Here is a 57,671-nt window from a genome sequence, read left to right as displayed (position 1 = left end):
CGCAAAATAATAAAAATCGACGATCAGCTGTTTGAATATTTTCTGGATGTTTCCCAGGTAGATGCGCTATTTGTTCAACTTGCTCATCATCATTTATGTCTCAGAGATCAGTGCCAGCACATGATTGAGTTTGCAATAAATCTCAGGCAACTAAAATAAGTGCATCAACAGCAGTGATTCAGTCATCGATAAATTCTTTTAAGCGCATCTTCTGCTTGCCATCTTCATCAAAATTATCTGCTTTTAGCCAGGCCAGATAGGCTTTTTCCAGTTTAGACCATTCCTCATCTAAAATTGAAAACCAGGCTGTATTGCGGTTACGCCCTTTAGCTATACGGTGTTGACGAAAGGTGCCTTCATACTGAAATCCAAAACGTAAAGCTGCACGTTTTGAAGGTTGATTCAATTCATCACATTTCCATTCCACACGGCGAAAGCCCTGCTCAAAACACGCTTTCAATAATAGATAAATCACTTCAGTTGATGCCGTAGACTGCTTCATTTGATGAGAAAAATAAACATTTCCAATTTCTATGACATGATCCGCAGGACATTGATTAATTAAGCCCACCCATCCCACCATAATCTGGTTCACTTCAATTAAATAATGCGTACTGCCTTGAAAACCAAAACTGTGCTCTAAGGCACGCTGCAACTCCGCAGCATGTTCAAAACCCGGATAAGGTAAATAGGTCCAGCAGCTGCGATCACCCTCGCTATTTACAGATTGCCAAATTTGCTGCAGCCGATCCGGATCAAGTATTGCTGAAGACAGCACATGCAAATTAGCATACTTGCCATACAGGGTTTCTGCTAAAAAATGGATCGGTAAAGCATGAGAAACGGGAAATCCAATAAACTGACCATATTCATTTTCCTGTACTTTTTGATTATTGCTCATGACAGATTACATCTCTTGTTATTGGTTTTCATCTTGCCTAAAATTTTTGTTTTAATCTATTTAGAACTCGACTCTATGCTGTTAAAACTTTTATTTTATTCAGCGTATAAAACGGGACGACATGGATGAATTTTCCCTCATGACACTTTAAATATAAAATCCAATTTATCAGTCAAAAAAGCCAATATCAAAGCAACCCCAGCAATTTCACATAATCCAGCCGCTCAAAAACCTTACTTAATTTCAGGTTTTTTTGTATTTGATCACTTAACTAATTTATTTGAAGTCAAATTTCCATTACACTAGCGCTGACTAATTACGTGCTTTTTCTTTCGATGTGAGATCGAAGCAAAAGCATCATCCTGCATGCCTTTGAAAATTCGCGTGGCCTAAAACTGCAATGAATCAACCAATCCATGATCCTATGGAGCCAAGCTCACCTATCCGTGTGATGGATGAGTGGCAAGAATCGATTCCAGAGGATTTATATATTCCTCCTGCTGCATTTGAAATTCTGCTAGAGCATTTCGAAGGTCCACTCGACTTCCTGATTTACCTGATTCAAAAAAGCGGTTTCGACTTATTGCGACTCGATATCGCTCCAATTGCGGCTCAATATCTATCTTATATGGATGCCATGAAGTCGTTGAATATTGAGCTGACGGCAGATTATATGGTCATGGCAGCCTTATTGGCCGACCTGAAATCACGACTGTTGCTGCCAAAGCCAAGTGCAAGCATTAGTGTTGAAAAAGATCCGAAACAGGAACTGATTGACCGGCTGGAAACCTATTTACGGGTCAAACAGGCGGCTGAACGTTTAGGTCAAATGCCCGTACTGGAACGTGATACTTTTCCGGCCAATATCAGTCTGGGTCAGGTGGTACAAAGCAATGAAGGTTATGATATTGGCTTGCTACGCGATGCCCTGTTTTGCGTGTTTAATCGACCAGAACCGGTCACCCACCAAATTCAGCAAGAACCGGTGTTGCTTGAAGAACGTATTGCCTTTATTGAAAGCCGCTTACGCTCAGGTGAAATTTTACATTTTGAAGCATTACTCAGACCCAGCCAAGGGCGCATGGGAATGGTAGTCACATTTATGGCCATTTTAGAACTCACCCGGCAACAAAAAGTCACGATTATTGCCACCGGTATTGAAGCGCCACTTGCGATTCAAGGAGTAGCTATATAATGGATCATCAAGCCACATCTCTCTCTGTTGCCGAGAATCAACATGAAGTGCTAATGCAACTGGAAGCCATTATTTTTGCCAGTGAAACAGCGGTTTCGCTTGCACGTTTGAAAGAAGCGTTCCAAAATCAATATACTAAACAGGAATTGCGTCAGTTATTACAGCAACTCGCCATGCTACAACATGGCCGGTCGATCGAACTGGTCGAAACCGCACAAGGTTTCCGTTTTCAGGTTCGTGCTAAATATCGCAATATCATTACTCAAGTTTGGCCAGAGCGACCAACTCGCCTGTCGCCAACCCTGCTCGAAACCCTTGCTGTGATTGCTTATCATCAACCAGTAACCCGAGCAGATATTGAACAGATTCGTGGAGTTTCAAACAATAGTCAGATTCTTCGATCATTGTTTGACTGGAACTGGATTAAAGAGTCCGGTTTCAGAGAGCTACCGGGAAGACCCGCGTTGTTAGTTACAACGCCACAATTTTTAAATGCTTTTGGCCTGGCGTCTTTAGGTCAATTGCCTCCCCTGCAGGATGCCAAGGAAGCTTTTATGGCGCTCGATGCTCACGCAGCGAAGTCGTAAATAGGTGAACTGTTGATGATAATTTCTAAGGTTATGCTGTCATGAGTGAAAAATTACAAAAGGTGCTTGCACGCGTAGGTTTGGGTTCTCGCCGTTATATGGAAGAAGTCATTGCCGCTGGTCGTGTAAGTATCAATGGACGCGTTGCCCAAGTGGGTGAACGTATTGAACCGGGTGATGAGCTTCGCATCGATGGTCGTAAAGTCCAATTTCAGATTGAAGACGAAATTCGTCGTCGTGTTCTGATTTATTACAAACCAGAAGGTGAAATTTGCTCACGCAATGATCCTGAATCACGCCCTACCGTATTTGAACAATTGCCTGCAATTGCCAATGATCGCTGGGTCATGGTTGGCCGTCTGGACATTAACTCAACCGGTCTTTTACTGTTCACGAACGATGGTGAATTGGCCAACCGCTTAATGCACCCATCCAATGAAATTGAACGTGAATATGCTGTTCGCGTGATGGGTGAAGTAACGCCACAAATCAAAAACAACATGCTTAAAGGCGTGGTTTTAGATGATGGCCCGGCAAAATTTGAATCATTCTCTGAAATTGGTGGTGACGGTATCAACCGTTGGTATCAAGTGGTAGTAAAAGAAGGCCGTAACCGCGAAGTGCGCCGTATTTTCGAGTCGCAAGGTTTGAAAGTCAGCCGCCTGCTACGTACCCGTTATGGCACGGTCATTTTACCGCGTGAACTTCGTACCGGTCGCTGGATGGAGCTGGATAAAGCTGACATCGACAACTTGACCAAATCTGTTGAGTTGAAACCGCGTCAAGGCACAGGTTTATTCGGCATGGCAAAACGTCGTACTGAACGTATGCAAGAGAAACCGATGGCGGCACGTCGTGGTGGGTATTTGCGTCAACAACGCCGTGACACTGAGGAAGGTGAAAACCAAACTCCAATGACTTATATACAGCGTGATCGTCGCGAAAACCAGAATGGTCATGCACAACGTCGTCAAGATGGCAACCAAACTGCTTATGGCCAACGAGAACGTCGTGACGGCAACAATGGCAATAGTTTCGCGCAACGTGGTGAACGTCGTCAAGACGGTAACCAGACTGGTTATGGTCAACAACGTGCACGCCGTGAAGATGGCAATCAAGGCACTTATGGCCAACGTGAACGTCAAGATGCGAATAGCTATGGCAATCGTGAACGTCGTGATGAAAATGCACCACGTAAACCTTTCGGCAACAAAAGCTTTAAGAAGTTTTAATTTTTAACAGCTTTCATTGCACATAAAAAAGCCACTCAATCGAGTGGCTTTTTTATACTGTTCTTTTGAGCAGAAAGTTAGGATAAAACTGGAATATCCACCCACTGGGCATTCGGGAAATGTTGAGCCAGATAATTTTTTAAGAATTCAGCCGTATCTTTGGAAATCAGTGCATCTTGTGATTCATCATTCAGGTTATATGCCAGTGCGTATAACTCCAAGCCACGACTTTTCAATGCTTCCAAACTTAAAATCGTATGGTTAATGCTGCCCAAACGACCAGAACTCACCAGAATGACCGGGAATTTTTTCTCAGCAATATAATCAATCGTGAGTAGCTCAGTGGTTAGGGGCACCATCAAACCGCCCGCGCCTTCAAGTAAAACCACATCATATTGATCGCACAGTTGCTGAGTCGCAGCTGTAATTTTCTGAAAATCAATTTCACGACCATCAATTTTCGTCGCCAGATGCGGTGATGCAGGATAGCTGAATATTTCCGGCATGGTCAGTTTGCTTTCATCTTCCGGAAACCAGCCCATCTGCATGATTTCACGGTGCTGTTCGATATCTTCAGAAATATCGGTATTGCCGGTTTGAATCAGCTTTTGGGTGATGGTTTTTTTGCCCTGTTCATTCCACACCTTTGCCAGATAACCGGTGGTATAGGTCTTGCCAATACCGGTATCAATACCACTGATAAAATAAACCGCTGCGGTCATGATGTGCTCCGTGCAATGCAATAAATGGGATGATAGCTCAGCGAATAATGGCGCTGACCAGATTGATCCAGCTCAGAAAATTGCTGATAATCCTGATAGAACTGCTGTAAAGACTGCTTGGTCCAGCGATGCTGCGATGCGGTTGCCGTTACACCAGTGGCCTTTAAATGTTGCAGCACTGCTTTGGGATGAGAAAAACTCAACGTTTCCAGGCTCTCGGACAGATGCAGAATTTCAAAACCCTGTTTGATCAGTTTGTCCTGAATCACTCCAATCGGAAGATAATTCAAGCCTTGGCCAGTGAGTGCCTTAATTTCTTGCAAATTCTGCTGACCAAAAGTGGAAAAACAAAAATAGTCATTTTCGATAAGCGCAGCCGCACTTTTTTTAAAAACTGCATCCAGATCAGAGATCCATTGCAAAGCCGAACTGGAAGCGATCAGGTTAAGGGATTGCGGAAAATCTAGTTGTTCCACATCGCCAATTTGCCATTCTAAATTTTCTTTAGCCTGAAAATGCTGTTGCACTTCGGAATATAGATCATTTAAAAACAAATGATCTATTTCAAAGTTTTGCATCAGCAAATGACTTAAATTGCCTGAGCCACAACCGATTTCAAAAACTCGATCCAAACGGTTTTGCAGCAAGAACTGCTGCATCAATTGCATCAAATTCAGGCATATCTGTTTTTGGACTACGGCATGTTCGGCATAGCTTTGTCCTGCCTGTGCAAAACGCCGTGCAATCTGGGATTTATCAATATTCACGGTTTAGACTCACAGTAACCGCACAAGCTGATCAAGGTCAGCCTGATTGACTTGAGAAGTCAGTGAGATACGTAATCTTGAACTGTGTTTCGGCACTGTAGGCGGACGCACCGGCATAATATAAAAACCGGCCTGTTGTAGCTGCCGGGCTTTTTTCACCGTCTTTTGTGACTCGCCAATAATTACCGGCACAATATGGGAAGTCGAAGGACAGTCAAAGCCTTTGGCTTGTACCGACTGTTGCAGATTTTGACTGATCTGTTGCAAATGTTGACGTTGTGGTTTTAAGCCTAAAACTTTCTGGAAAATAAAATCGGTCCACGCCATACAAATGGGTGGCTGCGCGGTACTGAAAATCAGTGGACGCATGGCATTGATCAGATATTCACGGATGATCGGATGGCAAATCAGATAGCCTCCAACAGATGCCAGAGCCTTACCAAAAGTTCCGACCAGCAGATCAATCTCATCAATCACCTCATACTGTTCTGCACAGCCCAAGCCTTGCTCGCCGCGCACACCAATGGCATGCGCTTCATCGACATAGAGCATGACTTTAGCAAACTGCTGTTTGATACGAACCAGTTCAGCCAGATCGGTTTCGTCACCATCCATGCTAAAAATGGATTCAGTGACCACAATAATACGATCAAAAGCCTCATCGGCATGGTATTGCTGCAAAAGCTGTTGCAGATGATTCAGGTCATTGTGCCGGTAGCGTATATATTTTGCAGCCGATAAACGGATACCATCAATCATGCTGGCATGCACCAGTTTATCTGCCAAAATTAAAGTTTTACTGTCACTTAAGGCCGGTAGAATCCCGATATTCATGTGATAGCCACTGTTAAACAGCAGCGCCGCACGTCCATGAAAAGCCTGACTTAAACTGGCTTCTAATAACTCGTATTCAGGCAAGTTTCCAGTTAGCAGTCTTGAAGAAGATGAACTCATTCTGCGCAGTTGATTCGGGGTTTCGTCAAAAAACTGTTCACGCAAACTCAAGTCAGCTGCCAGACCCAAATAATCGTTGGATGCCAGATTCAGCATCGAATGACCCTGAATTTCAATCATTCGGCCTTGCTGAACATTGCAGCTAAACTGGCGCAAATTGCCCTGCTGTTTTAAGTGATCGAGCTTGAGTGCATAGTCATTGAGCAGAGAGTCATTTAGTGCATCATCATTTAACAGGTTCATGCGAGTACCTCTTGCATCTGCTCAACTACTTCAACCAGTTGTTGCAACAAGGTATTCAGCTGCTGTTCGCTAACTACATAAGGCGGCATCACATAGACCAGTTTACCGAATGGACGTATCCAGATGCCTCGCTCTACAAACTGTTGTTGCAGGGTTTTCATATTCACATTGAATGTCAGCTCTACCACACCGATTGCCCCCAACACTCGTACATCCTGCACATAATCCAGTTTTAAGAGCGGTTGTAAATGTTGCTGTAACTGTTGTTCGATGCGCTGGATATTGGCTTGCCAATCTTGCGCCAATAATACTTCGGTGCTTTTCAACGCCACTGCACAGGCCAGTGGGTTGGCCATAAAGGTCGGCCCATGCATAAACACCTCTGCCTCGCCGCAGCTAATGGTTTCCGCTACATGCTTGCTGGTGAGGGTGGCTGAAAGCGTCATATAGCCGCCAGTCAAACCCTTACCGATACACATGATATCCGGCTCAACGCCGGCATGTTCCCAAGCAAACAGTTTGCCAGTACGGCCAAAACCGGTGGCAATTTCATCAAAAATCAGCAGCACATCATATTGTTCACAGAGTAATTTGGCCTGACGTAAATACTCAGGATGATAAAAGCGCATCCCGCCTGCACCTTGCACAATCGGCTCCAGAATTAAAGCGGCAATGCTGGCATGGTGCTGTTTTAGCACCTGTTCCAGTTCCGCAATATCGGCTTGATTCCATTCCTCATCAAAGCCCACTTGCGGGGCTGCCACAAAGAAACGATTCGGTAAACTGGAACCAAAAATCTGATGCATGCCAGTGACGGGATCGCAGACTGACATGGCATTCCAGGTATCACCATGGTAGCCGGAACGTGGAGTGACGAAATTGGTTTTCTGAGTTTTTCCCTGTGCAGTCCAAAATTGCACTGCCATTTTTAACGCTACTTCTACCGCAACCGACCCAGAATCAGCATAGAAAATTTTGTCCAGACTGGGCGGGGTGATTTTTAATAATAATTTTCCCAGTTCAATCGCAGGATCATGGGTAAATCCACCAAACATGATATGCGACATTTTTTCTAATTGATCCGTCACGGCTTGATTCAGCTCAGGATGGTTATAGCCATGAATGGCACACCACCAGGACGACATGCCATCAATCAGTTGCCGTCCATCTTCCAGCTCAATAATGGCGCCATGCGCCTGTTTCACTTTAAAGGTCGGCAAGGGCTGAGTCATGGACGTGTAAGGATGCCAGATATGTGCCAGATCAAATTCCAGATCAGTTAATTCGGCCATCCATTACTCCCTGTAGATGCTTGATAATCAATTTTTCATGATCTTAAACCTGCATGAAATAAAAATAAATTGCGATATAAGCCAGTTATCCGTTTCTTTGTTCTATTTTCTTTAAAAATTGGCAGATTTTGCCAGTTATTAGCTCAGCTTCAAATAAAGGAAAGCCATGTGACCCGCTAATCAGTCCTGTTGTTAAAAACTTTGCATTGAATTTTTGAAAATTTCTTTGAACTTTGTAACTAACTAAAAAATCCTGTTTTGCAAACACATGATACTGATGGCCCGGATAGTTTTTCAAGATATCAACATTGTTTAAATGAGCAAGGCAATTTAATCCCTCACGAAGAGTTTCTAAATTCTGTGCCTGAATCAAACTTTGCAAGGTGATAAAGTCGGCTTTGGTCGTTTCCGTACCTTGACACACCATATAGCCAAACTTTTTCAGGGTTGCAATCGCATCCTGCTCAAAAGACTGTTTAAACTGCTGAAAAGTCGGCTGCGACATTGCCGCAGGCCATGTATTGTTTGCTACAAAACAAGGATTGGAACCTAAAGTAATCAAGACTTTTTCCAGTCCATATTGCTTTTGAATCTGATCGACTAGTACCGTAGCCAACTGTCCACCCAAAGACCAGCCGGCAATCACATCGAAATGACGGGCCCATTGTACTTTCTGCTGTAGGACCTGTTCATCTAAAGCATTAAAGATATTGCAAAGTTCAACTTCATGTCCTTGTGCTGCCAAAGCCTGTTTTAAAGGATCCAGTAGTTTAGTTCCGCCACCCCAGCCGGTGATGAGTAAAATACGTTGCTGCAATGTTAATCCTTAAGTTTATGCTGTGACCGATTGCAGTATATAAAATTTTATTGATTTTAAACTGCAAAAATCCATCAAAAATAATCTACGTTTGATGAATATTATTTTGTTAGTATTTGGAAAGATCCTAACAAAAAGAATATGCAGAATATTATGAATGCTTCTAAAATATGCAAAATCACTTTGCTCTGTATAAGTGTAAGCTTAAGTCTTACTCAATTTGCATTTGCGGAAAATTCCATTTTTTCAAAGTCTGAAACTTCTCAAAAACAATGGGTTGGAAAATCTGCACCGGCATTTAAATTACAGGATCAAAACAGCAAATGGCATTCCTTGAGCCAGTACAAAGGCCAATGGGTAGTGTTATATTTTTATCCTAAAGATAATTCACCCGGCTGTACTCAGGAAGCCAATCAATTTAAAGTACTTTACCCACAATTTTTAAAATCTAATGCCGTGGTTTTGGGTGTGAGTCTGGATGATGTGAAATCCCATCAAAAATTTTCAGAAAAATTAGGCTTACCATTTCCACTTTTAGCGGACTATAAACAGCAGTTATCGAATCAATTAGGAATTGTGCGTAATCTCGGTATTACCCAAATTGCCAAACGGGAAAGCTTTTTAATTGATCCTCAAGGCACCATTGTTTACCACTACAGCAGTGTCAATACGCAAACTCATGCTGCTCAGGTCTTGGCGGATATCCGTAAATTTTCTCAATAGCCTGTCATTACCCATATCAATCAAATTTAAAAAAATAAAAAAGCCCAACTCACGTCAGGCTTTATCATTTAATATTTCAACTTACATTTGCGATTGAATATAGTTTTGCAAACCAATCAATTCAATCAGACGAATCTGTTTTTCCAACCAGTAAGTATGATCTTCTTCAGTATCTGACATTTGCTGACGAAGCATATCACGGCTTACGTAATCACCTTTTTCTTCGCACAGTTTCACGCCTTGCGCCAATTTTTCACGTACATGATATTCAAGTTTTAAATCCGCTTTTAAACAGCTCACCACATCTTTACCTGTTTCGATGTCATCACGGTTCATATTCGGTGTGCCTTCCAAAAACAGTACACGGCGAATAAGCGCATCGGCATGAGAGGCTTCTTCCTGCATTTCATGGTCGATCCGTTCAAAAATCTTGTTTAAACCCCAATCTTCATACATACGAGAATGAATCAGGTATTGATCACGAGCTGCCAGTTCGCCACCGATCAACATATTTAGATAGTCTACGACTTCTGGATTGCCACGCATTTCAAATACTCCATACCCTTTTTCTAACATTATGGACAAAACCGACCATCAATGCAAAATAAAAATTATGTAAGTTTATGATTTTTAAATAATTAAAATGAGAAACACTTACATTTACAGTTTTAGTTAAATAAATTCCCATTTATAAAACAATGTCTTGCACTCAGTACTCAGCTTAGATGAACAAGATCAAAGTACTTTTATAATGTATTGGTTTTTTGTAACTAGATTCAAAATCATTGTGGCATATATTCATTGAAATATATGCGTATCAAATCAGAAACGCTGAGTGCATCGGCATCAGGTTATTATCTATAAGCAAAATTGAGCTTGTTCATTGGTATAAACAAGCCAAAACTTCGTCATGCACCGACAAGCTTATGCATCATCAGCAGAAATCAGCTTAAGCTGACTTCCAATACGTATTTTTCCATGCTTGCTGTTGCTTTGAATCTAAAAAAGTCCAAGCGACAAAACGACTTTCTTTTTGCCCCTGCGTCATTTTAATGGTTTTCACATCCACTGCTCCGCTCTTCCGCAAGGCATTTAACAACACAGGCAATGTGGCTTTCTTGGAAACGAGTGTGCTAAACCAAAGACATTGCTCAGCAAACTGTATGCTCTCTTGTACCATTTGGCAGACAAAGCGTTCTTCACCACCGTCACACCAGAGTTCATTTTTTTGACCACCAAAGTTTAACACCACCTTCGTCCGATCAACCGGCTTGCCAAGTTTTCTTAATTTTTGAGTTGCTGTGGCATTTGCTTCATCTTGCGAGGAATGAAATGGCGGGTTACACATCGTCAAATCAAAACGATCTGTGGGTTTAATCACACCTTTGAAAATATTGCTTGAGTTCTTCTGCAATCGAATCTGAATCCCTTTACGCAAATTTGGATTTGCCTCCACAATGAATTGAGCACTTTTAACGGATGCAGAATGAATGTCTGAGCCGACAAATTTCCAACCATAGCTACGATGACCAATGATCGGATAAATACAGTTTGCTCCCACCCCAATATCCAACACTTGAACGGCATGCCCTGTTGGAATCTGACCTTTATGATTAGCACTCAACAAGTCAGCCAAATAGTGGATATAGTCAGCTCTACCCGGAATAGGCGGACAAAGAAAATCTTGAGGAATATCCCAATATTGAATGCCATAAAAATGTTTCAGCAATGCTTTATTGAGCATTTTCACAGCCTGTGGATCAGAAAAATCGACTGAAAGATCGTTATATTTATTTAGGCTAACAAAAGGTGCAAGTTCCGGACAAGTCTGCATTAACTGAGGAAAATCGTAACGACTGCGATGCAAATTTCGTGCATGTAATTGCGATTTTTGTTGCGGAAAAGTTTTCTTTGCTTGCGCCATGTGTATGCCAATCATCAACGGGAGAACAGAATCATCTGATAAGACAGGCTCAATACCTGTCAATAAATCGATATTGTACGTGAATTCAGTTCATCATGACGATCCCAACCCAATCAAGACATAAAAAAAGACATCCGAGGATGTCTTTTTTTATTCATGCTTAAGATCGATTAAGCAGGAAGTTGACCATGCTCTTTCATTAAGGCAATAAACTGTTCTTCATTTAATACAGGAACACCGAGTTTTTCTGCCTTATCCAGTTTAGAACCGGCTTTTTCACCAGCAACTACACATTTGGTTTTACTCGACACGCTACCACTGACACGTGCACCCAGCGCTTGCAGCATTTGAGTGGCTTCATCACGCCCCATAGAACTTAAAGTCCCTGTCACTACCCAGCTTTCGCCATTCAGTGGCTGACGTGTCGGTGCGACTGGAGCATCCCAGTGAATGCCGGCTTCAAGCAAACGGTTGACCACTTCCAGGTTATGCGGTGCCTGAAAGAAATCGATAATCCATTCAGCGGTAATATCTCCGACATCCGGCGTTTTTTTCAACGCATCAATATCGGCATTTTGCAGTGCTTCAAAAGTCTGGAAAGTGTTAGCCAGCATACGTGCCGTGGTTTCACCGACCCCACGAATCCCCAAGGCATAAATGAAGGATGCCAAGGTGGTTTTCTTGCTGTTTTCAATCGCATCAAACAGGTTTTGAACCGACTTTTCACCCATTTTATCAATGGTTAAGAGCTGCTCACGATGCTCATGCAAACAGTAAATATCTGCCACATTTTTCAGCAAGTCGAGGTGCAACAATGACTCCACCCAACGGTCGCCTAGACCTTCAATATCCATGGCCTTACGCGAAACAAAGTGACGGATGGTTTCGATTCGCTGGGCAGCGCAATACAGCTCACCTGAACAGCGTGCCAACGCTTCACCTTCCGGCATCACTACTGGCGAATCACAGACTGGACATTTCCCAGGAAGATGAACTTCTACCGCATCATCTGGACGGAATTCTGGCCAGACTTTTTCCACTTTCGGAATCACGTCCCCACTACGGTACACGCTGACCGTATCGCCAATACGTACATCCAGGCGGTGGATTTCTCCAATATTATGCAGGGTAACGTTGGATACCGTTACCCCACCCACAGCTACCGGATTTAAGCGCGCAACCGGGGTTAAAGTTCCGGTACGGCCCACTTGCCAGTCAATATTTTCCACCGTGGTTAATGCAGCCACTGCCGGGAATTTGTAGGCTGTTGCCCAACGCGGTTCACGACTTAAAAATCCGAGCTGTCTTTGCTGTTTTAAATCATCTACCTTGATGACCAGCCCATCAATTTCAACGCTTAAATCTGCACGTTGCTGATTAATTTGTTCATAGGCCTTTTGCACATCCTGAATACTGTCACAAATAAAATGACTTTCACCTATGGTAAAGCCAAACTGGGTTAACCATTCCAGACTGGCATACATGGTAGTCTGACCATGATGCGGTTCACACTGCGCAATACCATAGGCATAAAAGGCCAAAGGACGTGATGCAGCAATGTTCGGATCCAACTGACGCAGACTGCCTGCCGCTGCATTTCGCGGATTGGCAAAGGTCTTTTCACCTTTGGCCTCATTTTCGGCATTCAGTTTTTCAAAACCGGCTTTAGGAATCAGCACTTCACCGCGCACTTCAAGCAAGGCCGGCACCTGAGCATGTGCAGAGCTTAAAACTTTCGGCAAGTTACGAATGGTTTTGACATTATGGGTAATATCTTCACCGGTTTCGCCATCACCACGCGTAACACCACGAACCAGCACGCCATGTTCATACCATAAAGAAATGGCCAGGCCATCGAACTTCAATTCCACATCGTATTGAATCTTCTGGTTCGGTAAACGTTCTTCTATACGACGGGCAAAAGCAAACAGCTCTTCCTGGTTAAATACATTGCCCAATGACAACATTGGCACGGCATGGGTCACGCTGGCAAATTTTGACAGTGCTTTGCCGCCGACTCTATTGGTTGGCGTATCGGCCTGCACATATTCAGGATATTGCTGTTCTAACGCCTTGAGCTGGTGAAAGAGTTGATCATATTCACTGTCTTCAATGCTGGGTTGATCCATCACATAATAAGCATGGTTATGCTTGGCTAAAATTTGAATCAATTGACGCATTTGCGCCACGACAGTTGAACTTTCGGTCATATCTACACCATAAAAAAGGGCGGTCTAGTTCCGCCCTTCACAAATATTTGATCTACCCGCTATTATAGAAATCGAGTCCGCCAGTTTCAAATTAAACTTCTGTCGTTTGACCTGCACGGTAATCAATCGCGAAATGACGCCATTGTTCACGTAATTGTGGGGTGAATTCCTGATTGTTCTGATCATACACCGTACCGTCAATTTCACGGGCAATCAGGCGTGAAATGCTGTCCATGGTATCGAAAGCATTTTGTACATCACTGTGTGGCAACGCCAGGAAGAAGGCCAAACCTTTCACCTGTTCAGTCGATAATGTTTCCAGATCAAAACCGGCTGCACCTTCGTCGGTAATTTGCAACACTGAGAAGAGTAACTTGCTGCCATCTTCACTATAACGATGGAAACATGCCATTTCACCAAAACGCAGGCCATATTTCAGCAAGACTTTTAAGGTTTTTTCCCCTGAAAGTACCCGACGTTCCGGATAAATATTTAAGGCAATAAACTCGGCAGCAGTCGATAAGGCACTCGCTTCATCCACGCGTTGTTGCTCATGCAAGTGCTCATCCAGAATGCTGCTTTCATCTTCAAAGTCTGAAATTTCAGCTTTTTCGATATTGTTCAGATTGAAATCAGCAGTTTCTTTATCTTCAAGCGGCTGCGCTTGCTGTGCAGACTCTGGGATTGCTTGCGATTTTGCCTCTTCTGCCGAAGCAGGAGCATCAGCTTTTAACTCTGCCTGAGCGGATACTGCTACTTTTTCAGCCTGAGTAGTTTCAGCCTGTTCAGTTTTTGCTTCTGCCTGCTTAGACTCGGGTACCGGTTCAGCCATTTTTGCGGTTAAAGTCGGTTCAACACGTTCAGCTGGTTCAACTTCTTTTGCACTTTGTAATTGATCACGAACATGGCGAGGAATAACCGGTTGCTGGCTGTCAGAATTTACATGAAGTTCCGAATCTAATGAAGGTGATGCATCCGCAGGTTTTTTAAACAATAATTTCAAACCGAATAACATAATGATAATGGCGATAACAATACCAACAATCGTGGTGGCTTCCATTTTATGACTCCGCAACTAAACCGTATTCTTTTGCCTGTTCCAAATCGACAGTAACCAATTTTGAGGTGCCCGGTTCTGGCATGGTAACACCTAACAAATCTGTTGCCATTGTCATTGCAACTTTATTATGGGTAATGTAAATGAATTGAACCTGTTCAGAAAGTTCTTTTACTAAATTACAAAACCGTCCCACATTGGCATCATCCAGAGGTGCATCCACTTCATCCAGCACACAAAAAGGTGCCGGATTTAAACGGAAGATGGCAAACACCAATGCCAATGCCGTTAATGCTTTTTCACCACCAGAGAGTAAGGCTAAGGAACTATTACGTTTTCCCGGTGGTCTGGCCATTAGTTTTACACCCGATTGCCAGTCATCTTCAAGGCTTAAACTCGCTTCCCCGCCATTAAATACTTTAGGGAATAAATCTTGCAGTTCATGATTGACCTGATCAAAGGTAGTCATAAACAATTTGCGGGTTTCCTGATCAATGCTCTTCATGGCACCCTGTAACTGCTCCACCGTTTTTTCCAGATCTTGGATCTGATGGTTCAGTTCTTCAAAGCGCTTGGAGACTTCTTCATATTCTTCAGAAGCCGCCAGGTTTACCGCACCCAGTTTTTCAAACTGCTGCTGCGCTTTTTCCAGGGTTTGCTGATGGCTTGCAATATCAATATTCAGCCCCGTGAGCACTTCACTGTTCATCTCTTTTAACTGTTCAGAATAGTGCTGCCAGTCAGACTTGGCCGCCTGCCAAGCCAGACGTTTTTCTTCCAGTTGAGTGCGCAGCTTTTCATCTTGCTGCTGATGTTGATGACGCTGCTCGGTCAAGTGCTGCTGTTTTTCTTGAACACTGTTCAGCTCAAGCTGCCATTCGCTCCAGGTTTTCTGTAACTTTTCGGTAATTTGCGCCTGCTCGTTGAACTGCGATTCCAGCGCTGGCAATTCCAGTTGTACCGGATCGACAAACTTTTTCGCTTGCTCCATTTGCGCAATAATCTGCTGATATTGTGCTTTTGAGAAGGAAGCATCTTTTTCAAGTAATTCAATTTGCTGCTGGGTTTGCGTGACCTGACGACGTAGCAGTTCCAGCTCCTGTTGCGCTTGCTGCCAGGTGTGCTGGGTATTTTCCAGCTGCTCAGTCAGCTCCTCGAGCTGAAATTGCAGGGTTTTATAATTCGGTAAAGCCTGCTCCAGTTTCAGGTTCAAGGCATGCAAATCGATTTCCAGATCATCTTTTTGCATGGCATCTTCTTCCAGCTGCGTATCCAGCTGTTGAAGTTGGTCCGTTAACTGCTGCTTTTGCAAAGCAAAGGCCTGCTCGGCCGTCTGAACTTTAGTAATATTGAGTTCAATTTGCTGGGTCGCCTGAATTTCTTTACGTAGCAGCTGCTGATCGGTTTTCAGTTGTTCATCTACCGTCTGCACCTGAGTTTTCAGTTCTGCGACCTGCGCCTGCAACTGGCTGTGCTCTGCCTGTTTATCTACAAGTAACTGCTCGATTTCATCCAGACGGATCCGATGGCTCAGCGCCCCCTGTCCTGCCTGACTGACTTCGTCGTAATCCAGGCCAATCACCCAGTCTGCACCTACGTGATAACCATCCAGGCTCAACAGCGACTGTCCTGCTTTTAATTGCTTCTGCAACGACAATGCGTGCTGTAAGTCATTGGCAACCGCAACATTCTGCCACAAGGAAGACTGCGGCGATTCAATCCAGCTGGCCAGGCTTGGACAACCGGACAACTGAATGGACTCGGTCATTACCTGAGTAGTCAATTGGCGGGCAATACTATCCGTAAAATCACTGGCAGATTCAAGCCAATGTGCCGACAACCATTTGGCCAAAAACTTCTCGACCAATGCAGCATGTTTTTTAGCTTCTTCACTCAGCGTCAAGACCTGCATTAACTGCACTTGATCTTGCTTGCTTTGTGAACTGACTTTAACCAGTAACTGATTTAACTGCTTTTGTTCCGCCTGTAGAACCTGAATTTCGGCATTTAGCTGATTCAGTGTGCTCTGCTGAGTCTGATACTGGATTTGTAAATCATCTAACTGCAACTGGAGATCGACAATGCTTTGCTCACGTTGCAGCTGCTGGCTCAATGCTTCTTGCTTGGCCTGCATCAGCTGTTCACTCGCATCCAGCTGACTCTGATTTTGAATCTGTGTGGTTTGGTGTTGCAGCGTCTGTTTTTGCTGTTCAATACGGGCAATATTTTTAGCTAATTGTTCACTCTGCGCCAGCATCTGCATTTTTTGCTGCTGCTGTTTTTCCACCTGAGCTTTGACCAGTTCAAATTGCTGCTGCACCTGTTGCTGCTGTGCTTTTAAATCACCCAGATTTTGGTTTTGGTCTTGTCCCTGGCTTTCTTGTAGCTGTAATTGTTCAATCTGCTGTTCCTGTTGAGACTGCAAATTTTCAATTTGCAATTCAATCAGTTGTAGCCGCTCTTTGGTCTGTAGTTTTTGCTGTTCCAGCTGACTTAAAGTGGTCGTATTCTGCTGGAATAGGGACTGTTTCTTTTCCAGCGTCATTTTCAGTTCAGCCAGTTTCTTTTCTGCCTGTTGCCATTCATTTTGCAACGGCGTGGACTGCTGAATCAGGCGCTGAAATAATTCACTGGTCGCGCCAAGATCATGTTCCAAAGTGGTGAGTTCAGAGCGCACCAATTTAAAGTTATCACCCAAGTCGTTCATTTGCAGGGTATATTCTTGCTGTAAGCGGCTACTTTGCTCACATTGAAAAGACAATACTTCGACTTTGATGGTGCGAATCCGGGTTTCCAGTTCTTTATATTGAATGGCCGTTTCTGCCTGACGTTTCAGGGTTTTTAACTGAGATTTCAACTCAGCGGCAATATCTTCTAAACGCGATAAATTTTGTGCGGTATGATCTAGGTGCAGTAGGGTTTCACGGCGACGTGCCTGATAACGCGAAACGCCGGCCGCTTCTTCAATAAACACCCGCATTTCTTCAGGTTTGGCATCGACCAGACGGTTAATCATGCCCTGTTCAATAATCGCGTAAGAACGTGGACCTAAACCGGTACCCAAGAAAATATCGGTAATATCACGACGACGGCATTTGGTGCCATTCAGGAAATATTCAGACTTGCCATCACGATTGACCTGACGACGCACCGCCAGTTCGTTATAGGCATTGTAAGCCCCGCCCAACTTGCCATAGGTATTGTCAAAACGCAGCTCAACGCTGGCTAACCCAACAGGTTTACGTTTTGCTGTCCCGGTAAAAATCACATCCTGCATGCTGCCGCCACGCAGCTGGCGTGCACTGGATTCCCCCATGACCCAACGTATGGCATCAATCACATTTGATTTACCACAACCATTTGGCCCCACTACAGCGGTACGATTCGCCTTGAAATGTAAAGTTGTACTATCGGCAAAAGATTTAAAGCCGGAAAGTTTTAAGCTGCTTAAACGCATAATGTCCTGATCAACGTCGTGAACGTCTTGCCCATGCAAGTTCGATTTGTTTCATCCGTGTTAGAGATTCCAACACAAGGTTGCGCAAGTGTCGACAAAAATCATCCATAAATAAAGTAGCTTGTTGTGATTTTCGGATCAAAACTGCATCAGCCACCAACTTAAACAATTCAAATGATTCCTGCAGTTCGCGATGCGAGATATTTAAGGTTAAAAAATAGCTACGACGCAGTGAAGGCAACAGTTCCTGGTAGACCTTCATTAAGTAAGCATTGCCGACCATTTCATGCTGACGTGACAAGCCCTGAAAGATTAAATCATAAAATTTTTCAGTATGACCCTGACGTGTTTCTTCATGCAATTGGGTCAATAACGCCTGAATTCTTTCGGCTTCATGAGTACGCCAGGTTTCTGCCATGCGCTGCACAATCTGTCCGCTGAGCAAGGCACACATTTCAAACAGGGCACGCACCTGTTGGGCAGACATTTCCGAAACAATGGCACCACGACGAGGATAAATTTCGATCAGCTGCGTACGTTCCAGCAGCAGTAATGCTTCACGTACCGAACCACGGCTGACATCCAGTTCAGAGGAAATTCGCAATTCCTGAATGCGTTCACCCTCAACCAGTTCACCGCGAATGATTTGCTCACTAATATGCTTGGCAATTTGCTCGGACAGGCTGTCCTTTTCTTGTTCTTGCATACTGTTCCTATCTTGTTTTTATAAGATACAATGATGAAAACTTTAGATAAATCTTGATTGTTACTTTCTTTTTTACTTGATTTTAGCTGCAAAAAACATGACATTGTCAGACAATTTTCCAGTCTTTAAAGCCAATATCAGTTTGTGATGAACGGATTGAATAAAACTTTCTATTCCCTTCCATGATCTATTCCCGAGACCAGCTCCATCATAACTGTTTCATTTAAATTACAAAATAAAATTCATTTTTTTGTTTTGTCAGATTCCAAAAACAGCAGGCTGAACGACACCAAGGTGCGTATGCAAAAACCATAGCACACCTTTTCATCTCTTTTATATTGTTTTTTTAAAATTAAAAAAAGGTCGAAAAACCTTGATAAATAAAATATGAACCCACTGTGGCCAATAGGCAGGCAAAACATCTTTTCAGCATGGCTGGCGATAACTTATGTGCCACTTTTGCCCCTAATTTCGCCGTGATAAAGCTCATGATACTAATGCCAATAAAGGCATAAATATGTACGTAGCCAATGCTATGCGGTATTTCAGTTTCAGTATTAGAGCCAAACCACATAAAGCCCAAAGCACCTGCAATGGCAATCGGCAAACCGCCCGCCGCTGAGGTGGCGACCGCTTTCTGAATCACCACACCATGGCGGCTTAAATACGGAACAGTCAGACTGCCACCGCCAATACCAAAAATAGCCGAGGCAATTCCAATGCCTCCACCTGCAAGCATTTGCATGCCTTTTTTAGGTAAATGCTGATTCGGATCGACCGGCTGGCTGGCACCAAAAAACATGCCATAGGCAACCCATATGGCAAAAAATCCAATCAGTAATTGCAAGCCTTGACCCGACATATAGTCGGCAATCCCGGCACCCAAAAATGAACCTAATGCCAGGCCCGGTGCCAGATTACGGAATACATCCCAAAGCACTGCGCCGCGTTTATGATGCGCCGTGACCGAACTGATGGAGGTCACAATAATAGTCGCCAACGAAGTACCTACAGCCAGATGCATAATCACTGAAGCATCATAATTTAACTGCGTAAACACAATATATAAAATGGGTACAATAATCAGGCCGCCACCAACCCCAAACAGTCCAGCAGCAAAACCAGCCATTGCACCAATCAATAAATATATGATTAACTCCATTATTCACTTTCCACGATTGCTTAGATTTAAATGGATTTAGAGACCAGACAGTTGCAAAAAATCCTCGATGATGCCCATCAGCTTCCTGAAGTTTTGATACTGAAACCGGTTACCACATCAACCAATGATGATGTACGTGAAATTGCACGTAAAGGCATGCACAGTGTTCTGGTTTGCAGTACCCGGCAAACTCAAGGTCGTGGACAGCGTCAACGACAGTGGGTATCCCCTGAAGGCAACATCTATTTAAGCACATTGCTGAATACCCGAACAGCCATTGATGGCCGGCTTGCACTTGAAATTGCACTGAATATTTTGCAAATGCCGAGTCTTAATACGCTTAAGCTGCAAGTCAAATGGCCGAATGACCTGTACAGTCTGCAAGGAAAATGGGGCGGTATCCTGGTGGAACCGATTTCCCCGCATCAAGTCATTGTCGGGGTCGGGATTAATCTTGAACCTGTACCACAAGCACAGATTGACCAGCATGCAACCTCTCTGCGCGAGCTAGAATTAGAAGATATTTCCCGTATTCAGCTGATTGCAGAATTGTATATGGCCATTCAGCAAGCCAGTGAATGGTTTGATCATGACTGCCCTAACCTGGCTGCACGCTTTAATCATTATGCGGCTTTTAAAAATCAGGCGGTTGAATTTGAGCATCATTCAGGGCTATGTTCAGGCATCTTCCTGGGCATTCAGGATGATGGCTCCGTAAATATTGAAACCGCTGAAGGTTTAAAACAATTTTATCAAGGGCGTTTACGCCATCTGGACACTCCTGCATAGAGAAATGCAATGAAGAATTTATGGCTGGATATCGGCAATACCCGACTCAAATACTGGATCACTGAAAATGATCAGATTATTGAACATGCTGCGGAACTGCATCTGCAATCTCCTGCCGAGCTGCTCCTCGGTCTAATCCAGCATTTTAAAAGTTTGGATCTGCATCAAGTTGGAGTGTCTTCGGTCCAGGACAAAAAAAACAATGAACGCATCCAGAAAATTCTCAAGTTTTTAGATGTGCCGGTGAGCTTTGCCAAAGTGCATGCCGAATATGCGGGTCTACGCTGTGCATATGAAGATACCAGCAAGTTCGGTGTAGACCGCTGGTTGCAAATGCTGGCTGTGGTCAACAATCCAGAGCAAAAATATTGTGTGGTCAGTTGTGGCACTGCACTGACCATTGACCTCACCGATGGCTTGCAACACTTGGGTGGTTATATTCTGCCGAATCTATATTTACAGCGCGATTCCTTAATTCAAAATACCAAAGGCATCAAGATTCCCGATGCTACCTTCGATGAGCTGACCCCGGGTCGCAATACCATTGATGCAGTTCACCATGGCATTCTGCTCAGTCTGGTCAGTACCATTGAAAAGGTCTTAGACAAGTATCCAGGCAAACTGATTTTAACCGGTGGCGATGCTCCACTCTTTGCCAAATATCTTGGTCAATATCAGCCAAGTATTGAAACCGATCTACTGCTCAAAGGTCTGCAAAATTATATTTATTCCTTGGCTGAAGCCTGATTTTGTCGAATTAAATAGGGCTGGATCACTTGCCAGACTTCCGGCAGTTCAGTACAGCCCTCGGAGTCGATAAAATGCCCCTGATGCTGGGCCGCAATCAGTTCGGCATCCAGACTTTTGGCCTGTTCAATACTGAATTTGGGCTGAACACGGTCATCCCCTTCCGAATAAATCACCACACGATGTTCAATCTGGCGTTTTAATAATTCAAGATCAATCTGCGCAGCGTCGATAAAAGGATTTACTTCATCCAAGCGTCCTAGACGGCCATTAAAACCGGCAATTAACACCAGCTGTTTTATACGCTGATTTTTTAAATGTTCAGATAAATAATGCAGTGCCGCAATAGTCCCTAGGCTATGCGCAATCACGATAGTGTTTCCATCCAGACCACCTGCCTGCTGTTCTATTTGTGACGTCCATACTGACAACTTGGGATGGGTTGAAGGATCGAGGCGCAAAATATTCAAACTAAAATGCTGTTCATTAGCAAGTTGCTGAAACCAGGGATACCAGTTTTCTTCCGGGCTGGCCGTATAGCCATGTATGACAATCACTTGAGCCATTATTGTTGTTCCATTTCCTTAAGTCGCTCTAGTGTGCAATAAGCTCAGCCTGAATAAAGTGATTCATTTGTTGCTCTTTTTATAAAAATGAATTGCCGAATGTAGACACTCGGCAATTTAATCTATCGCTTGCACAAAGATTGCAATAGATTCCAGCCAGATTAATGCAGCAGCAGAGGTTTGAGTACATCCCAGACCTGGTTAAATTCATCGAAACCATCACTGCGCATAAAATGCCCCGCATAATTTACCTCCTGCATCTGGGCATTAATATAATGTCCTAGCAATAAAGCTTTAGGCGGTGACACATAAGGATCATTGCAGGAAAACAGTAAAAACCGGGTCGCAATCTGTTTTTGTAAAATGGCCACGTCTAATTTTGCCTGACGGATAAACCCGTCCAGTTCGGGCAATGCGGTGAGTTTATCCTTAAAACCGGCTACCAGAATCAGTCCTTTAATTTGGGTTTGATTGAGTGCCTGAGTTAAAAAGTGCAGGCTCGCAAGACAACCTAAACCATGCGCGACAATAATACTGTTCGGATCTAAATGAGGTATTTGCAGCGCTAATGCTTGTTGCCAGCTCTGAAAATTGGGTGCGTCGGGATCGGGCAATAACAGTCGTCTGGCCGAATGACCTGCATGCTGAATCTGCTGGCTCAGCCATGGAAACCAATGATCATTAGGGGAAGCTTGATCACCAGGAACGATATAAACTTTCTTCTGAAATTGTGACATATCTTTTCTTCTTATGACAAATTGTTTATCAGGTCATCTTTTAGAATTATTTAATTATCATATGCTGGTTAGAATTGAAAAATCCAGCCTGTTCGTCACAAAATAAACCGCATTTGTCTAAAGATTTTTAGGACAAGCCCAATAAAAAAGGCGCATTACGCGCCTTCTTCTGATGGATTGTTAAAGCTCAATCTTTATTTCTGATCTTTATTACCGAATAGTGGTCCCATACCGCCGCCACCAAACTGTTTTTGCATGCCACCCAATGATTTCAGCATTTTTGCCATACCTGACGGATTGGCAAATTTCTTCATCATTTTCGCCATTTGCGCATGCTGTTTAATCAGTTTATTCACTTCTGAAACATCCATACCACAACCAGCAGCAATACGTTTTTTACGGCTTGGATTCATCAAATCCGGATTGCGGCGTTCTTTAATGGTCATCGACTGGATAATCGCTTCCATTTTCTTCACTTGCTTCTCTGGATTTGCCTGCGCAATCGCATCTTGAATACCGGAGTTGCTCATGCCTGGAAGTTTATCCAGGAAGCCCATCATGCCGCCCATTTTGTTCATCTGTTCAAACTGCATCAGCATATCTTCAAAATTGAAGCTACCGCCTTTTTGCAATTTTTTCGCCATTTTTTCGGCTTTTTCTTTGTCGACTTTACGTTCAAGTTCTTCGACCAAAGAAAGTACATCACCCATACCCAAGATACGCTGTGCGATACGCTCAGGATGGAATGGCTCAAGTGCATCGAGCTTTTCACCCATACCCAGGAACTTAATTGGCTTGCCGGTAATTGCACGAACTGAAAGCGCCGCACCACCGCGTGCATCACCATCCGTTTTGGTCAGGATCACACCGGTTAACGGTAAGGCATCATTAAAGGCTTTGGCTGTATTCGCCGCATCCTGACCGGTCATTGCATCGACTACGAACAGGGTTTCAGTTGGCTTAATTGCAGCATGCAGCTCTTTAATCTCGTCCATCATGTCATCATCGACATGTAAACGACCTGCAGTATCGACAATTAAAACATCAGCAAACTGGATTTTTGCCTGCTCAATAGCACGGTTGGCAATATCAATTGGTTTTTCATTGGCATTCGATTCAAAGAAGATCGCGCCAACTTCACCTGCAACAGTCTGAAGCTGTTTGATTGCTGCTGGACGGTATACGTCGGCAGAAACCATCGCCACTTTTTTCTTTTGACGTTCTTGCAAGAAACGTGCAAGTTTTGCCGCCGTGGTGGTTTTACCGGCACCTTGCAAACCTGCAAGCAGTACCACCACAGGAGGTTTGGCTGCTAGGTCAAGGCTCTCATTAGCCTCACCCATCATTTTGGTCAGTTCGTCATGTACAATTTTGACGAACGCCTGGCCCGGTGATAACTGAGTCATCACTTCTTGGCCCAATGCCTCTTCCTTAACTTTCGCGATAAACTCACGAGTTACAGGTAACGCCACATCGGCTTCAAGAAGTGCCATACGCACTTCACGTAACGTATCTTTAATATTGTCTTCGGTTAGCTGCCCTGAGCCAGTAACATTTCTTAAACTCTGCGTGAGTCGTTCTGTTAAGGTATCAAACATTGCAAAATCCGCTTAAAATAGCCATGAGCAAAAAATTGTTTCTTAAAATAGAAAATTTATGCATAAGATGCTATAGGATACTGTAGTTCGCATCGAATTTATATAAATGAATATTCATCATCCTGAAAAAGGTTTGACATGATTAGCCTGCCCTTGGTTTACACGATCTTAGCATTAATCGCTTATACCACATCTTTCTGGTATCTGTTTATCCACTTAATGTCAAAACGTGATCCCAACCATTGGTTTTTAGGACTTGTACTCGGGTTAGGATTATTGTTGCATGGCGGTGTTCTGTGTAACGATATGCTGACACCTTCCGGTATCAATTATGATGTTTTTGTGCTGATGTCATTTACTTCAGGCTTGATGTTGTTTCTGAGCTTACTGTTTAGTACCTTCCGCCCGATTTTGGCATTGAATTTACTCGGCATACCGGTTGCCGCTATCGGGCTGATTTTAGGTTTTGCCTTAAGCAAACCCAATCAGGTAATTGAACAGCATTCTTTGGGTTTAGACATTCATATTATTTTGTCTTTATCTGCCTATGCGGTTTTGTTGATGGCCACCATTCAAGCCGTGATTTTGTGGTTTCAGAACCGTGAATTAAAGAATAAAACCAAAAGACTGTGGGTCAATTTATTGCCTTCATTTCAGGCGATGGAATCGTTGTTATTTGATTTAATCATTACCGGTTTTATCTTGCTGACTTTAGCACTTGTTTTTGGCTTCTTTACCATTGAAAATTTCTTTGCCCAGCACTTAGCGCATAAAACGGCGTTTAGTATTATTTCCTGGTTTGTCTATGGCTCACTGTTGATTGGCCATTATAAATTTGGCTGGCGCGGTCAAAAAGCGATTCGCTTTACCTTGATTGGTTTCTTCTTATTGGCAGTGGGTTTTATTGGTTCCAAGTTTGTACTGGAAATGATTTTGGGGAAATAAGATTCTTTTGTTCAGTTTGCCTAATTAAAAGCGTGGAACAATGATTAAATAATAAGCGTGGAACGTAAAAAATAAAGAAGTTACCGTCCTGCTACCCTACAGATCTGAGTAGCAGGATCTAATACAATGATATAAAAAGAGAAATATCCAGCATTTCGTATAACGTGTATTATGTTAATTTTAAGAAAGCTTGAAAAATAAATGATATTTTCTATCCCAAAAGATCACCATATCCCCAAATTAATGTACCAACTATTGTCATAAAGCTACCTGTATACAAACCTCGTACATCTAATTTTATTTGATCATGCTCTTCAATTTCTTTAAGCGTATCTCCAAGTATCGTCCCCATATCCTTATTATTTTGCTGTTCTATATATTTCTCAACTCCCATTCGAAGTATAGGTCTTACACTAAGAAGGATTCCGGCCATTGTTACAATAGAACCTGATCTTCCAAACCAATGCCACTCTCCTGTGATATAACTTGCTGTAAGTGATGCACTAACAGCACATATAGGAAGAATTATAAATAAGTAAATATTTGATAAAATTTTATTCAAAAAATCTTTCCTTTAAAGTTAAAATACCTTTTTATATCTCTGTTTTATTTAACACAAAATCCTTTATCTCCCTATAAATATTAAATCCTGCACATCACAACACCATCATTCAAAGACCTTTTCCTAGACAACCCACCCAAAAAAACGTATAACACCGTTTTTCAAATTTAACGGGTAAACATCACTGTGAAACTCATCCTTGCACCCATGGAAGGCTTAACTGACCCAATTATGCGTGATGTACTCACGTCTGTGGGCAGCTTTGACTGGTGTGTAACCGAGTTTATCCGTGTGACCAACTCTGTATTGCCAGATCATATTTACTATCAATATTGCCCAGAATTACTCAATGATGGCAAAACAGCATCAGGTACACCTGTGCACGTGCAGTTCTTAGGCAATGATCCGGAAATGCTGGCAGCCAATGCCATTCGTGCTGTTGAACTCGGTGCTCCTGTGATTGATATGAATTTTGGTTGTCCGGCAAAAACGGTAAACCGGCACCGTGGTGGTTCAGTACTGCTGGATGAACCTGAAGTAGTCCACATGCTGGTCAAAGCTGTTCGAGATGCTGTACCTTCGCATATTCCAGTGTCTGCCAAAATGCGTCTCGGCTATATGGACCGTAACTTTACTCTGGAAAATGCCCATGCCATTGAAGATGCTGGTGCTTCCTGGGTCACAGTGCATGCCCGTACCAAGGCTGAAGGCTATACCCCTCCTGCATTTTGGGATCAGTTGCAACCTATTCGTGAAGCTTTAAAAATTAATGTGATTGCCAATGGTGAAATCTGGAACAATACAGATGCCAAACAATGCCAACTTGAATCTGGCTGTGAAGATTTGATGATAGGCCGAGCTGCTGTGACTACGCCCGATATCACCCAATGTATCCGTCAAAATACTGATGAAGCCTTAATCACCTGGAATGAATTATTGGCTTTGCAAATTCGTTTCCTGAATGGCCCCTATAAAAAAGAAGTGAATATGGTCGGACGCTATAAACAGTGGCTCGGCATGATGTCGAAGCATTATCCTGAAGCTAAAGAGTTGTGGAATGAGGTCAAAAGGATTAAAGCCTTGACTGAAATTATTGAAAAATTAAATGTCTTAAAGCATTAAAGTCAAAAGCCTTTGAATATTGAAAGGCTTTTTTATCTAGTTTTTTACTTTAGTTACTTTCTTTACGCTGTCTTAAATTTTCCACATGCATTCGATTGGTTTTCCATGATTTTTCAAGAACCTCTTTTTCAATACGCAGCTTGATGCGCTTGAGTTTCATGGCCGGAATCACTTCATCCTGAAAACCTTTAACGTAATCTGTCCATGCTGCCCCACGAAATACATTACTAGGCATGGCTGTTTTAAACTCACTCTCAGGCATAAACACAATCACCGAATGCATGTACTCTGGTTCAACAATATCGGAGAGTACATCTTCAAGCACTTTCATATGTTTATAATTCTGATGCAATGGATTTTGAAATTTATAACTGTTTTTATAAATCTTTTGCGTCCACATTTTTTGACGTTCACCACCAAAAATCCAGCCGGTATAATTTTTGGTTTCAATCACAAAAATGCCAAACGGACTGAGCAGAATATGGTCAATTTGCGTCGTTCCCGATTGCTCATCTGGCAAAGTACAATCATTTAATAAAATATATTGCGGGTCTTTCAAATACAGTTTGACGTGTACCGCTACCGCCAATTCCCCTACTTTACCTTTAATAAAGGGTTTAAAAACCTTAAGGATACCTATTACGATAAAAACAAGAATGATCCACCAAAAGCTCGACCCAAGTTGCGCAAATATCTGACTCAACATTTTATTGATCTTTATTTTTTATAAGATTTTATAATTTAAATGACTTTCTCTAATTTTAACAGGATATCTTTATTTTCCAGTCCACCGGCAAACCCGACTAATTTACCATTTGTTCCGACCACACGGTGACACGGCGCAATAATCGAAATCGGGTTTTTACCATTGGCCGCACCCACTGCACGAACCGCTTTCACATTTCCTACTTGCTCGGCAATATCGCGGTAACTACGGGTTTCCCCAAATGGAATACTCAGCAAGGCTTGCCAAACTTTCTTCTGAAATTCAGTACCTTCAAAATCTAAAGGCAAATCAAATTGCTGGCGTTTTCCAGCGAAATATTCAGTTAACTGCTTTTGGGTTTCCAACAAAATAGGATGATGCGTCTGTTCAATCAGTTCAGCTAAACGAACCCGTTTAGGATGTTCATTTTCCCAAAGTACTGCTACCAAAGCCGTGTCATTGGCCACCAGTTTTAAGCTGCCTACAGGAGAAGCCATTTCCATAAATGCCAGTTTCATTGTCTACTCCTGCAGTGAAATAAATGATCCAGATTTTATGATGATGACAGTTTCATCAGCACTAATCCAGAAATAATCAGGACTGCCGCCAGCATGCGCATCGTCGATGCAGGCTCACCTAATATAAACACCCCAAGCAGAAAAGAACCGACTGCACCTATACCGGTCCAGATGGTATAAGCTGTACCCAGTGGCAAAGTGCGCATGGCATAAGCCAGTAAAGCAAAGCTTAAAATCATGAAAATAACAGTAATGATACTGGGAGTTAAACGCGTGAATCCTTCTGAAAGTTTCATGGCATAGGCCCAGACAATTTCAAAAAGACCCGCTAAAACCAAAACCACCCAAGCCATGACGACTATGCTCCATTTGATTAGAGTCAGGTCGTCCTGACGAATTTTCTCAGTGCAACGATACAGTCGATTGCACCAAGGGAGGTCGTTCCTCCTTTAACTGAGTTAATAATTATATAATAGTTGAGCCAAATAGGTGCTTGTTTTACATATTTTGATCCATCACTCACCTTAAAAGTGCAAATAAAAATGCGACTGGCCTAAACCAGTCGCATTTTGAATCTTCTACACAAAACTAAAATTTAAAACGAATCCCTGCACCATACAGCCATTCATTTTCAGAAGATGATTGTTGCTGCCAAGCTGTTTCTTCATTGCCCTTGTTATAGCTGTATGCAACATCGACAAAAGGCATGACCTTTTTATTGATTTCATATCGCGTTTCCAGCCCCAGTTGCGCGGTACTTAAACCGGATTTTTGTGCATAGCTGGAATCATCACTCAATACCACATTCAGATCCAGATAAGGCTTAACAATCAGCTTTTGCGTCAGTAGCACATCGCGTTCGGTTTCCAAGCTTAAAGATGTTTGATTATCCTGCCCGACATAGAGATAGGCATTGGTTTCAAAGAAATACGGTGCCAGTCCATGAACCCCAATCACGGCATCGACCTGATCCGGATCGACTTCACGATTCTGGTCATTGCGATAGCGCAGACCGGCCTGAACATCCCAAAAATCGGCAACATTGCGACTGTATAAAACCTTGGCATCGTACTCGGCTTGCTCTGATTCAGCATCATCGGCATGAACTTTGATAAAAATTTTATTTTCATCTGTACCGATTCGGGTTTCCAGTTCCGACTTTAAAACACCTTCGCCATCATCATTGCGCAGCCATTTACTTTCAACCGTGGTTTGCTGATAAATCTGTCCACCATGTTCTTTGATATGCTCGGCAGATGCAGCATCATTTACGTTCGCATTTTCATCCTGTACAGATGGCGCTGCTTTAGCTTCAACAAGGGTTTGGGCTGTAGTTGACACGACATGATGCTGTGAATGATCGACCGGTATTTCATTTTGTTGTGAAGTCTGCGTTTCCGCCATCGGCATGGTTTGATGACTTGGCTGTGCAAAACTTTGTCCAGATAACAACAGTAATGAGGTACTCAATGTGCTCATTGCAAATAGATTAATGATGCGCATGTGAGTCTCCTTGCTTTGCTGAGTTTGAGGTAGATGGTGTCGGTGCTTGATTTCCATCGACATTCGCCACCACCAGTTTACTCATCATTCCAGATGACATGTGATACAGCAGATGGCAATGGATTGCCCATTCACCCAGTTCATCCGCAGTGAGCAGCGCAGTGACGGTTTTACCTGGTGGTACAATCAAGGTGTGTTTATTCGGCATATTGGCGCTACTTTGCCCATTTTCCAGCTGCATAAACATGCCATGCAGATGCATCGGATGCGCCATCATGCTGTCATTAATGAATTTCAAACGGATACGTTCGCCATATTTCACCTGTAACGGTTCAACTTCGGTAAATTTCTTGCCGTTGATGGTCCAGATATAGCGTTCCATGTTGCCACCCAAACGCACTTCCAGTTCGCGTTCTGCCGGACGGGTATCCGGTTGTGGGTTTAATGATTTCAAATCGCTATATTGCAGTGCCTTATGTCCTGCCGGAGTAGACGCATTTGCCCAGCCATAAACCACTTGGGTATTTTCATTTAAGGCTGGTTTCACCGAGGTATGTGCAGAATGATTCATTCCTTGTTGTAGTTCTGAATCAGACTTTGCTTGATGTTGTGAATGGTCATTCGTATTCGACTTGGTGTGGTTCATTTGCGAATGATCCATGCCAGCCATGTCATGTTGCATGGATGAATGATCCATCATTTGATGATTCATTGAACTTGCACCACTATTATCTTCGCTGCCTTGATACTTACTACTCTGATGATCATCCATCTGATCATGATTCATGTTCGCATGATCACTTGATGATGAGCCATGTCCCATATCTTCCATCGTGAGTAATGCACGTGGACGTGGCTTAGGCATATGAATCGCATGCGTTACTGGAGCAGTTTCATTATGCAATGACCCAATGGCAAAACCGCTACGGTCAATCGACTCGGCTTCAATCTGATAATGATTGGCTTTTGGCTCCGCAATCACATCATAAGTTTCTGCAGTACCGATTCGAAACTCATCGACCGGCACAGGTTTAACTGGCTGCCCGTCAGCACTCACTACGGTCATTTTCAAGTTGGGAATACTGACATCATAAAATGACATGGCGGAAGCATTAATAAAACGTAAGCGGACTTTTTCATTCGGCTTAAACATGCCGGTCCAGTTTTGTTCTGGCGTTTTGCCATTGATCAAAAAGGTATAACCGGTAACATCAGACAAATCGGTTTTCAGCATGCGCATCTGATTCCACATGGAACGATCTTGCCAGGTATTTTTTAATCCATCACGTTTGACCTGCTTCCAGACATCCGACAAAGTTTCACGCCGATTTTGATAGTATTCAGCCGACTTTTTCAGGTTCTTCTGGATTTGGTCACTGCTGGATTGATGAAAATCGGACAGCATCACCACATAATCACGATCAGCCTGTTCATGCGCTGCTAGCGGCTTTTTCCCTTTGGGATAAATCACCAGAGCGCCATACAGTCCATCCTGTTCCTGTCCTTTAGAATGCGCGTGATACCAATAGGTTCCATTTTGACGAACTTTGAAACGGTAGACAAAATCACTTTGCGGTTTAATGCCCTTGAACTGGTTAAAACCGGGTACGCCATCCATTAATCCCGGCAACAATAATCCATGCCAGTGAATGGAAGAATCCTGATTTTTAAGTTTGTTATGCACATAAATCACGGCATCGTCCCCCTCTTCAAATTCCAGAAGAGGCGCGGGAAACTGACCATTGACCGTAATGCGTTTTAAGGGTTTTTCGGTGATATTCACCATCTGTTGATCAATGTTCAGGTGATATTCTTTGACCGCAGCAATCGCCCACGATGATGACACTAAACACACCCCGACTAAGAGGCTTTGAGTTAATTTAATCGACATGACTTAACCTGTAATTTAAAAATAAAAATGTTTTTTAAATCAAGATTAAGCTTTGGGAGGGCGTAAGATCTGCTGCCAGAAGCCGCTTAAATGCTGGGCTGAATAATCAAAATTGCGCTGTGGATGTTCTTGAACTTCTTCTAAATGCACTAAATCGGATATTTGTGAATCCAACCAGACTGTTAAACTCTGACAGTGCAATGGTACACAATCATTACAGCTAAAATGCTGTTGTTGATCACCCATATCCTGATGACAATCTTGATCATGCTGTACTTTTAGCTGATCAACAGGATGATGCTGCATGTCCGGTAGAGTTTTGACTGAATCATGGCAACCCGACATGGTCGTCATGGGCATTTTATCTTCATGCTGAACCGTCAATTCACTCATCATTTGCTGATGCATAGGCTGTTCAAATGCCAAGACAGCATTACTCCACCCGATGGCGAAAACCATCAGGAACACAAACCAAGCCTGTTTGCATAATGAAGTTAGCACAGCATTGTCCTTAATTAATCCACAATAAAAGATAAATCATGTTCTTTTGATTTGAGTTTAATAGCATAACCAAGATCCAAGTTATGCACAATTTTTAAGTTTATGCTAAACAGTGCCAAATCCCGCTGAATAATGCCAACTTAAACAATAAAGTTATTTTTTAAACAGTTTTATTTTTAAGCATAGACGAATAAACCACCATATTTTTTAATAGCTTAACAAGCTAAAAAAGGACTCATTTGAGTCCTTTTTATACATTTAATGTCTAATTATTAAACTATTGATCTACAATTGTTTATAAACTAATCAAGTTATCCATACAGTTATCTACACAGATATCCATATGGTTATCCATAAAGTTATCCACAACTTAGCAATCATTAATTGTAGATTATTAGAGATTAACTGAGCCTACTTTTGCCAGTTCTGAGCGCATTTCATCAATCACAGCTTTATAATCCGGCTTGCCAAAAATCGCCGAACCTGCAACAAACATATCTGCACCAGCTTCAGCAATTTCACGAATATTGGCTGGCGTCACTCCACCATCTACTTCCAAACGGATGTCACGGCCTGAGGCATCAATGATCTTGCGTGCCTGACGCAGTTTATCCAAAGTCATGGGAATAAATTTTTGACCGCCAAAGCCCGGGTTGACACTCATCAACAAAACCTGATCGACTTTGTCCAGCACATAGTCCAGATAATGCAAAGGGGTTGCCGGGTTAAACACCAAACCTGCTTTGGCACCGCCCGATTTGATTAACTGTAAAGAACGGTCAATATGATCCGAAGCTTCCGGATGAAAGGTAATAATATCAGCACCTGCTTCGAGAAAATCGCCAATCATACGGTCTACTGGTGACACCATAAGATGCACATCAATCGGTGCCTGAATCCCATATTTTTTTAATGCCTTGCATACACCTGCACCAAACGTCAGGTTAGGAACGTAATGGTTGTCCATCACATCAAAATGTACGACATCTGCACCTGCAGCAAGCACATTTTCAACTTCTTCACCTAAACGGGCAAAGTCGGCAGATAAAATGGAAGGTGCAATTAAATATGGCTTGGACATGGGGAGAACCTGGCTATGCATTTGAATTGATTTTTCACATTATAACAAATTGAACTTTGCTGCTGTGATTCAATCTACATCTGTTGCGATTTAATCGTATTCATTTTAAATCTGCTATTTTGACCTAAGCGCACAAGGTAAATGAGAATGAAAAGTAATACACAAATTATCACATCAGAAGCAGCCCGTATCGCCAAACGATTACTCAATCACTGGAAACATAAATTTGAAGTCTCTGAAACTGAGGAAGATTTCAGTATTTTTATGCCGGACGCGACTGTTAAGCTAATACCACAATCCACCCTATTATTGGTTTCGATTGACAGTTCATTAGAAGACTTAAGTAGACTGGAAAAAGTGGTGCTGGACCATTTAAGCCGAATGGCACAGCAAGAATTTACTGCTACATGGCAACATCAATAAAAAAGGGAGAATTAAATTCTCCCTTTTTTTGAATGAGTCATTAGGCTTCGAGTTGTACAGCATGGAATTGCAAATGATCATCCATAAAGGTTTGAATGAAATAATATCCGTGATCATAGCCGGCATGTTCACGCAAGGTTAGGGATTGCCCTGCTTGCTTACAGGCCTGTTTAAATAAGGCCGGATTCAATTGTGCATAGAATTGATCTTTAGATCCTTGATCAATCAAAATTTCTGTAAACAATGCCCCTTTTTCTTGAATCAAGGCAGTGGCATCATGCTTTAACCATTCATTTCGATCTTCACCCAAATAATTCGAAAAAGCTTTTTCACCCCAAGGGCATTGGCTCGGCGCGCAAATCGGAGCGAAAGCAGACACCGATTTAAATTTTTCCGGGTATTTAAAAGCCAGTGTCAGTGCACCATGTCCGCCCATGGAATGCCCGAAGATTCCGATAGCATCTGCTTGCACTGGAAAGTTTTGCTTCACTAGCTCATAAAGTTCATCGGCAATAAAACTTTCTATTTGATAATTCTCAGCCCACGGTGCCTGAGTCGCATTGATATAAAATCCGGCACCCTGACCGATATCCCATGAATCCCCTGCTGCAACTTGTTCACCTCGGGGTGAAGTGTCCGGACTAATCAGGATCAACCCCAGCTGGGCTGCCAAACGTTGCGCATGGGCTTTAATGGCGAAGGTTTCTTCAGTACAGGTCAGACCCGCCAAATAAAACAGCGCAGGACAGGCTTGACCGGTTAAAGCCTGATGCGGCAAGAAAATTCCAAATTTGGTCTGCCCTTTTAAATTGTTAGAATTAAAGGCATAAATTCGCTGTTCCCCATCAAAGCATTGATTAACTTGCATCAATTCCATCATTATTTTCCTTATGGTGCTGCCACACTTAATTGTGGAGTTTCTATCTTCATATCTGTCTGAGTTGTAGCAGGAAATAAGCGTTGCTCGAGCTGCGGCAACATAAATTCCATATTCTTGCCGATCGACCATTGCGGTTCAGAAGCTTCAAACCCTTGAGCAGTTTCCCATTGTGCTACCGTTTTCTTGGTCTGCTCAAAAGCCCCTTGTATAGACATCTGCTCGCGCATCGCCTGATCAAAAAAGGCCCGGCCAAAATAAGTATAATCCGCTTCATTGGAACAGCCAAAAGATGCCCGGTCAGCCGCAGAGGCGGTAATAATTAAAGTATTATCATCCTGCAAAGCGGGAACAAAACTCCCTGAATAACATGCCGAAATCACGATCACGCGCCAACGAATACCGGATTTGTCCAAAGTTTCTTTAAGCCATTTAGGATCGACATCATTTAAATCGATCGGATCATTTTCCATTTCAAACTGATTCGGCAAACCGTGTGAAGTCATGTATAAAAATAATACATCACTTTCTTTGTTCATTTGCTGCCCGATACGGCGCAAGGCCATTTCCATACTGGTACGTGAAGCAATCGGCATTTGCGTTCGGGTTTCGGGATTATTAATCAGCGCCATGGAACGGCCAAAAGTTCCAAAACGGGTATCAAATTGTTCTTTAATCCGTTCAATTTCCGACTTAAAGACATCTTGATAACCTGCACCGGCAACCCCTAAAAAGTACCAGTGCGACTGGGCAAATTCACCGTATTGAATTGATTCCAGCGACTTGTTCAAGATACGGCTTTGTGCATAAAAAGCATCTTCAGCAAAGGTTGGCGGGGTTTCTTCAACTTTCCAGATCGGCTGACTTTTCACCGACATTTGCCAGACCACAAGAGTGAATAGTGTCGCAGCCACAATTAGCGCCCGCTCCCACCACGGCCATTTCAGTTCACGGGAAAACACCCACACCACAGCCAGACTTTGCCAGACAAACAGCACCATGAAGATGGTCGGCAAATAGTCATAGAACAGGTAAGGCAAGACATCAATATAACCCAGATACTGGATCAGGCTTTGCAATAAGGCAATATGGGTATCCAGTACCAGCCACAACAAGGCGGGTACCAGCATCAGCCGGGGATTATTGATCCGCTGGGAAAGGAAAATACCGACAATAAGCGCAATAAAAGGCCATAAAGCATAACTGATCAGGCCTTGCGGGTTAAATTCCCCGATCTCCTCCGCACTGAGCCAGCTAAATAAACTGTTGGCACTGCCGCCCAAAATCCCCCAAAAAATCAGTTGCAGGATCGATGGCCGAACAATTTGCAAAGAACGACGCGAACCCAAAAAAAGCCACATCCCTGCAGTTTGGTTGCTCTTAAAATCATGCCAAAAATTGATGGAGGGTTTAAAGTCGATCATAGGATTTCAGGGTGGTTGTCGCTCGCGGATTTACCGGTCTAAGTTTATGCTTGATGGAATTTTTATCAATGCTGCTTTGGAACTATATAACAAATTAATGCACATTATTGAATCAATTACCAAACTACTCTAGAAGATGTTGCTGAAAGTAAGCATCAAAACGACAGGCATCTCCCTGCCATTGATGATCCGGTTCCAGATCGGCCAGATAGACTGCCAGACGTGGACGTTTCACCACCACACGTTTAGCCACTTTTTGCGCCAGAGTTAACAGGTTGTCACCCAGGTCCATTTCACCATGTTCAGGCAACAGCATATGTAAGAGCTGCATCTGCTTTTTCACTTGTGCCTGTTTTTTAATGGCTTGCTGATTCTGGTCGCGCTGTGGAAACATCGGATCAAGATACACCACATCCACCACATGCTGCTGTTCCGCCTGCTGGGTCAGGTAATCGGCAGAATCAGAAAAAACCAGATCAATTCGTGCTACAACTGAACTGAGAAAAGCATCATTTTGCGCATGGTTTTTACTGTCTTCCAGCAAGGTAAACAAGATTGGATGGCGTTCAACCAAGGTGACATTTGCACCCAAATGTGCCATCAACAGACTGTCATGACCTAAACCGGCAGTCGCATCAATCAAGCTGGGTATTTCGCCCAGATTACAGGCCCGTGCAATCATTTCAGATTTTAACGATGAGCGTTTTAAACGTGGTACTTCGGCCTGCCAGTCGGGCTGCATTTTCATGCCATTGGCACACAGCCACAGACCGGACTCATCTACACATAAAGCCAGCTCAGGATTTAAACGCAAAAACCGGGCGTTCAGCTTTTCAATGGTCTCAACATTTACATTCACTCCACGAGAAGAAAGCACAGCAGAATACTGCTGTGCTTTCTGTTGAAATTCCTGTTCTACAAATAAGCGGAATTCGCTTACCATAATTTCCAGCCTGTAAATGCAAAAAGTAAGATTAAAAGACCTGAAGCAATACGGTACCAGGCAAAAACCATGAAATCACGTTTAGCCACATAAGCCACTAAAACACGAATTAAAATCAAGGCTGAAACAAAGGAAACGATCAGACCTACTGCTAAAACAATCCAGTCTTCAGTGGTTTGCATTACTTCATAACTTTGATAAAGATCGAGCAGGCCTGCCCCGACAATCACCGGAATACCCAGGAAGAAAGAAAACTCTGTCGCCGCCTTACGTGAGATGCCCAGGAACATGGCACCAATAATGGTTGCACCTGAACGTGATGTACCTGGAATTAAAGACAGCACCTGAATTAAACCAATCCAGATCGCTTCCTTATAGCTGATGTTTTCCACTTCTTCAGCATTTACTTTAGGCGGATGTTTTTCAATCCACATAATGATGAAACCACCAACAATCAAACCAATTGCCACGGCAATATCATTAAATAATAATTCTTTGACTGCCTGTCCAAAAGTCAGGCCCACCAGCACAATGGGAATGGATGCCATGATCAGGCTAAAACCGAGATGACGACCTTTGGCTTCACCGGTAAACATACCAGTTGCTGCCCCCCATAGACGGGCCCAGTATTCATAAATGACTGCTGCAATCGCACCCATTTGAATGGCGATCACAAATACATCGCTTTTTTCTTTGGTCCAGAAATTCATGAGTTCTGAAGCGAGAATTAAATGTCCGGTACTGGAGATGGGTAAAAATTCGGTAATCCCTTCAACGATACCCATAATTGCCGCTTTCAGCAGCAGTAAAAGATCCATAGAAAATCCTGATTATGATTTGCCTTGTTCTGGAATTTTTTTCCAGGCATTGTCACGTAAATACACCGGTAATGCCTGTTCAGCACTCACCCAATGCTTTTGCTCTGCATGCGCGCGCGCAATGGTCGCAATATCTTGTGCCGTCGCACTTAAGTCTTTGTATTGTATTTGTTCAGGCTTAACTAAAGCTGAACCCGACCCCACCAGCTCAAATTTAACCATTGCCCCGGCATCAGCATAATTTAACAGTTGCTCTGTATCTACAGGCTGCATAATACCCTGTGGGTCCAGCTGAAAACTCGAGATATAGACTTCATCCATGCGTGCATCCAGTACTGCAGTCACTGCCGTTAAACCCGCCACACGATATGCTGCCTGTGCCAAGGCTTGCAAGGTTGAAACAGGAACAACAGGCAGATCATTTGCCCAAGCCAATGCCTGAGTCACAGCCGCATTGATACGTACCCCGCTAAAAGAACCGGGACCGCGGCTAAATGCAATTGCAGTAAGTTCAGATGCAGACAAACCAAGCTGGGTAAATGCCTGTTCGATCATTGGGAGTATCGTTTGCGTTTGTGCTTTTGCTCGCGCATCTAATTGAAAAAATAATTCTTGAGTGTCATCTACAATAGAAACGGAACACTGCTCATTGGCAGTTTCCAATGCCAGCAACTTCATGCACAACCTTAATTCATTTAAATATAAAAAACGTCGGATATCATACTCCACTCATGCGTGCGAGGCGAGATTTTCCATCTACAGGATACAAAAAAGCCAAGCTTTCGCCTGGCTAAATATATCGTTTCAAATCACAGTTCAACTGACTCCAAATGCTGATAATCCTTGAAATGTTCTGCGTAGTGAATGGCACTCATTTTGAGTTTGACTTCAGCCGCCTCATCCAGCGTTTTAACGATTTTCCCCGGTGAACCCATCACTACCGAATTGTCTGGAATGACTTTGCCTTCGGGTATTAAGGCATTGGCGCCGATAATGCAATTTTTACCAATCGCGGCATGATTTAAAATCACGCTATTAATGCCAATCAGCGTGTTATCACCAATAGTACAACCATGCAACATCGCTTGATGCCCAATCGTGACATAACTACCAATATGCATTTCAATGCCTGCATCGGTATGTAACACGGCATTTTCCTGAACATTGGTAAAATCCCCCAGTTTGATCTTGCTGTTATCACCCCGGATGACTGCTCCAAACCATACACTGACCTGCTTGCCCATTTCAACTTGTCCCAAAACTGTAGCACTATCAGCTACCCAACCATCCCATGGTTGATGCGTTGCTTGAGGCGTATATCCTTTAAATTTATAGATCATGGGTTAAAGTTCCTTATTTACCGTATTTAATCTTATTACTATAAAAAGCAGGCGAATTTAATAAAAATGGCCATTCCTTTTGATAATCCAAACCATACTGAAACAGTGAAACCAACATTCGCGCAGTTAAGCCCCAGACAACTTCATTTTCCACGCGCATGCTGGGAAAATACAAAGACTGATGGGCATAACGCACTTCATAGGGAATCGGTGGCGCATTCATTAAACTGCTTAGTGATGCAAAAAAAATGCGGTCGATCTCGCTTGGTTGAGGTGTCAACTTTACTTCTGGAGGAATCAGTCCAACCACCGGTTTAACCAGCATACCGTTGCGGGCTTTTTGCATCGGCAAATCACCAATCAGTTGCACATCAAATGGATTCAGCGCGGTTTCCTCATAGGCTTCACGCAAAGCCACCACTATATTACTGGTATCTTGAGGATCTCTTTTACCACCGGGAAACGAAACTTCCCCGGCATGATTAGACAAATATAAAGAACGGCGCGTGAGCAAAACTTTGGGATCGGACTCATCGGTAATGGCAATCAGTACAGCGGCCTGAGCAGGCTTTACTCGTGTAGAAAAGCGTAACCTGTGCTGTAATAATTGTATTAATGAGTAGTCATCCATGTGCTACTGTTCCTGTTTGGTGCTTTATTTCATCATAGCTGAATTTTTATTCCAAAAGATAGAAATGATGCCAAAGTTGCATTTTTCAGTTATGCTGATCAACACCTTTATCATTGACGATGAATATGAATTTCTGTGTAATTTGCGGACATAAAACAACGGAAAAAATTCCACTCGGCGACCATCAATTACGCCGCGTTTGTACAGATTGCGGCAATATTCATTACGTCAATCCCAAAGTCATTTGCGGTGCACTTGTCCTGTGGGAAAATAAAGTTTTACTTTGCCGCCGTGCCATTGAGCCACGTTATGGGCTATGGACCCTGCCTGCGGGTTATATGGAACTGTTTGAGACCATGGAACAAGGCGCTGCCAGAGAAACCCGTGAAGAGGCTGAAGCTGAAGTTGAAATTGAACAGCTCTACTGCATGTACAATATCCCCCGAATTGGACAAATCTACGTTCTGTTTAAAGCCAATCTCGTCAATGGAATATTTGGTGCGGGTGAAGAAACTATTGAATCGCGTTTATTTGAAGAACATGAAATTCCTTGGTCTGAACTGGCTTTTCCAAGTGTAGAGCGTACCTTAAGACACTATTTTGAAGATCGTAAAACGGATTCATTCAACATGCATTTAGAAACTTTGGGTACCCGTCTGGATCATACGGGTTAAGAGTACGATAAATTTGCAACTCAATAAAAAGCCCATCATGTGATGGGCTTTTTATTGTTCACTTTATTTAGTTCTGACTGTATAACATGGAGCTAAAGACATTTCCACAGTCCCCCCATTCAGTTTTGCCAGCGCAGTATCATTCGCTGTTACCAGACTTGGATTGTTTATATTATAGATGCCCTGAAAACTCGCTAGCGTATTGCCCCATTTCACGGCTGTATTGTCTGAATTGGTAAAGCTTACAGTTGATGGCCGGGTTCCTGTTGGTACTGATGGATCCAGCAGGTTGGTCAAACGTAACAATGCACCACCGACCACGATACTTTCAGATGATGAATCAGACGATGTTTTAATAGTAGAGTTCATTCCAACCAGTGCCCCATCAATTTTAGCAAATGTTTCGCCAGCTAAAATCATACGCATGGAAATCGATTGCTCTGGTGTGAAGGTACGTGCAATTGTACCTAAACGGTATTGCTGTACATCATTTATATCCTTAAATGAACTTGGAAGTATATCCTCACTACTACAACCATTTACCGCATCTGTGGACATATCATTTTCAGTATAACCAGGCTTCATATTGGTACGAATATCACCATTACGGTCAATAACAATTCCTAATTTCACATCAGAGACTGACTTTTCTGTGAATTTAAATGTTAAATCAGCATACAGCGGGAACACATACTTGTCCCCAAGGGCCACGTTATTAATCGACTTAAAGACTTTTTTATCTAAATAGGTAATAGGGAAAATTTTATATAGGTCTAAACTACCTTTATATATTTCCCCTGAATTAATATTTTGATGCCATTGGCCCAAATCCAGTAAATCATCGGCTGTCAGTGTGGTTTTCTGGGTTAGTAACTTATAAAAACTCTCTTTTCCGGCAATCATATAATCATTGTAGAGTTTGCCCTGATTAATGATTAGAGGTTGTGAGTTTACATCACTCACATCAAACTGATAATCTTGGTCAATCCGTTTGCTGATCGGATTAATCCAATGAGATTGTGCTGCTGCAGTCATTCGTACCGGTTTTGTATTACGGATCAATTCAGCATTAACCGTACTTAGGGTAGATAACGATTTAGCAATTGTACCTCGCCATTGTAAACCACTACCTAGCGTATACCCCTGCCGGTCAGTAATTAACATGAAGTGCCCAAATAAAAACTTGGTTGATGTATCGGTTGTAATACAGGTATCTTTATTACAACCGACCAAACCATCCGAACCCGACAGTAAGTTACCAATTGTTCCCGTGGTAGAAAATAAAGAAAATTCTGGTTGGTATACTGCAGCATTGGCAATTGTTGTTAATTTTTTAACTACTTCAAATGCCTGATCATCCGTGATTGCACTGACATCAACCCATGGCTTAATAATTGTAACGTATTCACCATTAATGATTTGTTGTGACGTAACTGAATTTAAAATCAGATCCAATTTCGTCCGCATTGCATCTGTAATATACAAAGCTTGAATGTCCGTCGGCTCAACAATTTTATTATCTTGCAAGGCTAATGTTTGCAAGATTTTGACCAGACTCATTGCCACCTTAACTGTCGCATCATTCTGATTTAAAGTTATTGCAGACTGCCCTGTGATCCCTTGCGCAATATCTAAAACGGTCAAACGTGGAATTTGTCCCGTCGTACTGACGAGTGCGATTTTACTTAAATCTACTGTTCCCAGATTAATCTGTTTATCTTTTTCGCCTTTTATAAAGAAATTGACTTTGTCACCAGTTCTACAGTTACCTGTAGCCACATTATTGGCTAAATCCATAATAGAAACAAAGCTATTAGTAGTATCACTACTACACTTAAAATTAAGTCCATCAAGCGGATAATCTAATGCAAATTCTACGCATCCCTCACTACCTACGGTACAGCTACCATTTTCCGTACTTGAATCATAGACTTCAGGAATAATATTGGCACTTTCCCCCCCACAACCACTTAAAGCTGCCATCAATGTAGTCAAGGTAAAAGGCAGTAAATATTTATTTTTCATCCTAATTCTCTTCTTATATCCTTAGCGAATTGCTATTAATTTTAATTGACCCTGGTTAGTAAGTGCTTTGTTTTCTAAATCTATTGCACTGGCTAAAGGGGTCAATAACATATATCGGCTTTGAGAAGGAATATGTATGATTCCTTCAATTTTTTCATGTGTAGTAAATGATCCCGCAGCTTCATGATTTTTAAAACCTCCCGCACCCTCAAGTACACATCCGTTGGTGTCTAGAAAAACTACAAAAGGCCAATAAAAGGTCGGATTTTGCTGTCTAGAAGCATAAGAATTAATCTGAATGTTCTGAATTGCATTGGCAACCTTCACAATTTCAAAATCAAATTGTTCTTTTAATGGGGCTCTTGGCCAGACATTAACTTCCTTATCTAAACTGACAGTTTTCGCATTTTTAATTTTTTTATCTTGAATACATTGTTGGCCTAAACTTGCAACCGCGTCAGCTTGGGAAACCCGATAATAAGTGGTTGACAAGGTAATTGGACCACTCTCCTGTTTGGAATTCTTTTTAAAAAATGATTGCAGCAGGGATTTACTTACTCCTTTTTCACGCTCCACCATTTGCAAACGTGTCACTCCATGCTTGGTATCAATAATGCCTTCAGGCATAGCATAAAAACGCTTCTTCCCTTCCAGATTAAATTCCTTGTCCTCAAGGTATTCATTTTTTATATATTGCGTACCATCAACCGTGACATAGTTTTCTGCGTTTTTGACTTCTTTCAGTTCTTTAGGAATATCAGTAGCGAGTTGTGCAGTTTCTTCCAGCTTTTTTGGGATAGATGGGGACTGTGCTACAGCTTTTTCGTTTTTATCACTTTTAGGTTTTACATATGTCGCTTGCGGTATTTTAGCGGCTTCAACATGAGGATGAACAATTTTTTGGTTATTTTGAATTGCTACTTTATCTTCCCCCTGGAGTTGTAATGAAGGTCTAGGCTGAATTGTAATGGCTTTAACTTCAGGATGATTACTCGGGGAATGATTAATGGATTGCGTTTCTTGACTACTCATATTAACTGATGCAGATTTATTCACTTCAGTTACTTGATTTTTAGGTGGAGCTTTTTGCTGGATCACCATAGGGCGGCCATCTGGCCCAACAATAGTATAAAACTCGCCCGCATACGAAAAAGATACCGGCACCATACATAGTGCAAGTATCGATTTCACCAATGAATTCCCTTTCATTATTTTCAATTTATCTACCATCGTGTTCTGTAGTTCAATCCTAAAATTGTGACTTTGGTATTCGTTTTAACATTTAAACCCGCATATGGATTTAATAAAATATTATTCACACCTGTTTGGTTGGCCAAACTACTGGTATTTGCTGGAATGTTATCTTTACTACGTAAAAAACCAATTGATAAATCTAAATCAGTATCTGCATCAAAACGATAACCTACCCCCATGCCAAACAATTGTGCATCATTAATAGGCACCATTGTATTTCGCTTATTATCTGGAATTGCACTGCTACGAGGTTCATATCCAGCACGTAACTTCAAACGATCTGTGGCGGAATATTCCACACCTATGCCAAAATTCCATGGTGAAGTAAATCCTAATGGAAGTGCAAGAGAAGAATCACCAATATTTTCAGAAAGTAATTTGGCAATTTTTAATGCTGAAATTTGTCGGTCAAATTCAAACTTAAACTTGTCCCAAGCTTTATAATCAGTCCAGCCTACATCAAAATTAACTTGTAGATCTGGTAAAAGCTTATATTTTATCCCGGCCTGAAAATGAGCTGGATATTCAAAATCCATTGAAACCAGACCAGACTCACTTGCCGGTATAGAATTTGGAAAACCTAAAATTGCAGCAAGAATTTGACCCGTAGGTGATGACATTAAACCATTGATTAGCTCACGTGGAGCATTTGCGTTATCAATGTGATATTTACCTTTTAAACGCATTTTTGCAGCACTTTGATACACCATACCAAAGCTAAAATCATCAGTTGGTTCCCACAACACACCAAGGTTATAACTTGGGCTAAGTGATTGCTCCAAAGCAAGCTGCATTTGTCCGAACTTGCCAAATGGATTCATACCTTCATTGGTATTACACATTCCTAGCAACAGAATGTCGGTAATAATGTCCGAATTTTCTTTAAAAGGTGTACAAACGACTTCATCAATCATTCGCAACATACCAATTAACTCATTCGGAAAACGTAAATCCGTTTTTAAGCCAATCGCTTGATAAGACATACCAACCGAAGCGCCAACAGATAGTTCGTCATTCACTTGATATGCAATAGATGGAGATAAATAGGTAATCCTTTCTAGAGCAACCTGTTGCCCCATATAATTCCCAGGGTTACCATTTTCCGCACCAAAACCCGCAACCAACGGTGCATACATTGCCGTTGCAAAAGTTGTTTTTGAGCCCGGTGGATTATAGGCAATACCTGCTGTAGGTGCTGCCATTGGTAAACCTTCCCCAAGATCAACCATTTTTTTCAGTACAGGAACATATAAACTTACGTATTCTACATCCCCATTCACTGTACCTTTAAAGTCTGTACATAAATCGGAAGACACCTCTGGCCCATCATTACATACCATCGGGTCATCAGAATAGCCAAATACGTTATAACCAGCAGGAACTGAGAATTCCCGTTGAATATCAAAATTCGCGAGAATCCCTTGTACATCGGTTTGCAGGCCTTCGATTTTAGTTAAGGCTGCGGGGTTAAAATGAATTGCACTAATTCCTGGAGGATCTGCAGTAACTGCATTCCCCATACTCAATGATCTGATATCAACAGATAAGTTAGTACCTAATTGAGCGAAAGTTGCACTTGAACAGCCCGATACGATAATTGCTGCGGCTAACGGGCGAAGTCGAATCTTATACATACGACTGCCCTCTTAGCGTAGTTTCTTACCGAAACCTAAAATATCAAGTGGGAAAGACAAACCTAAAGATACATCTGGTGCATCTTCAGTTAACCCTATCCCCACAGTTCCATTGACAATAGTCTCAGGTGAAACACGAACACCCAATGAAATTGCCAAAGTTGAACTGGTCTGATCTGCTGGTGAATAACTTTCACCCGAAGTATAAGTAAATTCCGAACCGGTATTAAAACTTTGCTGATATGACATGGTCATAGACACGTCATAATTAAATGAATAAGCAAAGCCTAAAGCAAAACCACCACTGACTCCAGGTTCAAACTCATCAATCACGCGTGTACCACGGCGCTGGTTCAGTCCGGTTTCCTTAAAACCATAATTGGCAGAAACGGATGCGAAAAGTACAACGGGATCAATATATTTACGTGTACTTGCACCTATGCCTGCAGAGTAATAACCTTTACCCGTTGCTAAGTCATCAGCTGCATTAATTTCATAAGGGCTATCACCCGTTTTGGTTGAAACATTACCAAATAAAATCAGCGGCAATCTGCCTGCTTTTAATGGAAATGGCTCCCAACGTGCGCCAAAAGAAATATCACCTAAACCTGCGGTAGAGGTATCTTTTAATAAGTCTGTTTTAGCAACTAGAGGTAATGACGCACTAAAAGTCAAATTATCTAAAATGCCGTACTGTGCAGTAAATGTATTGGTAACAGTATGAGTTGCATTTTCTTGAACACGAAGCTGATAGAGCTGACCTTTAGACATTTCAGCATCGATTTGTGTATCACGATAATAGGTATAATCAATATCATAATAAGATGAGATTTCACCTTTTTTAATTAATGAATATTGTCTTTCATTTGAAGTAAACACTTCCTGCAGATTCGCTTCTTTACTTGCGTCGCCTTCTTGCTGTTGTAATGCAGAAGAAGCTTGTGATTGTGCATCGACTGGTTGTGATTGTGCATCGGCTGACTGTGATTGAGTAGTAGCACCATTCTCTGCTGGTGAGGTTACTGTCGTCTCATCAATCTGTTCATCAACAGCTTCATATTCACCAAGTGACGGCTCTTCTACTTGAGCATTTACGGCTGCTACCGTTTGCGCATTTGTAGGCTGTGGTGCTGTAGATTCAACTTCAGTTTCCTGTTGATCTACAACTTCATATTCTCCAAGTGCTGGTTCCTCAGCTGCATATACTATCCCTATTGCCATTTGAACACTCAAAGCCAATAAAGTTTTGTTCATCCATTTACGATTCATATTCCATCCCACCATTTTTATTTTTTTAATCCGCTACTTTTATACGTTATTTACTTTTGTAATAAAGACGTAAGAAATTATATGTTGGCTCACCAAACTGCTCTGATTCTGAATTCAGGTTCTTATCCAAACGAATCGTTGAAGCTTTATCTGCAATTTTTTCCATATAAAATTGTGGATATTGCATATCAACAAAAGCATAGCGATTCACAGTAGCATCTTCGACATGCCGCAAATCTGAATCACGCAGTGTCAATAAATTTTTTCTCTGTTCAGGTGCGACATTAATCAAAAACAGGGTATTGTTTTCCCAGATATCTTTAAAACGTTGCTCATCAAAACTGATATTGCCTAGCGCCGGATCTGCAACATACACGCGTCCATTTTTATATGCTTTAAAAACCACGAAATGTTTAAATCCTGCATAGGAAATTGGCACAATGGCTGGTTGACCTTGTTTAATTAAATCGGATAATTCGCCTTTATACCCCCCACTTTCAAAACCGATTGCAGCCACAAAGCGTTTCATATCAAGTAAAGAAAAACTACGTCTTTCGACAATTTTCTCGGTTTCACCAAATTTAAGCAACCCATTCATAACTTGTTGTTCTGTCAGATTCACACCAACATCAACATAACCATTCAATAACGTCGTTAATGCAGCCGATCCACAGCTATAATCATAGGCTTGACGTACAATACCCCTAAATTGATCTTCTACAGCAGGTTTAATAAGGACGGGCTCTCTATGCATTCGAGTGAATGAATCTTGGCGAGAATCTAAAGTTTCAGTGTAATACACAGCTTCCGCTGGTTTCTTCTTAATTTCAAAGGCTTCTTTGGCAGCGTAATACATCAATGCCGAGCCTAGTGCGATCTCTAACATATCTTTTAACTTTTCTAGTTATCGGCATGACGTGCCAGTGTTCATTATTTTTCTAGAGCTTATGCTCTACATCCATGTAAAAAGGAAGATAACCTTTTTTATAAAAAAAAACAGCTTTTTTTTAGTTTTTTTGAAAAATTTCACACTATTTTTGTAAAAAAAAGCGCGTGATTTCACGCGCTTTTTTTCAATCCAGAATTAGCGACCAGCAATCGTAATTACAGAACCTTGGTTGTAAACACCAATGCTTGGACTCCAGTAAGTTTGAAGACCTTGTACTTCAATATCACCAATAGAACCAGCAGATTGGCTACCTAATTTAATAGTTTTTACATAGTTATCAATTGGACCTGATGAACTTATCATACGGATATAACCATTATCCGCACCTTCTTTACCAATTACGCTAATATCCTGTTTAATAGTCAAATCATTAGAGTTTGCATCTGCAACCTTGATACTCCCAACAAAGATTTCACCAGCTGCACGGTTACCTGTAGTGCCATCACCATTACCTTGCTTAGTTGAATTATCTAAAATACCTAGATTGGTAATTTCAAGACCACCCTTCATCACGGTATTTAATTTAACCATTGCACCTTGAGGCGCTGCACCTACTTGAATATTCGCCGACAATTGTCCTGTTTTAATTGTCAAACCAGATAAAATTTTGTTGTAGTTTTGACCTGCACCCGCATCATCTTTACCACCACGACGGATTGATGTAGCAGTAGTTGTTGGAACAGCATTTGATGCAGTTACACCCACCTCACCAATTTGAATGTTCAAGCCAGACACTTGAGCTGCAATATTAATGAATGCCGAGTTGCCAGTACCTGAGCCTCCATCACTATCTATTTGTAAATCAGCCAAATTATGTGAAGCTAGTAAAGCATCTGTATTTGCAGTAATTGTCAAACCCTTAACAACAATTGCACCAGCATTCCCAGTACCACCAACAATTGGTGTTTCAGAAACAAGTGCGTTTGCCGCAAAACCAGGTGTAGGTGGAGTAGTAGAAGTATCGATTACTAATTTCGTACCATTCACAGTATTTTTTGCAGATGATGACAAACCATCGTTATCATGAACATATAACTTATCGATAGTGATTTTAGAAATACCAATCCCGATGTTAATACCATCTTGACCAGTTGTAGCACCCAATGAAGCATCATCCATTGCTTGCATTGCCATAGCATTTGCACTAATTGCTATTGAAGAAACTAAAGCAAGTTTAGTAAAGTTTTTCATCTTGTACTCTCCCAAGAGTATTATTTTTTTGATTGTTAACTACTCGATTTCACTGATTGTTTTTTATTTTTTGACAATAGTGAGTCTTTCCTTGAGCAGCTGATTTGCCCTAGTTAAATTATATGGCTGTCCTTTTTTGTTCAACTGCTATTGGTCGTAATCCATATGTTACCGACAAACGGTATTTACAGTTTTTATGCATCACCAATGTTATAGAATAGCTTGTCTATGTATCGCCTTTATAAAGTAACATCGTATGAATAAGCCTGTTTTTTTTAAAAAATTGATGACTAAACAACAGCTTAATCCTGCTGAAATACTTTTATGCCTATCACATCTTGATCATGTGGTTTACTTAAAAAATGTGAAACAACCTGTGATTGCACTTTTTGCTTCTGAATATATGCTTGTACAAAATACAAAAATTCAGAAATTTAGTAGAACATCATTAAACCAATATCAACAAAGTTTTGAATTAATTGATTTAAACCATTTTTTTAAGCCTTATTCGCAAAACTATTCTCCTGACTTCAATGGCGGTTTAATCGGTTTTATCAGTTATGATGAGGCAGCCCAACAACAAGTCAACGTTCAACATAAAAACCAGCCCTCTTTATTTTTAGGCATTTATTACAGCTATATTAAACTGACCAATGAAGGCTGGATGTTTTTTAGTCATGAGCAGGATGCGGAAACGATTTTTCAGTTGATTCAGGACGCCTTGCAAAACAAAAACAGGCTAAATAAAGGCAATCAAAATTTCTCGCTCACTCAACCTTGTACTGCACGCTGGAATAAACAACGCTATGCGAGTGCCTTTCAACAGGTGCAAGATTACATTCGAGCGGGTGATTGTTATCAAATTAATTTAACTCAAGAATTTACAGCTAAGGCACAAGGTTTGTTGTTAGATACCGCAGAAGCATTTTGGCAGCTGACTGATGCACCTTATTCGGGTTATCTTAAAATTGATAATTTTGAATTATTAAGCTGTTCTCCTGAACTGTTTATTGATTTTGAAGCAGATCGGAAAATCACCACAAAACCGATTAAAGGCACTATGCCTCGATATTCAGATGCTGAACAAGATGAACACTCCAAGCAAAGCTTAATTCACTCTAAAAAAGACCAAGCCGAAAATGTGATGATTGTGGATTTGCTACGGAATGATTTGAGTGTATATGCTGAAACAGGCTCGGTTAAAACACCAAAACTTTTTGAAATTGAGTCATTTAATCAAGTCCATCATATGGTTAGTGAGGTCACTGCTACTTTAAGGGAAGATGTCAATCCTTTTCATGTTCTGATGTCTGCGCTTCCGGGTGGCTCGATCACTGGCGCACCCAAAATTCGTGCCATGCAAATTATAGAAGAACTTGAAGGTGCTCCACGTGGAGCCTACTGTGGTTCGATGGGTTATTTTAATTTTGATGGTACAGGTTCATGGAATATTTTGATTCGCTCGATTCAAAAATATCAGGATGATGTTTCTGTTTGGGCCGGTGGCGGAATTACCATTGCATCTGATTGTGATGCTGAATATCAGGAATGTTTTGATAAGGTCAAAGCTATGCTGGATTTACTCAATACCTGGTATAAACCTGAATAATGTTTGCAAAATCCACTCTAACCCTCCTTTATTAAAGGAGGGAATTCCTTCATTTAACAAAGGGAGGTTAGGAGGGATTTAAATCACGCCAAAATATCGTTTTTTAAGGTATCAACCAAACGCTGGTTTTGCTCATCCGTACCGATGGTAATCCGCAGGAACTGGTTGATACGCGGTTTATTGAAATAACGTACTATAATGCCACGTTCACGCAATTCTGAGGCCAACTCAGCTGCATCTTTGCTTGGTAATGATGCAAAAATGAAATTTGCACTCGATGGTAAGACTTTAAAGCCAAGCTCAGCCAATTGTGTCACTAACTTTTCACGGCCGGCAATTACTTTCTTATTTTGCGCTTCGAAGTATTCCTGATCTTCAAATGAAGCAACAGCAGCTGCAATCGCAAAACGGTCGATTGGATAAGAGTTAAAGCTGTTTTTCACTGCTTCAAGGGCAGCGATTAAATGCGGCTGAGCAATCGCAAATCCAACTCGTAAACCTGCCAGTGAACGAGACTTGGAAGTGGTTTGACAGACAACCAAGTTGTCATACTTTTCAACCAATTTCACCGCTGATTCAGCACCAAAATCGACATATGCTTCATCAATAACTACCACTGAATCTGGATTCGCCTGCAGAATTGCTTCAATTGCATCGATACCTAAATCAATACTGGTCGGCGCATTTGGGTTGGTGATGATAATCCCGCCATTCGGCTGTTTATAATCATCCACCAAAATCTCAAAATCATCATTTAGCGGTAAAACTTTGGTTTTTACCCCAAAGAACTGACTGTAAACCGGATAAAAACTGTAGGTAATATCCGGATAGAGCACTGGCAATTCTTGCACAAAAAATGCTTTAAAAATATGTGCCAATACTTCATCGGAACCGTTACCAACAAACACATTTTCTACTGGAACATGTTGCTGTTTAGCAATCGCCTGTTTTAGGGCAGTTGCATCCGGATCCGGATATAAGCGCAATACATCTGCTGAATTTGCCAATACCGCTTGAACTGCTTCCACTACTTTAGGTGATGGTGGGTATGGATTTTCATTGGTATTGAGTTTTAAAAGATTTTGGATTTTCGGTTGTTCACCTGGTGTGTACGGTTCTAATTCACGTACTTCAGGACTCCAAAAACGCATTTGTTCTGTAGTGACATTCATTTTGTATTCTCAACATTCTCTCCTTTTAGGAGAGGGTTAGAGAGAGGTTCTATTTGCCTCTCACCTAACCTCTCCCACAGGGAGAGAAATATCTTTTTTAATATAGATTTAAATTACTGATAACGATATCTTGCTGATCTCGCATGGGCATCCAAGTTTTCTTGCTGTGCCAATACGTCTGCTGTTTTCGCTAAAGTTTTTACACCTTCTTGCGAGCACATAATCAGGCTGGAACGCTTCTGGAAATCGTAGACACCGAGCGGTGAGGAGAAACGCGCAGTCCCAGATGTTGGCAACACATGGTTTGGTCCAGCACAGTAGTCACCAATCGCTTCAGGGGTATAACGCCCCATAAAAATGGCACCGGCATGACGAATGCTTTCCGACATTTCTTGCGCTTCATCCAGGCAAAGTTCTAAATGTTCAGGCGCAACCTGGTTAATCAAGTCAATCGCTTCTTGACGACCTTTCACCAAAACCAAAGCCCCACGATTGGCAATAGACGTACGTGCAATTTCAGCTTTTGGTAAAGCTTCTAAATGCGCTTCAATCGCGATTGCAACTTCATTCAAAAGCTGTTCATCAGGCGTGATAAATACTGCTTGTGCAACGGTGTCATGTTCTGCTTGTGACAACAGATCCATTGCCAGCCATTTGGCATTATTCTCGCCTTCAGCATAGACCAAAATTTCAGAAGGTCCGGCAATCATGTCGATACCGACTTGACCAAATACCGCACGTTTAGCCGCTGCCACGAAACGGTTACCTGGTCCGGTAATTTTATCGACAGATGGAATAGTTTCTGTACCATAAGCCAAAGCAGCAACCGCTTGTGCGCCACCAATGGTAAAGACACGATGCACACCCGCCAAATATGCTGCTGCAAGAACCAATGGATTCAAATCACCATTCGGTGCAGGTACTACCATAATAATCTCAGGTACACCTGCCACATGTGCAGGAATGGCATTCATTAACACTGAAGATGGATAAGATGCCAATCCACCAGGTACATAAATACCGACACGATCCAGCGGTGTTACTTTTTGACCCAAAGTATTTCCTAGAGCGTCGACATAGGTCCAGCCATCTTGCTTTTGTGCTTGGTGAAATTCACGTACACGGTTTGCTGCTAGCTCAAGTGCTTCACGAACTTCGGTGCTTAAACCCTCAAATGCTACTTTTAGTTGTTCCTGACTCAGTTCAAGCTCAGAAAATTGATGCGCAGGATGTCGATCGAACTGTTGTGTGAGTTTAAGAACATGAGCATCACCATGCTGACGTACATCAGCAATGATTTGATCTACGGTTTTTAAGAGTTCTGGGTCACTCACAGTTTCAAAAGCCAACAAATCTGCAAAGACCTGTTTGAAATTTTGATCTTGAGTCGATAAACGTCGCATCAATTTATCCACAATGAAAATAATGGGAGTCTTTAGTTTACCTGTTTTATGTGCTTTTGTCGGTAACTAGTCCCGACTATAAGTATGAATTTTATTGGAAATAACTTTTGATAAAATTGATTAAACTTAAAAGCGCCGTTTTCAAAATCACAAAATAAAAAAACCGCCCCTTAGGACGGTTTCTCAACAACAAAAAAACTTATACTTTTTTTGCTTGCTCACGTTCTTCAACTGCTTTTTCAAGCTGTGCCAGAATCGGATTAAGCAGTGTTTGTTTACGTTTAAAACTTGCTTTGTTCACAATCAAACGTGAAGACACTTTGCAAATTTCTTCAAGTGGCTCTAAACCATTGGCACGCAAGGTATTACCAGTATCAACCACATCGACAATGTAATCACCCAAACCCACTAAAGGTGCAAGTTCCATCGAACCATACAACTTAATTACATCCACTTGCTCGCCTAGGCTGGCATAGTATTGACGGGTTAAGTTCACATACTTGGTTGCAATTTTTAAACGACCTTTCGGACGTTCCATGCCTACTTTACCTGCAGTCATGAGTTTACAAACTGCAATCTTCAAGTCTAGCGGTTCATAGACATTTTGCGCACCATGCTCCATGAGCACATCTTTACCCGCGACCCCGATATCCGCTGCACCATTTTCCACATATGTCGGCACATCAGAGGCACGTAAAATCAAAATACGCACATGTTTATGTGTCGTAGGGAAAATCAATTTACGTGATTTATCCGGATCTTCCAGCAAGTTAATTCCTGCTGTTTCTAGCAGAGGTAAAGTTTCTTTTAAAATACGTCCCTTACTTAATGCTAAAGTTAAACCATGATCAAAATTGCCCATAACGTCAAAGTTTGGATCATCGTTTCTCATATCGCTCATTAACTTACTCGCTTAATCTGGGCGCCTAAACCTTGTAATTTTGCTTCAACATCTTCATAACCGCGGTCAATATGATAAATACGGTCAATCAGAGTTTCACCTTCAGCCGCCAAAGCAGCTAAAACTAAAGAGAAAGAAGCACGTAAATCTGTCGCCATTACGGGTGCTGCTGAAAGTTTTTCAACACCTGTAACCACTGCATCATTACCTTCAACCTGAATATTTGCGCCCATTCTTGCCAATTCAGGTACATGCATAAAACGGTTTTCAAAAATCGTTTCAGAAATGGTTGCAAAACCACGACCAATTGCATTAACTGCCATGATCTGAGCTTGCATATCAGTTGGAAATTCTGGATGTGGCAGGGTCTGAAAGCTTACCGCTTTCGGACGTTTACCCATCATATCCAGTTCAATCCAGTCATCCCCACGGGTCACTTCAGCACCCATTTCTTCGAATTTTTCGAGTACCGATTCCATCAAACTTGGATCAGTATGCGTGGTTTTAATTTTACCACCGGTAATTGCAGCGGCAGCCAAATATGAACCTGTTTCAATACGGTCAGCCACTACGGCATATTCACAGCCATGTAAGCTTTCAACACCAGTAACTACTAAAGTATCGGTATCCAAACCTTCAATTTTTGCGCCCATTTTAATCAACATTTGCGCAAGATCTGTAATTTCCGGTTCACGGGCCGCATTACGGATAGTCGTTACACCATCAGCAAGCACAGCAGCCATTAAAATATTTTCCGTACCGCCCACAGTGACCATATCAAAGACAACTTCGCCACCTTTAAGACGACCATCAACTTTGGCATGCACATATCCAGCTTCAACTTCAATTTCAGCACCCAAAGCTTCTAATGCTTTAAGATGTTGATCAACTGGACGGGAACCAATGGCACATCCACCCGGAAGAGAAACTTTTGCACTACCATAGCGCGCCAATAATGGACCTAAGACCAAAATTGATGCACGCATGGTTTTTACCAATTCATAGGGTGCAAACTGATTATCTAATGTAGATGTATCTGCCTTAACCGTATCGCCTTCATAGGAAATTTGAACACCTAAGCCTGCAATAAGTTTGACTAAAGTGTTCACATCCTTAAGATTTGGAACATTCGTTAATACGGTAGGAGTTTCAGGGAGAATCATTGCAGCAAGTAATGGAAGTGCTGCATTTTTTGCACCAGAAATACGCACTTCACCTTCGAGCTTAACACCGCCCTGAATTAAAAATTTATCCATCTAGTTCTAAGCTCCGAATAAGCTTGCTTTACGCCATTCTTCTTGGGTCATTGCACGAATAGTTACCGCGTGTACTTCACCGCTGGCAATATATGAATTTAACGGAGCATAAACAGTCTGCTGGCGTGCTACTGGACGTTTGCCTTCAAATTGTTCGTCTACGATACGAAGATCAAATTTCCCGCCTTGCCCACTAACTGCAACTTCAGCCTCTGGAAAAGCAGCTTTTAAAATTTCAGTGAGCTGTTCACTATTCATCACAAAGACCTCTTATAGGACCAACGGTGTAAAAACCTGCCATTTTACTATAAATATGAAAAATAAATCATTAACGTATAACATTTAATATATAAAAAAAGAGGTTATCAAAAACCTCTTTTTGTTCAAAAATAAAACTATGCTAGCAAAGAAGGAGATGCAACCTGCATTTTTCTATGCTTATGTAACTGTTTTTTAAGTTTTTCCGTTAATTTTTTTATTGATGTATACATATCATCAGCTGTTGCCTGTGCAAACAATTCTGCCCCCGGTACACGAATAATTGCTTCAGCTATATGATTTAAACTTCCTTTTCTTGAACGCTTGTCTACTTGATGATCTTTGCTCAATTTCACCTGCATACTATTGACTTGGTCTAAATGCTTGGTCATTTCAGTAAATTTTAAACGAATATTATCTTCAATAGCAGGGGTAATAGTTAAGTGATGACCACGAATTGTTATTTGCATAATTCTATCCCTCACCTTCTTCAGGATTAGTTAAAGTCATAGCTAAAATGATCCAATAACAGAAATTAGAATTTTACAATTCACGCTTCAAATCATTTTAACTACTCCTTTAAAAGAAAAAAGATTCATTATGTTGTCATAATGAATCCATAGAATAATCAGATTTTAAAAATTAGATCAAGACTTTTCGTTCAGAAGATGACGGAATATGTAACGACTCTCGATATTTAGCTACAGTCCGACGTGCCACATCAATTCCATCTTGTTTTAATAAATTGGCAATAATATTGTCAGATAAAGGCTTCCGAGGATTTTCTTCCGAAATTAACTTTTTAATTTTTGCCCGAATGGCAATGGATGATGCCTCTCCACCAGAAGTGGTTGCAACATGACTTGAGAAAAAATATTTCAGTTCAAATAAGCCGCGCGGAGTCAGCATAAATTTGTTGGTTGTCACCCGGGAAACTGTAGACTCATGCAATTCAACTTCTTCAGCAATATCGCGAAGTACCAAAGGTTTCATGCCTTCAGCCCCAATTTCCAAAAACATTTTTTGATGTTCTACGATACAGGTTGCCACTTTTAACAAGGTTTTATGACGCTCATCGACACTTTTAATAAAGTTTTTGGCATCTAACATTTGATTGCGTAAATATTGATTATCGTTACTTTGATCTGCACGTTTAATCATGCTGGCATAAAAAGAATTGATCCGTAATTTAGGCATAACATCCGGGTTTAACTGCACTTGCCAATGATCATTCTTTTTCATCACCACCACATCGGGAATTTGATAATCCGAGTCTTTTTCTTCAAATTCCATTCCCGGATAGGCTTTTAATGTCTTTAACAGATCAACTGCACATTTCAATTGCTCAGGATTCAAACCCGTCTGTTTGACCAGTTTAGGCAATTCATTCGAAATCAATAACTCATAATGATTTAATAAAGTTATCGCTTCACAACGATAAGCTTGATGTACAGGCAAACTTTCTAATTGCACCAATAAACATTCAGCCAGATTACGTGATGCCACCCCCGGAGGATCCAAATGCTGAATATGTTTTAAAACAACAAGAACTTCATCGTCTTCTACTTCATCCTCATAATCCATGGTTTCCAGTAGATGCTGCACAGATGATGTGATTTCAGTAATTTCAGCATCTAAAAACCCTTTTTCATCTAAAGAATCGACAATACAATGCGCAATCAGACGATCTACAGAAGAAAAATGCAATAAATTGATTTGTTCGAGGACATGTTCTTTTAGACCTAAATGCCCCTGACGGTTATCTTCACGCTCTTCATATTCAGGGGAACCGAGACTCGTCGGTTGGTGGGTATAAACATCATCCCAATCGGTATCGACAGGTAAATCATCAGGAAGATGATTTGCATTCAGCTCATTGGTTAAATCTTTATTTTCACGTTCTTGATCTTGTAAAGCAGACAGACTTTCAATCGAAGATTGCTCTTCTACTTTTTCCAATAACGGATTACTATCAAGTTGAATCTGAATTTCTTGTTCAAGCTCTAAGCTTGATAATTGAAGCAAACGAATGGCCTGCTGCAACTGCGGTGTCAATGACAAGGAGTTCGCAACTTTCAATCCAACCGATAACTTCATACTACCCTACTCTTTTTACTGTCATTTATAAAAGCACACGTTATAAGCAATTTTTGTGCCGTTTTATTTTTTATATCATAGATATACATAAAAAATATACAAATTTAAAGATTTTTTAGTCATATTTGCGATAAAAAATGAAAAAATAATGATAAATATTTTTATAAATTAATAATTTATTTTAAATATAAAACGAAATATCTCAATAATATCAAAATCAATCCACTTAAATTAAATAATGAGCTCAGGTTTTTAATATCCCCCACATAAAAAAACACCCCCTTCTGTTGAAGGGGGTGTTTCGAATA

The 57,671-nt window shown here is 41.7% G+C and carries 55 protein-coding genes and 1 pseudogene (1 of these 56 running past the window's edge); 12 read left to right on the top strand and 44 right to left on the bottom strand.

What is annotated here, in order from left to right:
• On the top strand, window positions 1-159 hold the 3' end of the coding sequence (locus B4C48_RS03935) for a hypothetical protein (RefSeq protein WP_291354319.1). 165 nt of this gene lie to the left of the window's left edge; the window shows 159 of its 324 coding nt (coding positions 166-324); its start codon lies beyond the left edge, outside the window; the stop codon is at window positions 157-159.
• Window positions 160-178: 19 nt separating this feature from the next.
• Here B4C48_RS03935 and B4C48_RS03930 read toward each other — a convergent pair whose 3' ends face one another.
• Window positions 179-901 carry a GNAT family N-acetyltransferase gene (locus B4C48_RS03930; RefSeq protein WP_291354318.1) on the bottom strand — a complete coding sequence of 241 codons (723 nt, stop codon included), beginning with the start codon at window positions 899-901 and terminating at the stop codon, window positions 179-181.
• 400 nt (window positions 902-1,301) lie between these two features.
• Between B4C48_RS03930 and B4C48_RS03925 the strand changes: the two genes are divergently transcribed.
• The 3 genes and pseudogenes from B4C48_RS03925 to rluB form a co-directional block, all read left to right on the top strand.
• Window positions 1,302-2,096, top strand: coding sequence for a segregation and condensation protein A (locus B4C48_RS03925; protein ID WP_291354317.1), 795 nt, complete (start codon window positions 1,302-1,304; stop codon window positions 2,094-2,096).
• The gene (scpB, locus tag B4C48_RS03920; protein WP_291354316.1) at window positions 2,096-2,683 is read left to right on the top strand and encodes an SMC-Scp complex subunit ScpB; all 588 of its coding nucleotides are present in this window, start codon (window positions 2,096-2,098) and stop codon (window positions 2,681-2,683) included. The genes B4C48_RS03925 and scpB overlap by 1 nt, the downstream gene beginning before the upstream one ends.
• A 41-nt stretch (window positions 2,684-2,724) precedes the next feature.
• Window positions 2,725-3,579: pseudogene (gene rluB / locus B4C48_RS03915) on the top strand (23S rRNA pseudouridine(2605) synthase RluB); the annotation flags it as partial.
• Between the two features lie 413 nt (window positions 3,580-3,992).
• Here the strand turns inward: rluB and bioD are convergent.
• From bioD to B4C48_RS03890, 5 genes are all read right to left on the bottom strand, one after another.
• The gene (gene bioD, locus B4C48_RS03910) at window positions 3,993-4,637 is read right to left on the bottom strand and encodes a dethiobiotin synthase (protein WP_291354315.1); all 645 of its coding nucleotides are present in this window, start codon (window positions 4,635-4,637) and stop codon (window positions 3,993-3,995) included.
• A complete protein-coding gene (gene bioC, locus B4C48_RS03905; protein ID WP_291354314.1) occupies window positions 4,634-5,404 on the bottom strand; it encodes a malonyl-ACP O-methyltransferase BioC in 771 nt (256 codons plus the stop codon). Before bioC ends, bioD begins: the two co-directional genes overlap by 4 nt.
• 9 nt (window positions 5,405-5,413) lie before the next feature.
• Entirely contained in the window at window positions 5,414-6,601 is a 1,188-nt protein-coding gene (locus B4C48_RS03900) for an 8-amino-7-oxononanoate synthase (RefSeq protein WP_291354313.1), read from the bottom strand.
• Window positions 6,598-7,893 (bottom strand): adenosylmethionine--8-amino-7-oxononanoate transaminase, encoded by a 1,296-nt coding sequence (gene bioA / locus B4C48_RS03895; RefSeq protein ID WP_291354312.1) that lies wholly within the window; start codon window positions 7,891-7,893, stop codon window positions 6,598-6,600. The genes B4C48_RS03900 and bioA overlap by 4 nt, the downstream gene beginning before the upstream one ends.
• An 85-nt stretch (window positions 7,894-7,978) precedes the next feature.
• A complete protein-coding gene (locus B4C48_RS03890; RefSeq protein WP_291354311.1) occupies window positions 7,979-8,710 on the bottom strand; it encodes a hydrolase in 732 nt (243 codons plus the stop codon).
• A gap of 150 nt (window positions 8,711-8,860) precedes the next feature.
• On the opposite strand from B4C48_RS03890, the gene B4C48_RS03885 reads away from it, so the two are divergent.
• Window positions 8,861-9,433 (top strand): peroxiredoxin, encoded by a 573-nt coding sequence (locus B4C48_RS03885; protein ID WP_409449772.1) that lies wholly within the window; start codon window positions 8,861-8,863, stop codon window positions 9,431-9,433.
• Between the two features lie 81 nt (window positions 9,434-9,514).
• Here the strand turns inward: B4C48_RS03885 and ftn are convergent, their stop codons facing one another.
• From ftn to B4C48_RS03850, 7 genes are all read right to left on the bottom strand, one after another.
• Entirely contained in the window at window positions 9,515-9,979 is a 465-nt protein-coding gene (gene ftn, locus B4C48_RS03880) for a heteropolymeric bacterioferritin subunit Ftn (RefSeq protein ID WP_291354309.1), read from the bottom strand.
• Between the two features lie 403 nt (window positions 9,980-10,382).
• Window positions 10,383-11,357 (bottom strand): 23S rRNA (adenine(1618)-N(6))-methyltransferase RlmF, encoded by a 975-nt coding sequence (gene rlmF, locus B4C48_RS03875; RefSeq protein ID WP_291354308.1) that lies wholly within the window; start codon window positions 11,355-11,357, stop codon window positions 10,383-10,385.
• A 170-nt stretch (window positions 11,358-11,527) separates the two neighbouring features.
• On the bottom strand, window positions 11,528-13,567 hold the full coding sequence (ligA, locus tag B4C48_RS03870; protein WP_291354307.1) for an NAD-dependent DNA ligase LigA: 2,040 nt from the start codon (window positions 13,565-13,567) through the stop codon (window positions 11,528-11,530).
• Window positions 13,568-13,658: 91 nt separating this feature from the next.
• Window positions 13,659-14,627 (bottom strand): cell division protein ZipA C-terminal FtsZ-binding domain-containing protein, encoded by a 969-nt coding sequence (locus tag B4C48_RS03865; protein WP_291354306.1) that lies wholly within the window; start codon window positions 14,625-14,627, stop codon window positions 13,659-13,661.
• Between the two features lies 1 nt (window position 14,628).
• Entirely contained in the window at window positions 14,629-18,081 is a 3,453-nt protein-coding gene (gene smc, locus B4C48_RS03860; protein WP_291354426.1) for a chromosome segregation protein SMC, read from the bottom strand.
• A gap of 10 nt (window positions 18,082-18,091) precedes the next feature.
• On the bottom strand, window positions 18,092-18,787 hold the full coding sequence (locus tag B4C48_RS03855) for a GntR family transcriptional regulator (RefSeq protein ID WP_291354305.1): 696 nt from the start codon (window positions 18,785-18,787) through the stop codon (window positions 18,092-18,094).
• A gap of 352 nt (window positions 18,788-19,139) precedes the next feature.
• Complete coding sequence (locus B4C48_RS03850; RefSeq protein ID WP_291354304.1) at window positions 19,140-19,949, bottom strand: sulfite exporter TauE/SafE family protein; 810 nt, start codon at window positions 19,947-19,949, stop codon at window positions 19,140-19,142.
• Between the two features lie 30 nt (window positions 19,950-19,979).
• Between B4C48_RS03850 and B4C48_RS03845 the strand changes: the two genes are divergently transcribed.
• A complete protein-coding gene (locus B4C48_RS03845) occupies window positions 19,980-20,738 on the top strand; it encodes a biotin--[acetyl-CoA-carboxylase] ligase (protein WP_291354303.1) in 759 nt (252 codons plus the stop codon).
• Window positions 20,739-20,747: 9 nt separating this feature from the next.
• Window positions 20,748-21,485, top strand: coding sequence for a type III pantothenate kinase (locus B4C48_RS03840; protein WP_291354302.1), 738 nt, complete (start codon window positions 20,748-20,750; stop codon window positions 21,483-21,485).
• Here the strand turns inward: B4C48_RS03840 and B4C48_RS03835 are convergent.
• From B4C48_RS03835 to ffh, 3 genes are all read right to left on the bottom strand, one after another.
• Window positions 21,464-22,051 carry an RBBP9/YdeN family alpha/beta hydrolase gene (locus B4C48_RS03835; protein WP_291354301.1) on the bottom strand — a complete coding sequence of 196 codons (588 nt, stop codon included), beginning with the start codon at window positions 22,049-22,051 and terminating at the stop codon, window positions 21,464-21,466. The two genes, B4C48_RS03840 and B4C48_RS03835, sit on opposite strands and share 22 nt — an antisense overlap.
• A 161-nt stretch (window positions 22,052-22,212) precedes the next feature.
• On the bottom strand, window positions 22,213-22,788 hold the full coding sequence (locus B4C48_RS03830; protein ID WP_291354300.1) for an RBBP9/YdeN family alpha/beta hydrolase: 576 nt from the start codon (window positions 22,786-22,788) through the stop codon (window positions 22,213-22,215).
• A 194-nt stretch (window positions 22,789-22,982) separates the two neighbouring features.
• Entirely contained in the window at window positions 22,983-24,386 is a 1,404-nt protein-coding gene (ffh, locus tag B4C48_RS03825) for a signal recognition particle protein (protein ID WP_291354299.1), read from the bottom strand.
• Window positions 24,387-24,524: 138 nt separating this feature from the next.
• Here ffh and B4C48_RS03820 point away from each other — a divergent pair, with 138 nt between their 5' ends.
• Window positions 24,525-25,331, top strand: coding sequence for a cytochrome C assembly family protein (locus tag B4C48_RS03820; RefSeq protein WP_291354298.1), 807 nt, complete (start codon window positions 24,525-24,527; stop codon window positions 25,329-25,331).
• Window positions 25,332-25,542: 211 nt separating this feature from the next.
• Here the strand turns inward: B4C48_RS03820 and B4C48_RS03815 are convergent, their stop codons facing one another.
• Complete coding sequence (locus tag B4C48_RS03815; RefSeq protein WP_291354297.1) at window positions 25,543-25,893, bottom strand: hypothetical protein; 351 nt, start codon at window positions 25,891-25,893, stop codon at window positions 25,543-25,545.
• A 186-nt stretch (window positions 25,894-26,079) separates the two neighbouring features.
• On the opposite strand from B4C48_RS03815, the gene B4C48_RS03810 reads away from it, so the two are divergent.
• Window positions 26,080-27,015 carry a tRNA dihydrouridine synthase gene (locus tag B4C48_RS03810; RefSeq protein WP_291354296.1) on the top strand — a complete coding sequence of 312 codons (936 nt, stop codon included), beginning with the start codon at window positions 26,080-26,082 and terminating at the stop codon, window positions 27,013-27,015.
• Window positions 27,016-27,064: 49 nt separating this feature from the next.
• On the opposite strand, the gene B4C48_RS03805 is transcribed toward B4C48_RS03810, so the two are convergent.
• The 7 genes from B4C48_RS03805 to rpe all read right to left on the bottom strand — a co-directional run bounded on the left by B4C48_RS03805 (window position 27,065) and on the right by rpe (window position 33,215).
• On the bottom strand, window positions 27,065-27,721 hold the full coding sequence (locus tag B4C48_RS03805) for a nuclease-related domain-containing protein (RefSeq protein ID WP_291354295.1): 657 nt from the start codon (window positions 27,719-27,721) through the stop codon (window positions 27,065-27,067).
• 35 nt (window positions 27,722-27,756) lie between these two features.
• Window positions 27,757-28,239, bottom strand: coding sequence for a methylated-DNA--[protein]-cysteine S-methyltransferase (locus tag B4C48_RS03800; RefSeq protein ID WP_291354294.1), 483 nt, complete (start codon window positions 28,237-28,239; stop codon window positions 27,757-27,759).
• Between the two features lie 35 nt (window positions 28,240-28,274).
• A complete protein-coding gene (gene sugE / locus B4C48_RS03795; protein ID WP_291354293.1) occupies window positions 28,275-28,592 on the bottom strand; it encodes a quaternary ammonium compound efflux SMR transporter SugE in 318 nt (105 codons plus the stop codon).
• Window positions 28,593-28,827: 235 nt separating this feature from the next.
• Entirely contained in the window at window positions 28,828-29,742 is a 915-nt protein-coding gene (locus B4C48_RS03790) for a copper resistance protein B (protein ID WP_291354292.1), read from the bottom strand.
• The gene (locus tag B4C48_RS03785; protein WP_291354291.1) at window positions 29,729-31,633 is read right to left on the bottom strand and encodes a copper resistance system multicopper oxidase; all 1,905 of its coding nucleotides are present in this window, start codon (window positions 31,631-31,633) and stop codon (window positions 29,729-29,731) included. Before B4C48_RS03785 ends, B4C48_RS03790 begins: the two co-directional genes overlap by 14 nt.
• Window positions 31,634-31,678: 45 nt before the next feature.
• The gene (locus tag B4C48_RS03780) at window positions 31,679-32,134 is read right to left on the bottom strand and encodes a hypothetical protein (RefSeq protein WP_291354290.1); all 456 of its coding nucleotides are present in this window, start codon (window positions 32,132-32,134) and stop codon (window positions 31,679-31,681) included.
• 394 nt (window positions 32,135-32,528) lie between these two features.
• The gene (gene rpe, locus B4C48_RS03775; protein ID WP_291354289.1) at window positions 32,529-33,215 is read right to left on the bottom strand and encodes a ribulose-phosphate 3-epimerase; all 687 of its coding nucleotides are present in this window, start codon (window positions 33,213-33,215) and stop codon (window positions 32,529-32,531) included.
• A 147-nt stretch (window positions 33,216-33,362) separates the two neighbouring features.
• On the opposite strand from rpe, the gene B4C48_RS03770 reads away from it, so the two are divergent.
• Window positions 33,363-33,638 (top strand): DUF2218 domain-containing protein, encoded by a 276-nt coding sequence (locus tag B4C48_RS03770; protein ID WP_291354288.1) that lies wholly within the window; start codon window positions 33,363-33,365, stop codon window positions 33,636-33,638.
• Between the two features lie 40 nt (window positions 33,639-33,678).
• Here B4C48_RS03770 and fghA read toward each other — a convergent pair whose 3' ends face one another.
• The 7 genes from fghA to B4C48_RS03735 all read right to left on the bottom strand — a co-directional run bounded on the left by fghA (window position 33,679) and on the right by B4C48_RS03735 (window position 39,671).
• Window positions 33,679-34,515 (bottom strand): S-formylglutathione hydrolase, encoded by an 837-nt coding sequence (fghA, locus tag B4C48_RS03765; RefSeq protein ID WP_291354287.1) that lies wholly within the window; start codon window positions 34,513-34,515, stop codon window positions 33,679-33,681.
• A gap of 11 nt (window positions 34,516-34,526) precedes the next feature.
• Window positions 34,527-35,939 carry a C13 family peptidase gene (locus B4C48_RS03760; RefSeq protein WP_291354286.1) on the bottom strand — a complete coding sequence of 471 codons (1,413 nt, stop codon included), beginning with the start codon at window positions 35,937-35,939 and terminating at the stop codon, window positions 34,527-34,529.
• 124 nt (window positions 35,940-36,063) lie between these two features.
• Window positions 36,064-36,882 (bottom strand): class I SAM-dependent methyltransferase, encoded by an 819-nt coding sequence (locus B4C48_RS03755; RefSeq protein ID WP_291354285.1) that lies wholly within the window; start codon window positions 36,880-36,882, stop codon window positions 36,064-36,066.
• A complete protein-coding gene (locus tag B4C48_RS03750) occupies window positions 36,876-37,700 on the bottom strand; it encodes an undecaprenyl-diphosphate phosphatase (RefSeq protein ID WP_291354284.1) in 825 nt (274 codons plus the stop codon). The genes B4C48_RS03755 and B4C48_RS03750 overlap by 7 nt, the downstream gene beginning before the upstream one ends.
• Before the next feature lie 12 nt (window positions 37,701-37,712).
• Window positions 37,713-38,378, bottom strand: a complete 666-nt coding sequence (gene tsaB, locus B4C48_RS03745; RefSeq protein WP_291354283.1) for a tRNA (adenosine(37)-N6)-threonylcarbamoyltransferase complex dimerization subunit type 1 TsaB — start codon at window positions 38,376-38,378, stop codon at window positions 37,713-37,715.
• A gap of 131 nt (window positions 38,379-38,509) precedes the next feature.
• A complete protein-coding gene (locus B4C48_RS03740) occupies window positions 38,510-39,040 on the bottom strand; it encodes a gamma carbonic anhydrase family protein (RefSeq protein ID WP_291354282.1) in 531 nt (176 codons plus the stop codon).
• 13 nt (window positions 39,041-39,053) lie between these two features.
• On the bottom strand, window positions 39,054-39,671 hold the full coding sequence (locus B4C48_RS03735) for an NUDIX hydrolase (protein ID WP_291354281.1): 618 nt from the start codon (window positions 39,669-39,671) through the stop codon (window positions 39,054-39,056).
• 125 nt (window positions 39,672-39,796) lie between these two features.
• On the opposite strand from B4C48_RS03735, the gene B4C48_RS03730 reads away from it, so the two are divergent.
• A complete protein-coding gene (locus tag B4C48_RS03730; protein ID WP_291354280.1) occupies window positions 39,797-40,345 on the top strand; it encodes an NUDIX hydrolase in 549 nt (182 codons plus the stop codon).
• A 63-nt stretch (window positions 40,346-40,408) separates the two neighbouring features.
• Here B4C48_RS03730 and B4C48_RS03725 read toward each other — a convergent pair whose 3' ends face one another.
• The 6 genes from B4C48_RS03725 to B4C48_RS03700 all read right to left on the bottom strand — a co-directional run bounded on the left by B4C48_RS03725 (window position 40,409) and on the right by B4C48_RS03700 (window position 48,667).
• Complete coding sequence (locus B4C48_RS03725; RefSeq protein ID WP_291354279.1) at window positions 40,409-42,370, bottom strand: hypothetical protein; 1,962 nt, start codon at window positions 42,368-42,370, stop codon at window positions 40,409-40,411.
• 21 nt (window positions 42,371-42,391) lie between these two features.
• Complete coding sequence (filE, locus tag B4C48_RS03720) at window positions 42,392-43,561, bottom strand: putative pilus assembly protein FilE (protein ID WP_291354278.1); 1,170 nt, start codon at window positions 43,559-43,561, stop codon at window positions 42,392-42,394.
• 32 nt (window positions 43,562-43,593) lie between these two features.
• The gene (locus tag B4C48_RS03715; RefSeq protein ID WP_291354277.1) at window positions 43,594-45,258 is read right to left on the bottom strand and encodes an OmpP1/FadL family transporter; all 1,665 of its coding nucleotides are present in this window, start codon (window positions 45,256-45,258) and stop codon (window positions 43,594-43,596) included.
• A 12-nt stretch (window positions 45,259-45,270) separates the two neighbouring features.
• Window positions 45,271-46,527: a hypothetical protein gene (locus tag B4C48_RS03710; protein ID WP_291354276.1), complete on the bottom strand. Its 1,257-nt coding sequence runs from the start codon at window positions 46,525-46,527 to the stop codon at window positions 45,271-45,273.
• Window positions 46,528-46,573: 46 nt separating this feature from the next.
• Complete coding sequence (locus B4C48_RS03705; protein ID WP_291354275.1) at window positions 46,574-47,413, bottom strand: C39 family peptidase; 840 nt, start codon at window positions 47,411-47,413, stop codon at window positions 46,574-46,576.
• 198 nt (window positions 47,414-47,611) lie between these two features.
• Window positions 47,612-48,667 (bottom strand): DUF6160 family protein, encoded by a 1,056-nt coding sequence (locus B4C48_RS03700; RefSeq protein ID WP_291354274.1) that lies wholly within the window; start codon window positions 48,665-48,667, stop codon window positions 47,612-47,614.
• 256 nt (window positions 48,668-48,923) lie between these two features.
• Here B4C48_RS03700 and B4C48_RS03695 point away from each other — a divergent pair, with 256 nt between their 5' ends.
• Window positions 48,924-50,276: a chorismate-binding protein gene (locus B4C48_RS03695; protein WP_291354273.1), complete on the top strand. Its 1,353-nt coding sequence runs from the start codon at window positions 48,924-48,926 to the stop codon at window positions 50,274-50,276.
• An 83-nt stretch (window positions 50,277-50,359) separates the two neighbouring features.
• On the opposite strand, the gene hisC is transcribed toward B4C48_RS03695, so the two are convergent.
• From hisC to B4C48_RS03660, 7 genes are all read right to left on the bottom strand, one after another.
• On the bottom strand, window positions 50,360-51,448 hold the full coding sequence (hisC, locus tag B4C48_RS03690; protein WP_291354272.1) for a histidinol-phosphate transaminase: 1,089 nt from the start codon (window positions 51,446-51,448) through the stop codon (window positions 50,360-50,362).
• A 113-nt stretch (window positions 51,449-51,561) separates the two neighbouring features.
• Entirely contained in the window at window positions 51,562-52,863 is a 1,302-nt protein-coding gene (hisD, locus tag B4C48_RS03685) for a histidinol dehydrogenase (RefSeq protein ID WP_291354271.1), read from the bottom strand.
• Window positions 52,864-53,050: 187 nt separating this feature from the next.
• Window positions 53,051-53,752 (bottom strand): ATP phosphoribosyltransferase, encoded by a 702-nt coding sequence (gene hisG / locus B4C48_RS03680; protein WP_291354270.1) that lies wholly within the window; start codon window positions 53,750-53,752, stop codon window positions 53,051-53,053.
• Complete coding sequence (murA, locus tag B4C48_RS03675) at window positions 53,752-55,008, bottom strand: UDP-N-acetylglucosamine 1-carboxyvinyltransferase (protein WP_291354269.1); 1,257 nt, start codon at window positions 55,006-55,008, stop codon at window positions 53,752-53,754. The genes hisG and murA overlap by 1 nt, the downstream gene beginning before the upstream one ends.
• A 6-nt stretch (window positions 55,009-55,014) precedes the next feature.
• Window positions 55,015-55,266 (bottom strand): BolA family iron metabolism protein IbaG, encoded by a 252-nt coding sequence (ibaG, locus tag B4C48_RS03670; protein ID WP_291354268.1) that lies wholly within the window; start codon window positions 55,264-55,266, stop codon window positions 55,015-55,017.
• Between the two features lie 137 nt (window positions 55,267-55,403).
• Window positions 55,404-55,736: a ribosome hibernation-promoting factor, HPF/YfiA family gene (gene hpf / locus B4C48_RS03665; RefSeq protein WP_291354267.1), complete on the bottom strand. Its 333-nt coding sequence runs from the start codon at window positions 55,734-55,736 to the stop codon at window positions 55,404-55,406.
• Between the two features lie 172 nt (window positions 55,737-55,908).
• Window positions 55,909-57,363 (bottom strand): RNA polymerase factor sigma-54, encoded by a 1,455-nt coding sequence (locus B4C48_RS03660; protein ID WP_291354266.1) that lies wholly within the window; start codon window positions 57,361-57,363, stop codon window positions 55,909-55,911.
• Window positions 57,364-57,671 lie beyond the last annotated feature (308 nt).

The sequence above is a fragment of the Acinetobacter sp. UBA3106 genome (genome assembly GCA_002365595.1).
In the GTDB taxonomy this organism is placed as follows: Bacteria; Pseudomonadota; Gammaproteobacteria; order Pseudomonadales; family Moraxellaceae; genus Acinetobacter.
This window is presented reverse-complemented; position numbering and strand designations above follow the sequence as displayed.

Coding starts and splice junctions, on each gene's coding strand:
- B4C48_RS03930 (WP_291354318.1), bottom strand. CDS start 901: ATGAGCAATAATCAAAAAGTACAGGAAAATGAATATGGTCAGTTTATT.
- B4C48_RS03925 (WP_291354317.1), top strand. CDS start 1,302: ATGAATCAACCAATCCATGATCCTATGGAGCCAAGCTCACCTATCCGT.
- scpB (WP_291354316.1), top strand. CDS start 2,096: ATGGATCATCAAGCCACATCTCTCTCTGTTGCCGAGAATCAACATGAA.
- bioD (WP_291354315.1), bottom strand. CDS start 4,637: ATGACCGCAGCGGTTTATTTTATCAGTGGTATTGATACCGGTATTGGC.
- B4C48_RS03900 (WP_291354313.1), bottom strand. CDS start 6,601: ATGAACCTGTTAAATGATGATGCACTAAATGACTCTCTGCTCAATGAC.
- bioA (WP_291354312.1), bottom strand. CDS start 7,893: ATGGCCGAATTAACTGATCTGGAATTTGATCTGGCACATATCTGGCAT.
- ftn (WP_291354309.1), bottom strand. CDS start 9,979: ATGCGTGGCAATCCAGAAGTCGTAGACTATCTAAATATGTTGATCGGT.
- rlmF (WP_291354308.1), bottom strand. CDS start 11,357: ATGGCGCAAGCAAAGAAAACTTTTCCGCAACAAAAATCGCAATTACAT.
- ligA (WP_291354307.1), bottom strand. CDS start 13,567: ATGACCGAAAGTTCAACTGTCGTGGCGCAAATGCGTCAATTGATTCAA.
- B4C48_RS03865 (WP_291354306.1), bottom strand. CDS start 14,627: ATGGAAGCCACCACGATTGTTGGTATTGTTATCGCCATTATCATTATG.
- smc (WP_291354426.1), bottom strand. CDS start 18,081: ATGCGTTTAAGCAGCTTAAAACTTTCCGGCTTTAAATCTTTTGCCGAT.
- B4C48_RS03855 (WP_291354305.1), bottom strand. CDS start 18,787: ATGCAAGAACAAGAAAAGGACAGCCTGTCCGAGCAAATTGCCAAGCAT.
- B4C48_RS03850 (WP_291354304.1), bottom strand. CDS start 19,949: ATGGAGTTAATCATATATTTATTGATTGGTGCAATGGCTGGTTTTGCT.
- B4C48_RS03845 (WP_291354303.1), top strand. CDS start 19,980: ATGGATTTAGAGACCAGACAGTTGCAAAAAATCCTCGATGATGCCCAT.
- B4C48_RS03840 (WP_291354302.1), top strand. CDS start 20,748: ATGAAGAATTTATGGCTGGATATCGGCAATACCCGACTCAAATACTGG.
- B4C48_RS03835 (WP_291354301.1), bottom strand. CDS start 22,051: ATGGCTCAAGTGATTGTCATACATGGCTATACGGCCAGCCCGGAAGAA.
- B4C48_RS03830 (WP_291354300.1), bottom strand. CDS start 22,788: ATGTCACAATTTCAGAAGAAAGTTTATATCGTTCCTGGTGATCAAGCT.
- ffh (WP_291354299.1), bottom strand. CDS start 24,386: ATGTTTGATACCTTAACAGAACGACTCACGCAGAGTTTAAGAAATGTT.
- B4C48_RS03820 (WP_291354298.1), top strand. CDS start 24,525: ATGATTAGCCTGCCCTTGGTTTACACGATCTTAGCATTAATCGCTTAT.
- B4C48_RS03805 (WP_291354295.1), bottom strand. CDS start 27,721: ATGTTGAGTCAGATATTTGCGCAACTTGGGTCGAGCTTTTGGTGGATC.
- B4C48_RS03800 (WP_291354294.1), bottom strand. CDS start 28,239: ATGAAACTGGCATTTATGGAAATGGCTTCTCCTGTAGGCAGCTTAAAA.
- sugE (WP_291354293.1), bottom strand. CDS start 28,592: ATGGCTTGGGTGGTTTTGGTTTTAGCGGGTCTTTTTGAAATTGTCTGG.
- B4C48_RS03790 (WP_291354292.1), bottom strand. CDS start 29,742: ATGCGCATCATTAATCTATTTGCAATGAGCACATTGAGTACCTCATTA.
- B4C48_RS03785 (WP_291354291.1), bottom strand. CDS start 31,633: ATGTCGATTAAATTAACTCAAAGCCTCTTAGTCGGGGTGTGTTTAGTG.
- rpe (WP_291354289.1), bottom strand. CDS start 33,215: ATGTCCAAGCCATATTTAATTGCACCTTCCATTTTATCTGCCGACTTT.
- B4C48_RS03770 (WP_291354288.1), top strand. CDS start 33,363: ATGAAAAGTAATACACAAATTATCACATCAGAAGCAGCCCGTATCGCC.
- fghA (WP_291354287.1), bottom strand. CDS start 34,515: ATGGAATTGATGCAAGTTAATCAATGCTTTGATGGGGAACAGCGAATT.
- B4C48_RS03760 (WP_291354286.1), bottom strand. CDS start 35,939: ATGATCGACTTTAAACCCTCCATCAATTTTTGGCATGATTTTAAGAGC.
- B4C48_RS03755 (WP_291354285.1), bottom strand. CDS start 36,882: ATGGTAAGCGAATTCCGCTTATTTGTAGAACAGGAATTTCAACAGAAA.
- B4C48_RS03750 (WP_291354284.1), bottom strand. CDS start 37,700: ATGGATCTTTTACTGCTGCTGAAAGCGGCAATTATGGGTATCGTTGAA.
- tsaB (WP_291354283.1), bottom strand. CDS start 38,378: ATGAAGTTGCTGGCATTGGAAACTGCCAATGAGCAGTGTTCCGTTTCT.
- B4C48_RS03740 (WP_291354282.1), bottom strand. CDS start 39,040: ATGATCTATAAATTTAAAGGATATACGCCTCAAGCAACGCATCAACCA.
- B4C48_RS03735 (WP_291354281.1), bottom strand. CDS start 39,671: ATGGATGACTACTCATTAATACAATTATTACAGCACAGGTTACGCTTT.
- B4C48_RS03730 (WP_291354280.1), top strand. CDS start 39,797: ATGAATTTCTGTGTAATTTGCGGACATAAAACAACGGAAAAAATTCCA.
- B4C48_RS03725 (WP_291354279.1), bottom strand. CDS start 42,370: ATGAAAAATAAATATTTACTGCCTTTTACCTTGACTACATTGATGGCA.
- B4C48_RS03715 (WP_291354277.1), bottom strand. CDS start 45,258: ATGTATAAGATTCGACTTCGCCCGTTAGCCGCAGCAATTATCGTATCG.
- B4C48_RS03710 (WP_291354276.1), bottom strand. CDS start 46,527: ATGAATCGTAAATGGATGAACAAAACTTTATTGGCTTTGAGTGTTCAA.
- B4C48_RS03705 (WP_291354275.1), bottom strand. CDS start 47,413: ATGTTAGAGATCGCACTAGGCTCGGCATTGATGTATTACGCTGCCAAA.
- B4C48_RS03700 (WP_291354274.1), bottom strand. CDS start 48,667: ATGAAAAACTTTACTAAACTTGCTTTAGTTTCTTCAATAGCAATTAGT.
- B4C48_RS03695 (WP_291354273.1), top strand. CDS start 48,924: ATGAATAAGCCTGTTTTTTTTAAAAAATTGATGACTAAACAACAGCTT.
- hisC (WP_291354272.1), bottom strand. CDS start 51,448: ATGAATGTCACTACAGAACAAATGCGTTTTTGGAGTCCTGAAGTACGT.
- hisG (WP_291354270.1), bottom strand. CDS start 53,752: ATGAGCGATATGAGAAACGATGATCCAAACTTTGACGTTATGGGCAAT.
- murA (WP_291354269.1), bottom strand. CDS start 55,008: ATGGATAAATTTTTAATTCAGGGCGGTGTTAAGCTCGAAGGTGAAGTG.
- ibaG (WP_291354268.1), bottom strand. CDS start 55,266: ATGAATAGTGAACAGCTCACTGAAATTTTAAAAGCTGCTTTTCCAGAG.
- hpf (WP_291354267.1), bottom strand. CDS start 55,736: ATGCAAATAACAATTCGTGGTCATCACTTAACTATTACCCCTGCTATT.
- B4C48_RS03660 (WP_291354266.1), bottom strand. CDS start 57,363: ATGAAGTTATCGGTTGGATTGAAAGTTGCGAACTCCTTGTCATTGACA.